This window comes from Paucihalobacter ruber (genome assembly GCF_006494535.1).
In the GTDB taxonomy this organism is placed as follows: domain Bacteria; phylum Bacteroidota; class Bacteroidia; order Flavobacteriales; family Flavobacteriaceae; genus Paucihalobacter; species Paucihalobacter ruber.
The window spans coordinates 346029-403699 of the sequence record NZ_VHIQ01000003.1; the positions used below are offsets into that span (position 1 = coordinate 346029).

Genomic DNA, 57671 nt, shown 5'->3' on the forward strand with positions numbered 1-57671 from the left:
AATTATGGAGACCTTTGAATGAGCTTCACCATTTTTTTTGATGTTGGGTTCTCACGGATTGCACAGATTTGCGCAGATTAACTTTGGATTGATTGTTCACCACAGAGGCACAGAGGGCACAGAGTAAATTACGGAGACCTTTGAATGAACTTCACCACTTCGATAGACATTGGGATAACGCATATATTATTATATGAAGATCTTGTGTATGGTATGGCTTTATTTATACAATACACTGTTGGTTTAAATTGCGCAGCTGTTTATCATGCGGGGTGATTGTGACAACACTATATCGGGCTGGACACAGGGCTGTGTGCGAGTATCTATTAATATTATACGCTTTATATACGCTATACTTACGCTATATACACACTATAATTATAGGAAATCTACCAGAAAAGTATTACCTTAGCTCCTGATTATGGCAAAACAGAAAGGACTTATTACTTTAACCGGAACCCTTGGCGGTGTAAATTTTTATATTGCTAACAATAAAGCTTTGGCACGTGAAGCCGGTGGCGGATTTACCAGTGAGGCTATTAAAACCAAGCCTACTATGCAGCGCGTGCGTGAAAACGCCAGTGAATTTGGGCATTGCAGTAAGGTGAAAAAGCAGTACCTGAGAGCCTTTTTACCCTTTTTTACGAGTCATAAAGACAGTACACTACACAGCCGAATGATGACACTGTTTACGAAATTGAAAGATCTGGACGGTACATCGGTGCGTGGTGAGCGACGTGTGGTTAAGGGATTGGAAACTATTAAGGGACAGCGCTTACTCAGGCAATTTGAGTTGACTCCGAAACATCCTTTTATAAATTATCTGCACAGCAAGTGCCGGTATGATGCCGGGACACAAACCATAACGGTGAGTGATTTTTTGGCAAGTGACAAGAATGCACCCAAAACGGCCACACATATGGGTGTTATGATGGGCGTGCTTGATTTTGACTTTAAGGCTTTAAAGGCCGATTTGCGGTTGTCGACCACTCATTTTATACCCTTGGATACCACAGCTAGTTTTAGCTTGCAGCCCGACTTGGTGGCGCCTATTAGTCATTATGGTGTGGTGGTATTAGGAGTGCGTTATTATGAAATTATTGAACGGCCGGATGGTACGGATGAGATTTACCCGATGGGTGGTGTTGGGGTGCGTTGTGATTTTGTTATCACGGATTCTCACTGATTGCACTGATTGGCACTGATTATTGTTGCACCACAGATTCTCACAGATTCTCACGGGTTTTATTTATCACGGATTCTCACAGATTCTCACAGATTTCACAGAAATAAGAACGACTTTGGTTGGTAGGGTTTTTATCATAGTCTAGCGCCTTGTTTTTGACCTATAAGTGCGCCTTCGGGAGATGGCAGAAGATTTTAGAGTATTTTATTAACTATGTTTGCTCCGAAGTCACAGACTTCGGAAAGCAGTGTCACGGACTTGGCAGAGCGGGAGTTGTGTAATAGGATGTAACAAGGCTATCAGAGCTATCGATTGAAATGCTATAACGAATTGGTAATTTTATTTCTATTTACTTTTTTGAGGGCCAAAAAAGTAACAAAAAAGCCTTTCGCCGTCGAAGGTATTTTCTTTAGTGCTCGGGCACTAAAGAAACCGCAAACAAAAGGCTAAAGTTTCTCCAAGGCTTCAAAACTTTTTAACGCCTTTTGTTTGCTATACTGCCGACAGCGCCTTCCGCTTAGGCGGAATTAGATTTGACAATCTTTGCGTAGAGACTTTCGCTTGGTTAGCTTCTTGCTCTGAAGGGGGCCAAGGTTTTTGAGTTATGTGTTTTGAGTTTTAAATTGTCGAACTTAGAGTGTATTATTAATCACAGATTCTCACAGATTTCACAGAAATACGAACGACTTTGGTTGGTAGGGTTTTTGTCATAGCCTAGCGCCTTGTTTTTGACCTATAGGTGTGCCTTCGGGAGATGGCAGAAGGTTTTAGAGTATTTTATTAACTATGTTTACTCCGAAGTCACAGACTTCGGAAAGCGGTGTTGTTCCAAAACGACTTGCGAAACTTGTTCTGTGTGCTCATATGCTGAGTATTCGTAGCTTATAATCTGGTTAGTTTATTTAATCGCGTTAAATAGGCTTGTTCATAATTTCGTTTAAACCTTTCAGATAAATAAGAATTTTGAATGCGTTGTTTCACTTCTTCTTCCTTACTGGTTAACAGTGCTATCGTTTTATCAATTTGGTTTTTTGGAATACCTGCTTTTTTTCCAAGTATAATGAATTGTTCGTGTACTTTGCCTTTTGCGTCCGTTGAGGGAAGTAAGCCTTCGCTTAGAGCAAAATCTCTATCGTCAATATGCATACGACTGTTTAGCAAATCATAGGCAGGACTTAACTTAAAGTCACCAAAAGAGGTTTCTATTAATGAGAAATTCTTGTAATGTGCATCTCCATTCGACATCAAATAATTAAATAATATAAGACGAAATAGCTTTGGAGCCTCTACTTGATAGGCTGGTACATACTTCTGCAGCAAATGAAACAAATACAAGTAATTTCCCTCGTATTTATAATTGTCCCCATGAGTTTGTGGTGTCAGGCCCGCTAATGTGGCAAAATCTTCTTGTGCCCATTTGGTTTTATCGTCACGAACATCAAATCGTTTAGTGATATAAGCTGGTGCGCCATTTTCAAAAAAGATCATAGCGTTTTCTGCGGTTTCAATTCCAAATACCTGCCTGGCAATTTGCATCGTTACATGTTCGTTAGCTGGCATTTGATCTGGATTTTTTCTTGCTCCGGGAATAGGTTTTAATATATAGGTTCCCTGCTCTCCTTCTTTTATAAGACGGAGTTTGTTTTTATCGAGTAAAACAGAAAACTTTTCCTGAACACCCGATATGGAAAGCCGTTTGCGGTTATCGACAAATAGCTTATCTGTTTCTTCATCTGAATTAGGTGCCGCATAAGGAAGCACATGGCTTACTTTTTTACCTTCGAAAACGCGCTTCAATGCAGTCCGACTGTAAGTACTGTACCCTTCAGCAAGAGTTCCCGGACAGTTTTTAATTGTTGGCATTTTCATGATTCTTCCATATTTACAATCCTAACTGCCCCTATCGCATCTGATTTTGCCGTAGCCATTAATATACCAAAGTAATCGTCTTCGTCTATTCGTAAATTAAAACATACCGTTTGCTTATTGGTACCCTCGGGCAACATGTTATAGAAGAAAGGAAACAAGTACTCAGAACAAAATGGCTCCTTTTGTTTGGGAAGTGTTAAACTCACTGGAGGTTTTGAAGTATCGTTAACCCATGATTGATTATAAGAAAATTCGAAACTTCCTTTGCTGTTTTGAATAAGCGTTCCCGCCCATTCATTTTTATAGATGACCTTCGCCTTTCTCATTATTTAACTTGAGGTATTTTCACTTGCAAACGCACTTCCATCCCCATTGCCCCTGCTAATTTTGACAAGGTTTCCAGTGTTGGGTTTCCTTTGCCGCTTTCAAACTGCTTCAAAGCGCGCAACGATACACCAGACAAATCTGCGAGCATGACTTGCGTTACTTGAAGGTCTTCTCTCCTTGCTTTTATTTGCTTTATGATACTTTCGAAGTGCATTGTATTGCTCTTTTTAATGCAAATATATTAAAATTTAGTGAATAAACAACAAAAAGTGCTTTATAATACTCTTTTTAGTGTTTTTGATGTTAGGATGATAGGCTTGGTAAGTACATAGTGCTCTAAAATACACTTTTACTGGTGAATAGTCGTTAACTATTGTTTGAGATATATGGCGTTAAGATTAAGGTTTCATCTTGTTGCGAAGACAGCAGACTTTGCAAGCTCTGGGTTTGCTCATTGCAATTTAATGGTATGATTGCATTTTGGATAATTGGTACAGCCTAAAAAGTTGCCATGGGTGCCGCGACGCTTAAAGCGCTATTACTTCTATTTGTTTGGGAGTATAAACCGTTATTTGGGGTTTGCCCTTATAAAGCACTACCTCGCCGGTAATGGCCACCAGTTGGTGCGAGTAGTCTTGCAGGTTGGCGCCTTCAAAGCTTAAGATGTTTTTTTTCCAGATCACTGCGGTAAAACTATGGTTTGGATATTTACCGCCCATGTTTATATAGGTGGGCACGCCGTTAATGCTTTCTATGGTGCTTACCTGCGCCACATAACCGCACACGGTAATGCGTTGCCCCACATAGTCTTGGGCGTTATACCCATTGGCCGTGCATTTAGAAGTATTGCCGGTTGTTGGGGCCGGTTGTGCCGCTACACTCAAGCAACACAACCATACCGCCCAACTTATTAAGCGTATCATTAGTGGTTAGGGTTTAGCGGCAAGTTACGGAATTTTTGAATACGTGGCTATGGAGATTAGGCCGGTAAATGTTATTCTTGTAAAACTTGGTTGGTAAGCGACGTGTTTGTTTAAAATAATTTTAATTGTATCTCCTTTTTAGGATAAAATATTCCTATAATTACAAAAGGGTTCTTTGACCGTCGCATATGCCATTGTCGGGTCGTACCTAAAAAGAAATATATCTCTTTTTTATTGATAAATTCATATTCAAAGCGCTGACGTACTTTTTCTAATGCCTGTTTTTCATCTCCTTCCGATGCCTTCAAGCATTTCCAATATAGTGCACCGATTTCCCAATCTTCAATCATTAATCGACTTGATTTTCCAGAGTCATCTTTAAAGCGATAGTAAAATTTATAAGGAAGTTTCGGAATTAATATTTCTGGATCCTTATCTTGTGAAAACAAATCACCCTGTTTACGAAGTTCCTTCCATTCATTTTTCCACTCTGGGTCATCTTCTACTATTTCTAAACGTTCAATTGTCGTTGGTTTAAATGTAGCCAGAGACTTATTTGTAGGAGCCTTCGATAATTCAATTAGTGCATCTAGATTTGTGAATACATTTTTTAAGCATATTTCTTTTCTTAACGACCAATTATTTTTAGTGTCAATTTGGTCAAATAGGCTTAAGTCTCGAAAATCATAATTTTTTGGCGAAAAACTTTCCGGTCTAAAATCATCTGACCTAGGGTTTAAATCCAATTCCATCCAAGTGTATTTAAAGGATTGCATCTTACCCGATTGTCTTTGTCCGAGCAAGAAGCTTAATGGTACCGGATAAATCCTAATCCAATCGCCATTTTCCAAAATACCTGCTGTACAAACCAGCTCATCATAACTACGGGAAGGTAGTGGATAAGTAGTAACTGTAAGCAAAACCTTATGACGTGGCATACTATAAGTGAATTAAAGCATACTTAAAATTAGGTAATTTACTAATAGATAATGCCAAATGCGACCGATGACACTGACAAGGTTCTGCTTCAAAGCACGTAAGCGCTATACGTTTATGCTGTTGTAATAATTTTACAATTTCAACCTGCAAATTTGTTGTTTCTAACAAGGTTGTTTTGCAATAATCGGCAAATAACCTGTCATAATCAGATTGAGACTCTAATTGTTGTCGTTTATCTGAGTTGATACCTACTTCAGGTATATGTAAATATTCAATATCTAAGCTGTTGCAATAACGTTTTAATAAGGTTTTACTAAAACCAAATTTCATGCTCAACGGATTTTTACGAACATCCACAAGCAGCTTTACATTGTTTTTTACAAGCTTTTGCAAATACATTTCTAAGGAAACGCCTTCATAGCCTATTGTAAATAATGTAATTTCTTGGTCTTTGGGCGTTGCCTTTTCCACACGTTCGTAAAGCTTTCCCGTTAATACTTCTTTAGCAATGGTACTCTTAATGGCATAAAAAGGAAAATTTAAATACGTGTGTTTAATAAGGGCATTGCTATTCATTTGCCCATAATCTGCAATTACTTGTTGTAAAAACTTTGCATCTGCAGGCTTGAGTTTTTGTAAGTAATTTGATGTATCTGTTTTGTTGTATTTATTTTCGGTTTCTAATAAATAACCTCTTTTTACCATGGTATTCATATCTGCCTTGGCTGAATAAGAATAACAACCAAACTTATACGGCACAAAATCGTACTCTGGGTTTGGCTTTTTCATGGCATACAAAAACAGTAGTTTTTGAAAGCGTAGTTTTTCTACCTCGCCACCAAGTAATTCAAGTAAGGCTAATATGATTTTTCTTCTGTAAAACACGTTGCAAAGTTACTTTTTATTTTTCTGTATCCCAATACCTATATGCACTGGACAGAGCTTACCGGCCGTCAATGCTTCAAGTAATGCTCTTTGCCTAGAGTCTGAAATCTCAATATACTGAAAAAAGTATGCTCCGCGCATTTCAATGTTATGTCGTTTCAAGTATTCTCTGTAAAAAACACCGGCCTTAGTAATGTGATTGCTAAGACGACCATTTAACCCATTTTTTCCGTATGTGGTGCGGCCAACATGCAGAACTTCATTTAATGGGCTATAGATAACATATACACCATGTTTGGTAGTACGATTAACTTTTCCTTTTACAGGAAATAAATGTTTTTCTGAAGCAATTAATTTTTCAAATAGTAGTTTTATTTTATCATTTTCTTTCATCTCACAACCTCCTTTTCCTTCGGCTTGCCCTCCGGAGCTTCAGCGTAGGAGGGCTCCAACGCCTCCCGTAACACCTGCTGCAAAAGCAACTCATTTTGCTGCTGACTTTCTTTAATGCTTGCCTCCAATTCATCACAATACTGCATCAACTCATCCAGCTTGGCGACTATGCGTTGTTGTTCATTAACTGGCGGTAGACCAATTAGGGTAAACGAAATAATATCCGTGTTTAAGTTAGGTTGACCTTGACCCCTAGATGCTTCTGACAAGAAGAAATCACTTTTTTCTCTTAAAAAATAGAATAAGAACTCTTTATTAAGTTTATCTATACCAAGAAAAGCAGCTATCCCATCATTAAAAGTTGTTGGGAACGTGCATATTCTTGGAACACCAAGGGTTGCGCCACTATTAGTTAACATCAAGGTATTTGCCTCAACAAAGCGAGTTTTGTACAATCCTTCTTCTTTTATTGTGTAAGTGTGAGTATCACAAAACTTACCTTCATATCCTGTTAAATCACCAACTTTTAAAAAAGGAATATTTCCACCATAATATCTTGGGTCGCCAGCTGGTCTTGGCGAACCGCCTCTTACAATACTTGCCAATTCCCCCAACCTACACCAAACCCAATTCTCAGGTATTTCAAAAGGAATTTCCTCTGCGGTGATGGGTGGCAGTGGTTTTTGCTTCTTGATTTTTTTCTCTTGAATCAAGCGTTCTTTTTCGGCTTTAATTTTTTCTAAAAGCTCTGAAGCAGGTTCATCTTTTTCATCCTGTGGCACCAACTTCCCTTGCATGGCTTCCCGCAAAAAGGCCTGGCGGAGTTGCTTTACTAAATCGAGTTGGTGGGTGAGTTCGGTCGAGATTTCATCCTTCTCAATTATTACTAATTCTTCTATAATTTTTCTTTGGAATTCAATTGAAGGCAAAGGAATTTCTAAATTCTGCAATTGCTTAGGATGTATTCGTTGAGAACCAACTCCTCTGGCATACTCCGTTAATTCTAAATATCTATTTCCAGCCTTGAAGAAATAGTAAATCCATTCAGGTAAACAATCTTCACGTACATCAAAACTAGGAATATCTGCGCTCGTTTCAAAGCCATCTAATTCTTCTGGAATTACTCCAAATGCCCCCTTGTGAAAATTTTGTTTTCCGTAGATAAATTGTCCAGCCTTCCTAATAAACTGTTTTGTAGCTCCTTCCTTCTCTGCTCCAACAGGTCGCTTTTCTACACCTTGAACATTCAGTTTAACTCGAATCCTCTTTTCAATGTCCGGATTCTCACAAGGGATGCGGCTTTCGGTTAGCAAGGAACCAAATGTTTCAGTCTTCCAAATCATTGAACTGCTTCCTTTAGTTTCATCAACAAATCATGGCTTTTGTTAAAGCTTTGGTCCAGCATCTCCATCAATTCCGCACTGGATTGGATGATTTCTTCTTCCTGCTTGGTGGGGTTTTTAATATCCAAATCGTAGTTGCGGTCAATGATGGTTTGGATGTCCACTTTCCAGCTTAGCTCGCTTTCCTTGCGGTCTTTCCACCAGGCTTTAATCGGGTCAAACTCTTGAATACCCAATGGTCTTGTTTTGCTATAAGCTTTTTGACCTTCGGGCAGGCGGTGTTCGTAATACCACACTTCTTTGGAAGGTCTGCCTTTGGTAAAAAACAGGAGGTTTGTGGCTACCGTGGCATAGGGCTGAAACACGGAGTTGGGCAAACGGATAATGGTGTGCAGGTTGCATTCTTCCAACAGCCGTTGACGCACCCGTTGCTTTACGCCATCACCGGTCAGGGAGCCATCCGGCAAGACAATGCCTGCTCGTCCGCCATTTTTCAGCAAGTGAATCATCAAGACCAAAAAGAGGTCGGCACTTTCCTTGGTGCGGTAGTTCTGCGGAAAGTTGTTTTCGTTGTTGTTGGCCACAATTCCCCCAAAAGGTGGGTTCGCTAAAATGGCGTTTACTCGGTTTTTCTCGGTGTAGTTGCTTAGCGGCTGGTCCAAACTATCACGGAAGCTGATGTTGGGCACTTCCATGTCGTGCAAAATCAAGTTGGTAGTCGCCAGCAAATACGGAAGCGGTTTGTATTCCCAGCCAATGATGTTTTTGGCAATGCTTTCCCGTTCTTCTACGCTGTTGGCCTGGGTTTTTAAATGCTCAATGGCAGCCGTTAAATAACCACCTGTTCCGCAGCTCGGGTCCAAAATCTTTTCACCCAATTGCGGATTGATCATTTCACAGATAAACTCGGTAATGGCTCTGGGTGTGTAGAACTCGCCACTTTTACCCGCACTTTGCAGCTCCTTTAAAATGGTTTCGTAGAGTTCACCAAAAGCATGGCGGTCTTTGGCAATGTTAAAGTCAATTTCGTTGAGCTTGTTCAACACCTTGCGGATGTTGATGCCGCTTTTCATGTAGTTGTTGTTGCCTTCAAACACCTCACGCACAATCAAAGCCCGTTTGTTCGCCAAATCATCACTCATGCCCACTTTCAGGTTTTTGAGTGTGGGGAATAACTTCTGGTCGACGAACTGTTGCAGCTCGTCACCCGTCATGCCTTCGTCATCACCTGCCCAGGCTTCCCAATGCAGTTCATCAGGAATGGGACTTACGTATTCGTCATTGAGTACTTCCAGTTCTTTGTCTTTGTCGGAGAATATTTTGAGAAACAGCATCCATCCTAACTGTTCTATGCGCTGCGCATCACCGTTTAGCCCGGTGTCTTGCCACATGATTTTGCGGATGCTGTCTATGATTCCTTTTAGGTTTGCCATTAAAAGTATTTTTAAAAACGTTTTGAAATAAATGATGCGGTTTCTTCTATATCCAGTTCCTGAGAGCTGTTACCACTGCGGATATAGAACTTTTTGGATTTATTGCCAGATTTATCAGCTACCTCAACGTAAAGCGGTTTGTTGCCAGCTTTGATATCAATTTCACAGATTTCGGTGTCAGCGACTATTGGGAAACGAATATCAAGACTTGAGGCTCCAAACTCTTTTCCAAATGCACTATTTACAAGGTTCTTTAAGTGCAATTCAAAATGATCCTTGTTAGGCTCTTTGAGGGTTCCATAGTCAGGTTCTAAACCAATAACCTCTCCTTCATCTGTTACCCCAATTATTAGCTTACCCCCATCCTTGTTGCTAAAAGCAGCTACCGTTTTAAGGATAATTTCCTCCATTTTTTTGTCTTGATGATTTTCCCTCCAATTCCATCGCATGGAAGATTTAAATTCTAAATAGCCATGCTCCCCAGAGGCAATCATATCCAAAAGGTCAACGGTAGTTGAAACTTTACTAAAGCCGATTGAAATGTTATTTAAATACTCGTTAAGCTCCCCTGCGAGAATTTTTCTTCTGGCTTCTAGAAAGGAATGAAAATTTTCGACTTTCCATAATTCAGGATCTTCTGGGATACACTGAAGTTTAAGGGCTGTTGGGAATTGTTTTTGGACCTTCGATAAATAGGCGTCTGCAAATTCTGCTGACTTCTCCCTGTTTTCGACTTGGGTAAGTATCGCCCTATTCGTAATTTCTTGTGCTAATTGATAGTCAAATTGATTATTCATATCAAAGTGACCACAGTCTCGAAGAACGGAGTATGCAAAAATATGGTCACGCTCAAGGCCATACTTTTTGCCCATATTCTTTCGTAGGGAAAATCCAGTCCCAAAACAAATTGCTCCCTTACTTTTGAAATACCAACGCATCAGCGAGAAAAGCGGGTGACGGATATCTCTACCAACAAATTCAGAAGGTTTAATTTCCAGGGGCCTCTCTTCGGCTATCAAGGCTAAGAGTGTTTCAAATGGAGTTGGGTTTTCTTTGATTATTTTTAGGTCTTTATCCAATTTTTGTGGAAGCTGCCCCACATAGCGATATCTGATTTGAGTGTAATAGAACCACTGGACAATCTTTTTTATTTCTTCTTCTGAAAGTTTGGGTGAGGGTTTTTGGTAAACGTAAAGAATAATGGGAATCAACGCATAAATAGAGTTGATTTCATCAGAATGGTCAACATAAGCTTGACTTTTCAAGAGATTGCATACATAATCAAGAACTTCACCATCAAGTCGTCTCCAAGCTTCCTGTACGTTAGCTTTATTTTCTGCTCCGTGTAATTTCTCCATTTTAGAGCCCATTTGGTGAACAGCCGCAAGAATTGCATAGACTAAAAAGTCTAACTTAAATACCCAACCTTGTTTCTCTAATTCTTGTAGCTTTTTCTTGAATAACTCTCTAGCCTGTGGCCAGTAGCCTGAAATCTGAGCTAAAGCAAGTTCAGCATCCGTTAGATTTACTCCACTGGAGTTCACGATATAAAAAATATCAATAGCTTCCTTAATGGACGCACGAACTGGGATTATTTGCTCTAAAAAGTCTTTGTCCTCTATTCTTTCAATTGCCCGAAAATTATCTGAAATAATCTTTTCTTGCTCCTTTGGTAATCTATCTACTCCCAATTTGTGCTCTAAAGCATCCGTAATATCACGTGTGCTTATTCCGCCCAAAAAGATATCCGTTATGTTAACCCATAAAGGATTGTTCTCCATGGTTTTGATTTTGTAATACTCGAGCTCCAATGTTTCGAGATTCACATGAAGATTTCGGATATCGTTCTCAATTTCTTCCGGAGTATAGTAAGGGGGGATTTCTCCACGCATGAGCATATAAAGCGTTGTAATTCGCTGCTGCCCATCTAGAATAATTTTTACGGTTCCTTTTGTTTCTTCGTACACATAATCCCCCTTTAATTCAGGTGGATTATTTGTTTCCCAAGTTAGCATTGTGCCAGTAGGATATTCTTTGATCAAGGAGCTAATAAGGTTTTTTGCGTCATACCTTTTCCAAACATATTCTCGTTGAAAGGCCGGTACGAATATTTGCCGATCATCTATCTTATCTAGTATCTGTCCAATTTTCATTAAGCTCCTGTTTTATATAACTCTTGTTCTAATTCTTTTACTGCTTCCAAGTATTTAGCCTTGCTGCCAAACTGCTTGATGATTTCTAAAGGCGAACCATAGTCGGTAAGTGGTTTCACCTTCAAAATGTCCATGCTTTCAATGTTAGTAACACCTTCATCTGCATATTTATCCAGTAGCGTTTCCAACACCTTTCGGGCTTGTTCGCCATATTTGGTGAAGTAATCACGTTTCTTTACGTTGTTGGCTCTTTCTTTTCGGGTTAGCGGTGGTTGTTCAAATGCCACATGGCAAATCAGGTCGAACAAATCCACTTCACGGTTTACCGCATCTCTCAAGGCTTCCACCAACACACCTTGGTCTTCCAATTCTTTGATGATGACCTCTTTTTTGTCTGTACTGTTCCAACGGTTCAGAAATTCATCTAATGAAGCATATTGACCTTTTATTAATTCTTTGGTGTGGTCTTTTAAACTGGCTGTAATAGGTTTGCCGTTGTTGTCGAAATACATTTCACGGCTTATTAAAACTGAAACATCTACACCGTTGACATAAACTTTTTCTCTGGGTTCTTTAACTTTGTCTGTTGGAGTTTGCGGTTCAGGGTAGCGGATTTCAGGTTCAATTATAATTTCCTGTCCGGTTATTTCATCAATAAGTGGAGTAGCTTGGTTTTCTTCTTCATCCACAATGTTGCTCAAGTCGGTTTCTTCTGTAACCGGCTTAATACGAATTGGGTCGCCATCAAAGTCTTTATCCGCAAAAAGATCTGTTACGTTTCTAAAGTCGAGAATGGTAAAATACATCTTTCCGAACTCTTCATTGATTCGGGTGCCTCTACCTACAATCTGTTTAAACTTGGTCATGGACTTTATTTCGGCATCCAGCACTATGACTTTACAAGTCTGAGCATCAACACCAGTGGTCATCAGTTCAGAAGTGGTGGCAATCACAGGATAGGTTTCTTCGGGATTGATGAAATTATCCAGTTCTCTTTTTCCTTCATCATTATCACCTGTAATTTGCATGACGTATTTGTGATTTTGTGCTACCAAATCTGCATTGAGATTTGATAAGGCTGTGCGCATGCGTTCGGCATGGTCAATATCGGTACAGAATATAATGGTCTTTGCAAAGCGGTCGTAGCCTTTTAAAAACTCGGTTAGTTTTCTTGCCACTGCTTGCGTGCGTTCTTCAATTACCAAATGTCTGTCAAAGTCTTTGCGGTTATAAACGCGGTCTTCAACCTCTTGGCCATCTTTGTCTTTTTTGCCTTGTTCGGGTCGCCATCCTTCGGCGTCTATATTTAAGTTAACTCTTACAACCCTGTACGGCGCCAGAAAGCCATCATCAATACCTTGTTTTAATGAATAGGTGTATATTGGGTCTCCAAAATATTCACTGTTCGAAACTTCATTAGTTTCTTTAGGTGTGGCGGTTAGGCCTATATGTGTTGCTTTTTTAAAGTAGTTGAGAATTTCTCTCCAGGCACTGTCTTCTTTGGCGCTGCCTCTGTGGCACTCGTCAATTACTATTAAATCAAAAAACTCAGGTGAAAATTGTTTATAAGCATTCGCTTCTTCATCAGCACCCGACAAACCTTGATACAAAGCCAAATACACTTCATAGCTTTTGTCGATCATACGGTGCTTTACTACCGTCATTTTATCTTTAAAATGTTTAAAGTCGCCTCGTCGTGTTTGGTCGATTAAGGCATTGCGGTCAGCCAAAAACAGGATTCTTTTTTTCTTACCACTTTTCCATAAGCGGTGAATTATTTGAAAAGCCGTGTAAGTTTTGCCGGTACCTGTTGCCATTACCAAAAGAATTCTGTTTTGTCCTTTGGCTATAGCCTCAACCGCCCGATTAATGGCAATTTGTTGATAATATCTCGGACTTCGACCGCTACCGTCAAAGTAATAATCCTGAGATACTACTTTTTCGGCTTCTTTGGTAACAATGCCCCTAAACTGGTTAAACTTTAGCCACAATGTTTCCGGAGAAGGAAAATTCTCTAAATCTAACTCTGTTTCTATTGGGTCATTATCTGCTGTTTTATCGTGGAATAAAAACCCATCTCCGTTACTGCTAAAAACAAATGGAATATCTAGTATATTGGCGTAATCTAATGCTTGTTGAATACCAGCTCTTACAGAATGGTTGTTATCTTTTGCTTCAATAAGCGCAATGGGAATATTGGGTTTGTAATAAAGAATATAGTCGGCACGCTTTCTGGCACCTCTGGCGGTTAATTTACCACGCACATATATTTTTCCATTTGTAAAAGAAACTTCCTCAAGGAGCTGCGTTAGCCTGTCCCAGCCTGCTTTTTCAATAGCCGGTGTGATGTACTTGGTACAAATATCTCTTTCAGAAAGACTCTTTTTATTCATTGATACACAGATTCAATATCTTGTTTTCAAATATACCACCCAAAGCTTAAATATAAAACAACTACTTTGCTTTTTAGTGGGTTAGGCTAACAGTTTGTTGGTTGTTGTGGCTAAAGATAAGTAAATGGGCTGTGGTGGTTTTACGGGATTCCGTAAAGTGAGTTTTTTTTAATGTTTTGCAGCTACCCGAAGGTGGCGATTTCGAAGCACTTCACTGTCAACCAAGCACAAACTTTGATAGAAGCTCAAAGCTTGATTTAACCACTGAACCGCCACTTTTGGGTAGGTGCTGTTAGGCACAGTTTTTATTTCTGTTTCTTGTAATATTTCTCTGAATACAATGTCTTTAAAGACTCAATATCAAGTTTATGAGTATTCAGGAATTCTTGTATTGTATCATCTGTCATTGATTGTATTTCGTATTTGCTAAATTCTTTAAAAAACGACTTAACATTCTGACGTAAATTCTTGAGCGTATTCCTTCTCATAATTTCAACTTCGTGTGTAAAATCCCCGTGATAAGAAAGGTTTTTGGTAGGAATAATCAAGATTCTTTTTACTGTCGATTGTCCATATTGACCTTCAAACCAAGCACAATGTGTATTCATTTGCCCTGCTTCGTGTTTATTAATTTCTTGTCTGTCAATATTTACCTCGCTTTTACATTCAAAAATAAAATATTGATTACTCACACCACACCATAAATTATCTGGTCCTTTTTTAAATTCTTTGTCAGGGCGTTCACTTAAAAAACCTAGCATTAATCCTAATTCTTTAAATGCAGACTCAAACTTTTCAGCTGATGTTCCAAATTCCAAATCTCCCAGAACACCTTCGATATTTAACATCAAATCTTGATAATTAGGATAATTTCTTAGATACTGTAATATTCTTTGTATCCTGTTTTCATTTATATACTCAAGTTTTTTGTAGTTAATTCCCTCTTTGGGTTTGAGAAGTTCGTTATTCTTTAAAAAAGCTGATTTTTGCAACGCGTTTGAATCTACCTTTGAATCTAAATACTTGTATCTAGCCAGTATTTGTAAATACCACCCTCGTTCACTGTCATCATTGCAATAATTGTCAATGATTTTTTGAATTGATTCACAAGCCTTTTCATAATCCCCTGCATAGTTTGAAACGGCAGCTTTCCTCTCTAAAACGAATGTTTCATATATTGTACTATTGTTATGGTTTGGCGTTATTTTATTCATTTCTTCTTTGTAAAACTCTTTCCAACCCTCATCTCTTTGTAGGAGTTGCTTCATCAAAGATTTCATAGCATCCATTGGCTCATTTTTATCAGAAAGCTCTTCAACTGCCATTTCCGCTATCTCAAGTCCAATCTCGAGTTGTTTCTTGGTCTGAGAAGAAAAATACTTATTTGTCCTACTACTTTTAATAAACTTTACAAGGTCACTTCCTATCAAAAATATTATGCAATAATCTTTTTCTCCTCTTACACTTCTGCCTAAACCTTGTTCAATTTTTTGAGCAACTTTGATATTAATTGAATCACTATTAATTCTATTAGCTTCCTCGTATCTATCAGAAAGTGAATGAAAAAATGGCTTGCCATCGACAATCAATATTCTACAACTTTCATCAGGCAAATCAATGCCATCGTATCTATTAGCAAAGACTACAGTTTGTTCATAATTTCCTTTTTTAAGATGGTCAACAACAGCTCCAATCTGTTCTGATTTTGGAACCAATGAACCAAGGTTGTAATAAAGTTCTGTTTTTGCGAAAGAGGAAACTAAAGCAACAACTCCATACGTCTTTTTTTTTGGCTTCGCTAGAGCATTGACTATAGTATTCTGGTCTAGTGTTTCATCAATGAGTGAAGGCATTAATAACATTTTTTCACCCGACCAAATTTGCTCAGGATTTGTTAGTGGATTCTTAACTGATTCAATATTGAAACCTAAACCTTTTATAAAAAATGAATCATCCTGTGTTGTAGCTGACATAAGGATTCTTTGTTTAGCTTTATCGAAGAAAGTAAATTTTTCAATTGGGATGTGGATAGGTGCTATCTCAATGTTTTTACCAGATATAAAAGCTTGGCAATTTTTTATATTGTCCTTTATAAAAGGCCAGGCAAATGCTAATTCTGTTTCTTCTCTTGATTCAGATAAAATATTTAATATCTCATCTGACTTTTCTATCCAACTCCAATACGGAATTGGCAAAAAAGAATTGTAATCACCATTCTCAATTTCCAAGAAAGTTCCTTGACCTTGCTCAATTAAACTGTCTTTAAATAGTTCAATTATTTGCTTGTAAATTGAGTGATTCTTGTCAAGATTAATTGTAAAGGAATCTTTAATTGAATCAATACAAGCGTGTGAATCATCTAAAATTATAGAACTAACGGGAATATAATCATTACCAATTCCAAATACCGTTTTGCCATTAAAAACTTTTTGGACGTGGGCTATTAGTATTTTCTTTCCATCTATAAAGTCGTTCGGTATTGAACCATCTTGTTCAAATGTGCAATAACTTATCCCAAATTTTTTAGCGTCTTTTTGTGCTTGTTGTACTAAGTATTTATTTGGGCAAACATATAGACAAGACCCTTGTCCTGAATTTATATGAGACTGAAGGATTAATAGTCCTATTAATGTTTTGCCCTCACCTGTATGAAGTTTAACAATTAAGTCCTTTTGATTTACGTGGGATTCAAACCATTCTTCCAAGATTTTATTTTGAGCAGGTCTTAATGGACCCGCAATACTTCTTCTGTCCAAAGAGTCGTAAATCTCAGTAGGATTAGTTTTCTTGTCGATGGCTAATTTATTAAGCCTTTTTTTAAAGTCAACCATTATATATTTTTGTTGTTCGTTGTTGTTTTTTTAAAATTGTGCCTAACTTGTTTATATCCTGAACAAGTTTCATGGTTTTGTGCCAACTTTACAGGATATGCCCAAGCTAGTTTTTTTTAACTGTTTTCAAATATAACAAATCCCCTCATAAAACCTAACAATCAACCGCTTAAAAAATAAATTTGTTAATTGCGGCCGGTGTTGGTTACAAACATAGGGTGGTTGGGTGAGGGTTTTTTACGGGATTCCGTAATTTAGAAAAAATAGTATTAAGATTGGAGTATTAAGTATTAAGATTGTTTGTTGTACGCAGATCATACCAACTAAGCATTTAAGGCATATTAGCTACCAAGTTAAGAGTTGAGACTTTACGGCACTTATAACTTGAAAGCAAAAAAATATGCTGCGTATTTTGAGGAAAATTTAATGTTGACAGGATTAACCGTGTTGATCCTGAAAAAACTCACTCGTGAAGATAGAAAGTCCGCCGGCTTTGGCCATTATTGACCTTTTTACTAAAATCAATTATTCTCAAATTTAATGTGCTTTATTAAATCTTTGAAATATTCAGGGCTCCAAATATTTAAACCATCGTCATTTTGAATAAATCGAACAACATCCTCTTTAATACTACTAAAAGAAACTGAGTTGATTTTGGCCTCTAATAGCCCAATAATCTGTTCATTAGAAATACTATCATCTTGCCAGTCGTTTGTGTCTTTTGCTCTAGACAGGAAATGATTTACATCTAAAGGAATTCCTTTTTTGATATACCATTCTAAATCGTACCAATCTCTTCCTTTAACTCTTTCTTTCCACTTCCTAAATAGCAGGGCATGCATTTTACCTGCAAATAAGCTTGGTTGCGTAAAACATTTCACGTAAAAAGAAAATGGACGGAGTAATAACTTTTCTTCGGTTCTGAAATTCAATGGAGGCTGTCGATCAACTTTTATTTTTATTTTCAAAGTCTTGTTAGAACGCACTCCAGTTTCCTTGATGATATCTACCAGTACAATTTCTTGCCATATTGTTTCAGCTTTTAAAAAGGCAGAATCAATAGTTTTTTGGTTGGTTTTTTTCTTTTCGGTAATACTCACCGTTAGTCCTAATGACTTAAATTCATCCTGAATAGCTTTGAAATAGGGCTTAATTGAAAAATTTAAATCAGGTTTAAGTAAAGAAAAATCCAAATCTTCTGAATATCTATCCAATCCATAAAAAATGTGGAGAGCGGTTCCACCATAAAAAGCTGCTTTCTCAAAAAAATCGGTTCTTGATAAACCGGCTAAAGTAATTTCTTGCATGATTTCTCGTAGTGCAGCTACTATTTCTTCCTCATTTTTAGGATTATATTCGGCTATCCAGTCTTTTATCATAATGCTTTCAAGGTTTTAATAATCAATTCTAGACTACTTTTTTTTGGGGCATTTTCAAGCCATAATTCCATCACTTTGGTGTCTAATGTTTTTAATACCTCACTATCCATCCGAAGATCTTGCATTAAAAATTCTCGCGTTTCCTTAATACTTCTAAGATAAATTTTGGGTGTTAGTACAACTTTATCACATAAAGCTTTTTCAGGAGAGGCAACTAACATGGTTTGCTTAGGTGAATAGGCAATGTTCTTAATTCCATAAGAATAATAAGGCGTCTTTAATTGTTGGTAACTAAATCGGCCAATAGGCGTTTTATATAACTTTGAAGTTTTTATAGTTACCGAACTTATTTCATAAGCTCTTTCAGGTATCATGTTCCAATAAGATAATGCGGACTCTAATGACACATAACTCGGCCCCCTAAGATGATTGGCTATTAGAAAAGGTTCCGGTGTTGGTAGGTCCATTTTAGGTCCTGTTATATAGAGTCCTCTTCTAATTGAAATAAGCTCTTTGCTCTTAAGTAGCTCACTAATTTTATCGTTTGGACTCTGATAATCACTTAGCAATTCTAAAATCAAATGCCTAGATATAGGCGCTTCAGCATATTCCTTTACGATTGTTCTAAAATCCATATTGTCATTATTATATCTAATAATCGGAAAATATCCGATTAACTAATGTAAAAATAGCAATTAAATGTGAAAATACAAACAGATAATCGGAATTAATCCGATTATCTGCTCAAAATTAGAATCACGAATCAGGATTCGCTCCGCGCATCCTGACAAAGCTCCGCTTTGAAAATAGTTCAAATAAAAAAACGCTCAAGCAAGCTTGGCCCCTATTATTAAGTTATCATGATTACAATCACGAATCAGGAGTCGCTCCGCGCATCCTGACAAAGCTCCGCTTTGAAAATAGTTCAAATAAAAAAACGCTCAAGCAAGCTTGGCCCCTATTATTAAGTTATCGTGTTTACAATCACGAATCAGGATTCGCTCCGCGCATCCTGACAAAGCTCCGCTTTGAAAATAGTTCAAATAAAAAAACGCTCAAGCAAGCTTGGCGTTTTTTTATTTGAACTATTTATTCGTGACCTCGACAGGGTTAACCTTGTTGATCCTGAAAAAACTCACTCGTGAAGATAGAAAGTCCGCCGGCTTTGGCCGTCGGTTTTTTATTTTCATACGGGATTGAAAAGCTGAGGCTTTTCATCCCTTCTTAAAATAAAAAATCCGCTCTTTTCAGAGCGGACTTTCTGCATTAAGTGACCTCGACAGGATTCAAACCTGTAACCTTCTGAGCCGTAATCAGATGCGCTATTCAATTGCGCCACGAGGCCTTATTTTATTTTTCAAATACTCTCTTCCAGAGCCAGTCTTGAAATATTTTTCCCTTTCAATCGCTTCTCTTTCTGAATCATATTCTTCGTGATATACCAAAACCCAAGGTCTATAACCTTTTGTGGAACTTGTTTTACCACTGTTATGCTCTTTTAACCGTTCTTCAAGCCTATTGGTATGACCTTTATAAAGCCTTCCATCTTTTGTACTTTCTAGAACGTAAACATAATATTTCATAACTCCGATGCGCCCTGCCTGCCTGCCTGCCGGTCAGGCGGGCCGGCAGGCAGGTATTCAATTGCGCCACGAGGCCTTATTTTATTTTTCAAATACTCCCTTCCAGAGCCAGTCTTGAAATATTTTTCCCTTTCAATCGCTTCTCTTTCTGAATCGTATTCTTCGTGATATACCAAAACCCAAGGTCTATAACCTTTTGTGGAACTTGTTTTACCACTGTTATGCTCTTTTAACCGTTCTTCAAGCCTATTGGTATGACCTTTATAAAGCCTTCCATCTTTTGTACTTTCTAGAACGTAAACATAATATTTCATAACTCCGATGCGCCCTGCCTGCCTGCCTGCCGGTCAGGCGGGCCGGCAGGCAGGTATTCAATTGCGCCACGAGGCCTTATTTTTGTGGGTGCAAATATACTATTTTTATAGAACTACCGCCAAAGAATTTATTCAAAATTCAAAATGTTTACTTTTGCAACGCAAAACACTTATCTCTTTATAATGATTGAACTCATTTTAAATCCGTGGCCCTGGTATGTTAGCGGTCCGCTTATTGCCATTGTGATGTTTTTACTGCTTTATTTTGGACAAACTTTTGGCATGTCTTCGAACCTTAGAACTTTTTGTACCATGGGCGGTGCTCATAAATTTTCAGACTATTTCAAATTTGATTGGCGCACTCAAAAATGGAACTTAATGGTAGTTTTAGGTGCCGTAATTGGTGGTTTTATCGCAGTTTTTTTTCTCTCTAACCCTATCAATATCAACCTCAACCCCACAACTGTAAGCCAACTGGAAAATTTGGGTTTCAGCAATGCCGGCAATAGCATTTTACCTCCTGAATTGTTTGATTGGAATCAGGTGCTAAGCATTAAAGGATTGGCCATATTAATTATTGGCGGCTTTTTAGTAGGCTTCGGCACACGTTATGCCGGCGGTTGCACTTCGGGTCATGCCATTACCGGTTTGAGTAGTTTGCAATGGATTTCGCTTGTGGCCGTTATTGGATTTTTTATTGGCGGATTGGTAATGATTCACTTTATTTTTCCCTTAATTTTCTAAACTCATGAAATATCTAAAATATTTATTGGTTGGTATTTTCTTCGGAATTGTTTTAACAAAATCTGAGGCTGTATCATGGTACAGAATTTACGAAATGTTTAAGTTTCAATCCTTCCACATGTATGGCATCATAGGTTCTGCTGTAATTACAGGCGCTATATTGTTATTGATTACTAAAAAGTCGAAAATTAAAAACAGTAATGGTTCGGTTATCAAAGCGCCTGAAAAAGAAAAAAATATTAAGAGCGTCCTCATTGGCGGCACTATTTTTGGCCTGGGTTGGGCCTTGTGCGGTGCTTGTCCGGGACCCATGTATATTTTGGTTGGCACGGGCACCTTCACGATGCTGATTGTAATAGCGGCTGCATTATTAGGTACGTTTTGCTACGGATTACTAAAACATAAATTACCACATTAATGGATGTCATCGAAATTTTAGGCTATGCCGGCGCCTTAATAGTAGGGCTCATACTTGGACTGATTGGCGGCGGCGGCTCAATTTTAACCGTGCCTTTGCTGGTGTATATTTTAGGATATAACCCCGTAACTGCAACAGCTTATTCTCTCTTTGTGGTAGGTTCGTCTTCATTGTTTGGATCTATTCAGAAATTGCGAAAAGGATTGGCGGATTTAAAAATAGGACTCGCCTTTTCGTTTCCATCTTTTATTGCGGTTTACCTTTCAAGACGTTTTCTGGTACCTAATTTACCGGAAGTTTTCTTCAATATTCAAGATTTTCAACTTACCAGAGATGCCGCTATCATGACCTTTTTTGCCATCGTCATGCTCATGGCATCTTACTCGATGATTAAAAATAAAAAAGACAACGCAGTAATTAGCAACACCGTTCAACCTTATTATAAAACTTTTATTCAAGGACTCATTATTGGAACTGTTACAGGAATTATTGGCGCAGGTGGCGGATTTTTATACGTTCCGGCATTGGTGCTTTGGGCCAAATTACCCATGAAAAAAGCGGTTGGCACATCGCTGATCATCATTACCATCAATTCGTTAATTGGTTTTACCGGCGATGTAAAAACATTAGAGATCGATTGGACCTTTTTACTCATTTTTTCGGGCATTACCATTTTAGGTATTTTAATTGGAGGTATACTTTCTAAATACATTCAAAGTAAACACCTTAAAAAAGGTTTTGGCTGGTTTACACTTATCATGGCTATCTACATTATTTACAAAGAACTACAATAAGCTTGTAACATAAGTTACAAAAATGCGCACTAAATTTTGTAACTTTGTTAGGACTGCATTGTTTGTTAGTTAACCTTTAAAAAAGAATTTATGAAAATTGAGCAATTATACACAGGATGTTTAGCGCAAGGCGCTTATTATATTGAATCGGAAGGTGAAGTTGCCATTATTGACCCTTTAAGAGAAACGCAACAATACATCGATAAAACGAAAGCAGAAAATGCCAAAATTAAATATGTGTTTGAAACCCATTTTCATGCCGACTTTGTATCGGGGCACATTGATTTAGCCAAAAAAACAGGTGCTACCATTGTTTTTGGTCCGGGTGCTAAAACCGACTACAATATTCATGAAGCCAAAGACGGTGAAATTTTTGAACTAGGCAATATCAAAATTAAAGTATTGCACACGCCCGGTCATACATTAGAATCGACAACCTATTTGTTAATTGATGAAAATGGAAAAGACCACGCCATATTTTCGGGCGACACCTTATTTTTAGGGGATGTTGGTCGTCCAGATTTGGCTATTAAATCTGATTTAACCAAAGAAGATCTGGCCGGTATGTTATTTGAATCGCTTCGCCATAAAATCATGCCTCTGGCAGACGATGTGATTGTTTATCCGGCGCATGGTGCCGGTTCGGCCTGTGGTAAAAACCTTAGCAAAGAAACGGTTGGTGTCCTTGGCGAACAGAAAAAAACCAACTACGCCTTACGCGCCGATATGACCAAAGAAGAATTCGTCAAAGAAGTATTGGATGGCATTGCGCCACCACCGCAATATTTTGCCAAAAATGCCATGATGAATAAAATGGGATACAGCAGTTTTGAAACTGTTCTCGAAAAAGGCAATGTACCACTAACGCCCGAAGACTTTGAAGCCCTGGCCAATCATGAGTCGGCTTTGGTATTAGATGTACGCCATCAAAACGATTTTGTAAAAGCACACATACCCAATTCGATATTTATTGGATTAGACGGACAATTTGCGCCATGGGTTGGTGCCTTAATCACCGACATTAAACAACCTATTTTACTGGTGGCACCTGAAGGAAGAGCCCAGGAGGCGGTTACCAGATTATCGAGGGTTGGTTACGACAATACACTGGGATATCTTGAAGGCGGTATTGAAGCCTGGAAACAGGCGGGAAAAGACATTGAAACATTAGCATCTATTTCGGCTCAAGAATTTGAGACTAAGGTGAAATCAGGTGATACCAATATATTAGACGTTCGTAAGGATGGTGAATATATATCGTCTCATATTGAAGGTGCACAACATTTTGCTTTAGATTTTATCAATGAGCAAATGACTGAAATAGACAAAGACAACACCTATCACATCCACTGCGCCGGAGGATATCGTTCGGTAATTGCGGCGTCCATATTAAAAGCCAGAGGTTATAATAACCTGGTTGATGTGGCAGGCGGATTTGCAGCCATTAAAGAAACCAAAATTCCTGTAACGGCTTATGTTTGTCCGTCGACGCTTTAAACTAATTATTACTAACTTTAAATCAACATCAAATGAAAAAAAACATGGGAACTGCCGATAAATCTGTAAGAGTTTTATTGGCCATTGCAGTAGCAGCATTGTATTATTTTGACGTGATTGGCGGTACACTTGCCATTGTACTGATGGCTTTTGCCATTATATTTTTACTGACCAGCCTTGTGAGTTTTTGTCCGTTATACACCTTATTGGGTGTTAATACTTGTAAAACAAAATAGAATGGAAATTAAAAACACCGAATTAAAAATACAAAATTTGAAATGCCACGGCTGCGCCAATACCATTACAACGCAGTTATCAAAATTAGATGGTATTGGTGAAGTGGTGGTGGTGAATGAAACTGATAGTGTTAAATTCAACTATTCTAACGACTCCAATTTAGAGGCTGTCATTAAAAAGCTATCGGCTTTGGGTTACCCAATTGAAGGTGAAAACAACGCGCTACACCAAAAGGCAAAATCTTTTGTAAGTTGCGCCGTTGGCCGAATGAACAGTTAAACGATTTCGGCACTTAAACCCGCCTGCAGCAATTTAGAACAGCGCGGTTTTAAATCTTCGTAAGGACCCGTTTTAACGGTACATTTACCTTTGTAGTGAACAATAATGGAGCATTGCTCTGCCTGTTCGGGTGTATGGTCGCAGGCGTGAATTAGGGTATTGATCACATGATCGAAGGTATTGACATCATCGTTAAACAAGATGATTTCATTTTGTTTAACAGTGTCTTCTTCGAGCAACAGGTCTTCCAGTAATTTTTCTTTGGTACTCATAAGGCTATCTTTTTCAAGCCATGAAAATACTAATTTTTCAATTTTAATGCAACCCATTTATTTTTTTCGAGTGTATCGACCAACGAAAGTCCCAATTCTTCGGTCTTTTCAGTGATTGCCGGTATGTCTTCCCGATAAAATCCGCTTAAAAATACCATTCCGTTGGGATTCAAGCACGATACATAAGTGGCCATATCATCCAATAAAATGTTTCGGTTGATATTAGCAATAATAACATCGTAAAATTGCTCACCCAACAAAGAAGCATCACCTTCAAACACAGAGATTTTGGTGCAGTTATTTCGTTCGGTATTCTCAAGACTGTTCAAATAACACCAGTTGTCTATATCGATGGCATCTACTTTTTTGGCTCCTAGTTTTTCGGCTAAAATGGCCAAAACGGCGGTGCCACAACCCATATCTAAAACAACTTTACCTTTCAAATCATTTTTCAACAGATGCTGAATCATCATATGTGTGGTTTCGTGATGACCGGTGCCAAAACTCATTTTTGGTTCAATAATTAAATCAAACTGCGTATCAGGTTTTTCGTGAAATGGCGCTCTCACCGTGCATTTATCGTCTACAACAATCGGGTGAAAATTGGTCTCCCACTCCCGGTTCCAGTTTTGTTGTTCAATTTCTTCAATTGTATAGTTAATACTATAATTTTCTGAAGTTAAAATCTCAACATCCTCTAAAATGTGTTCGTGCCAGTCTTGTTTTTGGATGTACGCCGACACGCCGTCTTCGTTTTCTACAAAACTTTCAAAACCGGCGTATCCCAATTCTGCGGTTAATATATCAGTGGCCGGTTGAAGCGGATTAACAACAAAATGGTAAGCGATATAGATGTTCATTATTATTTTTTTGCAAAGGTAAACATCAGTTGAGTGGTAAATAGTGTTTTTATTACATTAAGCAAACATTAAAATAAACATTTATTGTATTAATGATGATAATTCCAATTGGTTAGTTTGTTAAAAAAGATAATTTGCTGGCTTATACAACTAAAAATAACAATCCTGCTTTGAGGTATTTAAATGCGAATGTACTCTATTTAAAGAATATATATAACGACAACCCAAACCAAAAACTAAGATTTTAGAGGACAAACCACATCAACAATGTTCCAAATACACACAAGGAAAAAATTTGTGTTTGAGATTTCAGATTGAGATTGGTATTTGAAATAGTATAAAGTTATTGTTTTAATAGAATGGTAAGAAGTAATTTTAACAAATTGAGGAATTCCTCATTTTACTTATCTGATATAATGGTATTTTAACATCTGTTTTAAAACAATTATTTTTTGTTTATTTATTTTTGAAATTAAATCTATCTACTTGAGATTGTTAAGAAAAGTCTTTTTTTGGAGTGTTCTAGTTTGTCTTTTTGCAGCAATGGGCTGGCTATTTCACCAATATTCAAAAAGACCAGATTATAAGCCTAGCAACAAAATTGTTCATATTGTAAAAAACAATAACCAATTTACGCTGATAAGAAACGGACAGCCATTTGAGATAAAAGGTGCCGCCGGAAGTTCCAACTTTCAAATACTTTCCGAAATCGGAGGCAATACCATCAGAGTTTACGATACTGTTAACCTAAAAGCTGTTTTAGATGAGGCCGAGAAGTTCAATTTAGCGGTAATTGTAGATATTCCCATCCCTAATTACCATAAAGATTATTTTAATTATCAGAATAAAAACCTACAAAACAATTTAAAAGAAAGTGTAAAAAGCCTGGTTAACCAATACAAAAACCATCCGGCATTATTGATGTGGAATTTAGGTAATGAACTCCATTTTCCTATCACACCATTTGCTAATGAATTTAACACTACTTACAAAGAACTTATCAATATTATTAAAACAGAAGACCCCAATCACCCTCTTAGTGTAACAACCGAAGGCAGCAGATCTAAGACGCTTTTTTTATTTTTTAATTTTCCTGAAATAGACATTTATGGTTTTAATACATTTGGTGCACTTCACGAGACAGAAGAAAAACTGAAAACGTTAAAACCTGTATATGGCAAATTTCCCTTCTTTATAAGCGAATGGGGCTGTAACGGACCCTGGGAAGTGAGTAGCAATAGTTGGGGAGCCACTACAGAGCCTTTTAGCAGTGAAAAGGTAAATCAGTTAATTCGCAATTACAATTTCATCAAAATATTAAATACCGGTAGCAGTATAGGATCCTTATTATTTTATTGGGGCCATAAACATGAGTCTACGCATACTTGGTTTAGTATGTTTGATCGAGAAAACAAACCCTCGCACCAAATTAAAACCTTGGAACAACTATGGAAAGATCGAGCCACATCAAATCTATTATTTAACATTCAAGACATCACAATAAATAATCACAATTCTGCTGAGAACTTAGTTTTTAAACCTACAGATACTTTAAATGCTCAAATAAATTTCACATATTTAGCTGATAGTTTAAATAACAACCAACTAACTTTTAAATGGGAATTATATCCCGAAATCTGGCATTACAGATTTAGAGATTATGAGAAAACGGCCATCAAGACGCAATTAATAAGTACAAAAAAAGTTACAAGCAGCATTGAGTTTAGAACCCTGTTAAGAGAAGGTCCCTACCGATTGTTTGTTAACATATACGATTCAAATAATTATTTTGCAACTGCCAATTTATCTTTTTACGTATTAGAAAAACCATGAGCTACTCAGCACCTGTAAAAGCACCTACGCAAAAAGAAATCTTAACCATAAGAATTCTTATCATTCTGGGTATTTTAAGTTTTATCAACTTTTTTTACTGGTTTTTTGATAACGATTTAATTGACAATAAATGGTTGTACGGTTTACTTTTACTGTCTATTACATTTGATAGCCTGCGAGTACTTTACATTTGGTATCACTATTGGGCTATTAGCATACCAAAACCACCTGAATTTAAAAGTAAGCCAACAGTAGATGTGCTTACCACCTATTTTCCAGGGGAGCCATATCAAATGGTAACCAAAACATTGTTGGCTATTAAAAAACTTAATTACCCAAATACTGCTTATTTATGCGATGAAGCCAACGATCCATACCTAAAAGAATTTTGCATAAATCATGGCATAAAGCATGTTACCCGCAATAACCGTATAGATGCTAAGGCCGGCAACATTAACAATGCACTAAAAATAGCCAACGGCGATATTTGTTTGGTACTAGATCCTGATCATATTCCTTCAGAAGATTTTTTAGATGTAGTATTACCCTATTTTGAAGATGAGCAGGTGGGCTTCGTACAAACAGTTCAATCTTACTATAATTGCAATTCATCACTGGTGGCAAGAGGCGCCGCAGAACAAACCTACCATTTTTACGGCCCGGTAATGATGACTATGAATACCTACGGCACCGTGAATGCCATTGGTGCTAATTGTGTGTTTAGGCGAAAAGCTTTAGATAGTATTGGTGGACATGCGGCCGGACTTTCTGAAGACCTTCATACAGCCATGCGACTACATGCGAAAAAATGGACATCGGTTTATGTGCCGCAGGTACTTACCAGCGGATTGGCTCCAGACACCTTAGGCGCCTATTACAAACAACAACTTAAATGGTCTAGAGGCACTTTTGAATTATTATTTACCGTTTATCCAAAACTTTTTAAACAATTTACCAACAGGCAAAAACTACATTATGGTATTTTACCACTACATTACTTATCGGGATTTATCATTTTAATTAATTTACTAATACCAATAATTTCGCTTTTACTATCTACTACGCCTTGGAAAGGAAATATTGTAAATTTCAGCTTCCTGTTTTTGCCGGTACTTCTAAGCATCCTCACCATACGGTTATATGTTCAAAAATGGGTAATGCAAAAAAGTGAATACGGCATACACCTCACCGGTGGTATTTTATTTATAACCACCTGGTGGTTTTTTGTTTTGGGTTGTATTTATACCTTCTTAAGAAAAAAAATACCCTACATACCAACTCCAAAAGATGGTTCAGAAATAGCAGGTTTTAAATTATTATTCCCAAATATATTATTTGCAATGCTATCAATATTTGCGGTTATTTATGGGCTTTACAAAGATTTTACTCCCTTCTCAATAATCATGTCCGGCTTTGCCTTACTAAATGCCTACTTCTTGTTAAATACACTTTGGTTTCACAATGAAAAGATTATTAAACATAAGTTTATAAAAACAGATTTAACGGGTATAAGAACTATTTTATCGCCAAAAAAACATGAGATCTACCATTTCTGGAGACAATTTGCTTTGTACATTTTGGTAGCTTGTTTACCCCTTTTTTTTATAGCGCAATACAAGATAGAACGGAATAAATTTGAAAATTTAAGCACTACATCTAAAAGACTCAATGCTTTAAAGAGTTTTGGCGTATTTTTTCCTTCGGAAGATGACGGCATAACAAACATTACTTTAGTTAAAAATCTTGAAAATGAGTTTTTCACCAAATACAACATTATTTCGTTGTATGTGCCATGGGTTGATCTTGAAAACTCAAACTTTCCATGCTCCGAAATTGAAGCGATTTATAAACGCGGGTCAATTGCGATGATCACCTGGGAGCCTTGGATACCGGAATCATTTGAAAACATCGATAATTTACACGTGTTTGAGCTCATCCGGTTAGGAGCTTTTGATGATTATATTTCAAATATGGCTTTAAAACTTAAAGAGATTGAAGCACCTGTATTGTTGAGATTTGCCCACGAATTCGACAATCCATTTTATCCTTGGTTTGTAAATAACGACCAAGGATTTAATGATCTCAAAAAAGCATGGCAACACATTCATCAAATATTTGACCGTGAAGGAGCTACCAATGTACAGTGGATTTGGAATCCGTGGGAAGCTAAAAATGTTGCTGCCTCATTTCCCGGTAGCAACTATGTAGATAAAGTTGGATTAAACATTTTGAATTATGCTCATTTGAATCCTCAAAATCGCGATTTCTCTTTTCAAGAATTATATCAACCTTTTAAAAAAGAACTATTTAAACTAACTAACCTGCCAGTTATTATAACCGAATTAGGAAGTTTAGGCCAAACCAACAAGGAACGCCTCAATTGGAATATAGAAGCCTTCAAGAGTATTGCGCAATATCCCGAAATTGAATCGGCTGTATTGTTTTATAGTAATTTAGATAATAATCTGCCTTTAGAAACAAACAATATAAATGCAGAGGTACTAGACTGGACGTTCAAATTAGAGGAATTCAGCCCCAATATTAAAATAACTAAGACTATAAATATTGAAAGTAATTTAAACATTCCTAAAAAAGTTCTTGGAGTTAACTACAATAAAGGGAGAAACTGGAGCAAGAGTTTTTATACTTTAAATAGACGAACTTTAATAAAGGATTTCAAAGAAATGAAAAAACTCGGTATTAATGCCATACGCTATACTAATAACAAAGTTTACAATTACAACGTGTTGAAATTAGCCGAAGAAGCAGGAATACAAGTATCTTTTGGGTTTAGCATACCTACCGATATAAACTGGGCTGAAGATGAACAGAAAAAAATAAAACTCAGCAATGATATATTTCAAACTGTAAAAAACCTGCAAAAGCACACATACATTATTAGCTGGCATTTTGATACAGATGTACTCGCTCAGTTAAACTATCAATACAATAGAATTGAGGTTACAAAACAACAGTATGCTTATTTAAACTGGCTCGAAAGCCTATTAAATAAGATTAAAGCAACAGATGCATCCAGACCTTTTATTATAGATATTGAAGTATCGTCTCAATTTCATAATAATTTCCATATTATACAAAGCCAAATATCAAACATTGATGCTATTGGTTTGCTAGTAATTGACGATAGATACTTACAAGATGCCCTTACAAAACTTAATGATGAAGATATCAATTATCAAATATCTCAAATTAGTGCTACTTCTTTAAACCAACATATAGTAAATCAAATCAATATACCCTATTTTATTACCAACTGGCAAGACAACCACGAGTTTAATAAAATTTCTTTTGACGGATTATTAGATTTAAGCGGCAAACCAAAAACAGATTATTTTGAGCTCAAACGACTGCTCGAACAAGATTCATCAGCAGATATTCTACCGGAAATCAAAATATTAAAGCCTGCAAAACTCTTGTACCCTGGTCATACACAAACGTATAACGCCATGGTTTTAATAGATAATTTAAATTGGGTTTACGGCGAAAGTCTAAAGAATTTCGAGTTTGAATGGTATCTGATAAAATGCAATGATACAGGCGATTTTTTAGCAATTAAAAAACTAGATAATACACCAAAACTAAAACTCACCATTCCCGAAGACTATAACAACTATCTGCTTCAATTAAGGATTAGCAACCAACAAATGTCCAGGCAGACAATAACTACTTTAAACACACCTTTAAATCAATTAAATTAATTCATTTAATTAAATAGCATTCACAATCGCATAAAAATCCTCAGCTTTTAAAGAAGCCCCGCCAATTAATCCGCCATCAACATCGGGCTTTGAGAATATTTCGTTAGCATTATCAGGTTTAACACTACCACCGTATAAAATGGTAACACTTTCTGCCAAGTCGTTGCCGTATTTGTCAGCTAAGGTTTTACGAATAAAGGCATGCATGTCTTGTGCCTGTTCAGGACTGGCGGTTTCACCGGTGCCAATGGCCCAAACCGGTTCGTAAGCTAAAATAATATTTTTAAATGCGTTGGCATCTAAATGAAACAAGGCATTTTTAATTTGACTTGCTACGATGTTTTCGTGATTACCCGATTTTCTATCGGCTAATTCTTCACCAAAACAAAAGATGATCTGCATATGGTTTTCTAAAGCGGCATTGACTTTTTTTGCTAAAAGCTCATCAGTTTCATGAAAATAGGCACGACGTTCGCTATGACCTAAAATGACGGTATGTACACCAACGCTCTTTAACATGGCGGCACTCACTTCACCTGTGTAGGCACCATTAGCGGCAAAATGCATATTTTGGGCCACAACTTCTATATCGCTACTTTTAACTGCTTCTACTGCGTTGACCAAATTTGGAAACGTTGGTGCAATCATCACTTTGGCTTGAGAGGTTTTTTTCTGACTTATCAATGCTGCAATTAAATCTTTTGTTTGGGCTGCATCGTTATTCATTTTCCAGTTACCTGCTACTACTTTTGTTCTCATAAGATTAATATTTTAATTCTTTTATAATATCTAAACTATAATTGTTTACAACTAATTCAATTTAACTTTGGGATCTAACCACACATAAATGACATCCACCAGCATGTTTATTAAAATAAACAGCAAGGAAATTACTAACACCGAACCCATAATTACCGGTAAATCTAAAGTATTTAAAGCATTGACGATTTCTTTTCCCAGACCATTCCATCCAAAAATATACTCAACAAATACGGCACCGGCCAACATAGACGCAAACCAACCAGAAATAGCCGTTACTACCGGATTTAAAGCATTTTTTACAGCATGACGCCTCAGCACTTGAAATGCGCTTAAGCCTTTAGCTCTGGCGGTTCTTATATAATCCTGACTTAAAACTTCGAGCAGCGAATTTCTCATAAGCTGAACCACCACCGCCAAAGGTCTTATCCCTAAAACTATGGCAGGCAGAATTAAATTTTTAAGCTGAAGCTGCATTCCTTCTCCATAATCATCCATTTCGTATAAACTTCCGGTCATTGGTAAATTGGTGTATTTATGAAGTACAAAACCAAAAATCCAGGCAAAAATAATAGCGCTAAAAAAGGACGGCACACTCATACCAACAGTGCTAACAACCTGAATTATTTTATCGATATAGGTATCTTTATACAAGGCCGAAACAATTCCCAACATCACACCTATTATGATAGCGATGGTAATGGCGCTTAAAGCTAAAACTGCTGTATTTGGCAAAGTTTCGGCAATAACTTCCGAAACATTTTTACCTTGTTTAGTGAAAGAAGCCCGTAAATAGGGTTTTTTAATTACCAGATTGGTATTACCAAAACTAAACAGTGTAAAGGCCTGATATTTTCCAGGGGTGAGATTTGTATAATCTGAATCGTTTTTTGAGTGAAATGAAACAGGCGACAAATCGTTGATATAGTAAAAATATTGCGTGGTTAACGGCTTATCAAATCCGTATTTTTTCTTGATAATATTGAGCTGCTCACTACTTTCGTTTTGACCTAACATCATCTGAGCCGGATCGCCGGGCAATACATTAAACAATAAAAATATCACCGTTATTACTCCAAATAATGTAAGTAGGGCGTAAAATATTTTATTTAAGATGTACCTAATCAGTTGTCAAAATTTAAAATGATAATTTGTCTGAATCATTCCAGTGAACCTTTTGCAAAATGGTTCCGGAGTGTACTTTTAACAATCCCGGATTTGACCGTACTATGGTCTTCAGTGCCGTTTCGTCGCAGAAGTAAAAGTCTAAATTTAAACCATAAGTTTTATTAACCGATTGCTGAAGTACCTCGCCCGAAGCCGTTAAAGCCACCACTTTATAACCTGCCGTTTCGGCCTTGTTAACAACAGTTTTTAGTTTTGAAAGTCCGTCGCGCTCTACCCTATCCAGATTAAACATCACAACCATGAGTAATTTTGGCTCTGACATCAAATCTTCGGTATAATCTTCGCCGTCTTGTTCCATTGAAAAATCGTGAATGGGCGGTTCGTAACCTTCTTTTACTACTTTGGTTTCAACCCCTACATATTCGCCATTTTCAACAGATGGATAACTACCCGAAGTAATAAATTTCTGTTCTTTACCATCAACTTTAAAGGTCCAGGTATATTCAATTTCGGCCTTTTGTGCATCTTCCGGAACCATCATATTATCGATAATATTGGCGCCAATTTTGTAAGGTCTGAAATCTATGGCAGGTAAATGCATTAACACATGGTATGCGAAACTTAAGCACAACATAAAACTTAACAACGAAACCACAGTAAGGCCTATTGGCTTCATCAACGGCTTTATAAACTTTAAGCCTTTCAATAAAATTAGAATAAACACAAGAAGTACAACATCTTTTGTAAAAGATTCCCAAGGTGTTAATTTAACCGCATCGCCAAAACAGCCGCAATCGGTTACTTTATTGTAGTAAGCCGAATAGAAGGTTAAAAACGTAAAAAATACAATCATGGCCAGCAAACTGTAAACAGTAAATTTAGCATTGTAACCAATTAATAAAAAAACGCCAAGTAGCACTTCAAAAATTACCACAAAAATTGATATTCCCAACGCATAGGGCTCAAAAAACGGCAAATTAAGAACTGCCGAGGAAAAATATTCCTCTAATTTAAAGGCAAATCCAACCGGATCATTCAACTTTATTAGTCCGGAAATAATGAACAAAACGCCTACAAATAGTCGAGAAAAATGTACCAGGTACTTCATATAGTTTAATTATTTTCGTTTAAATGTATCATGGCAAACACCGCGTAGTTGATCATATCCTGATAATTGGCATCAATACCTTCGCTTACCAGTGTTTTGCCTTTATTGTTTTCTATTTGTTTAACACGCAATAGTTTTTGCAAAATTAAATCGGTTAGAGAACTCACCCGCATTTCGCGCCAGGCCTCACCGTAATCGTGATTTTTATTTTGCATTAAATCTTTGGTAATTTTAATATGCTTATCGTACAACTCGAGAGAGGTTTTAAGCTCTAAATCGGGCTGGTCTGCAATACCCAGTTCAATTTGAACGAGTGCCATGATGCTGTAATTAATAATCCCAATAAACTCACTGCGTTCGTCCTCGTCTATTTTTTTGATGTCATTTTCCTGAAGGCTTCTTATGCGTTGTGCTTTTATAAAAATCTGGTCTGTAAGGGATGGCAGCCTTAATATGCGCCAGGCACTGCCGTAATCTTTCATTTTCTTTTCAAATAACGAACGGCAAACCGAAATTACCTCATCATACTGTTTTAAAGTATTCTGCATACAAATCATTTAAATTTGTGTAAATTTCGCACAATTATGTTAAATGTTCAAGATTTAACCCCAAAGTTTTCTTTTTAAATGACCATTAACTGCAAAGGACAACTTATCGACTTATCTACTCCAAAAGTAATGGGTGTACTTAATCTAACACCCGATTCTTTTTACGACGGTGGAAGTTATAAAAATGAGCTTGATATCTTAAGCCAAGTTGAAAAAATGCTTCGTGAAGGTGCTACCTTTATTGATGTTGGTGGTTACAGCTCTAAACCCGGAGCAGAATTTGTAGCGGAAGATGAAGAATTAAGGCGCGTCTTACCTGTTGTGGAATTGCTTATCAAAAAGTTTCCAGACATTATTTTATCGATTGACACCTTTAGGAGTAGTGTTGCTAAAGCATCTATTGAAACCGGTGCCGCTATGATTAATGATATTTCGGCCGGAATGTTAGATAAAGAAATGATTAAAACCGTTGCCCGCTTGCAAGTACCGTACATTATGATGCATATGCGTGGTACGCCACAAACCATGCAACAACTAACCGTTTACAACGACTTGTTAAAAGAGATGATTAGCTATTTTGCGGAAAGGTTACAGCGAGCCAAATCTGAACAATTAATTGATGTGATTATCGATCCCGGATTTGGTTTTGCCAAAACAAGAGAGCAAAACTTTGAATTATTGGGTAACTTAGAACTTTTAAATATCATTGACAAACCTCTATTAGTAGGCGTTTCTCGAAAATCAATGATTTACAAAACTTTAAATAGTACACCAGAACAAGCTTTAAACGGTACTACCGCACTTAATATGCTAGCACTTACCAAAGGCGCCAATATTTTAAGGGTTCACGACGTTAAAGAAGCAGTAGAATGTGTTACCTTATTCAACCAACTAAAAAGACAATGAAAAATATATTTATAGTAATATTCGCCTTATTCTTAATTGCATGCAGTAATGAAGATAAAACTATTTTATTACCTCATGTTGAAACTTCAGTAATTAACGAAATAAAAGATGTTTCACCTGTTTTCATATTTTTCAATCCCAAGAAAAAAGACAGTGTAGAACTTAATCGAAAAAACCTGATAAGCACCACTAATTGGTTGTTTAATATTGATAAGCGGCATCAATTGCAAAAAATAATCCCCTCAATAAATGAGCTTCAAGAAAAAAGAAAAGATGCCAAACTTCATAAAAATGAAAAAGCCCGAAATTATTTTAGCTGCAATGATTTAGAAAAACAAACTTTAGGCTTTATTGATTTTACCGAAGTTGAATTTGCATTCAACGATCGCAACACCTACATCAAAGAATTGATAAACCGCGATGATAAGGTTGAAAACGTAGTAATGGAGTTTAAACCTCAAGGAGAAATTAACATATACCTCCCTTCAAACCATAAACTCAGATATAAACAAGAGCTTAGTAAAATTTTAGAAGCTGAAGTGTTCAAAAATGAAACACCTGATACCATTTACCTTGCCTTTGACGGATTAATGAATTTTCAGGAATTTATTACCTATCAGAGGCAAATTGAAAAACTTGCCGAAAATAACATCGCCATTGCACCTAAAGAATTCATTCTCTATTGATATTATTTTCTACTTTTACAAAAAGTAATGTTTTGGATTATCTAAAATCATTAGACTTTAGCTTTATGAATGTGCTAGATGTAATTCTGGTAGCCATTCTTTTGTATTACGTTTATCAGTTGTTAAAAGGCACGGTTGCCATTAACATCTTTTTGGGCATTGCCATTTTATACCTTATCTGGCGTCTTACCGAATATCTGAACATGCGGTTACTTTACACCATTTTTGGTGGATTCATGAAGGTTGGTATTATTGCCTTAATTGTGGTATTTCAACCCGAAATACGCAAGTTTTTGCTCATGGTTGGCTCAACAAACATCAAACAACGCAGAAAGAACTTTTTAAGCCGACTTAAAATTTTTAAGAACGAATCTACTTCATTAACCAATGTAGAAGCCGTTGTTAAAGCCTGTACTAAAATGGGAAGTACCAAAACCGGTGCGCTCATAGTTTTTGAAAGACACAACAATATTGATTATTTGGTAACGATTGGTGATGAAACCGAAATCAAGGTGTCTGAGGTGATATTAGAAAGCATCTTTTTTAAAAACAGTCCGTTACACGATGGAGCAATTATCATCACTAACAATGTTATAAGAGGTACACGAGTTATTTTACCGGTTAATATGGGAAAAACCATACCCAATCATTTTGGTTTAAGGCACCGGGCTGCTATTGGTATTACTGAAAAAACCGATGCGCTGGCATTGGTAGTAAGCGAAGAAACCGGGCAAATTTCATTTATAAAAAACGGTGACTTTTGTGATTATACAGATACTGCCGATTTAATTCAAAAAATTAGAAGCTATTTGGAAAAATGAATTGCAAAAATTGTGACACCAACCTAATTCCGGATGCCTCTTTTTGTAATGATTGCGGTGGAAAAGTTATTCACAAAAGACTCACAATTAAAAACCTCTTAATACACGTAAGTGAAACCTTCTTTAATTACGATAATAAATTTTTACAAACAATCATCAAACTTTTTACTGACCCTAAAGACGTTATAGACGGCTATGTTAAGGGTGTAAGAAAAAAATACATTGATCCGTTAGGCTTTTTTGCGATTTCACTTACGCTGTCCGGATTGTATTTTTTTCTCATAAAGAACTATTTTCCGAATATATTTGATTTTATGATGGTAACGTCTGATAGCAATACTCAAATGTTAACCCAAAAAATTATTGAACCGTTAATTGAATATAATTCGTTAATGTATTTTATGTTTATACCTCTTGCCGGTTTAATGTCTTATCTTATTTTTATTAATAAGCATTACAACTTCACCGAGCACATTGTTATTTACTTCTACACACTCCCATTATTATCGAACATGTCGATTATATTAAATATGCTGGTGTATTTGATTTATCCTAAAATACTGCTTTCTTTTAGTGTTTTTTACTTTATTGGCTTTTTTATTTACATGGGCTATGTCTTAACTAGAATATTTAGTCTTAGTGCCAAACAATTAATTATCAAAACTCTTATATTTTTACCTTTCTTTTTTATGGTATATATAATTATTTCTATTGCAACAGTTATCCTCTTAATATTATTTGGCCAAGTTACACTTGAAGACTTTGAGCCACCTTCGTAAATTGTACTTCATAAAGATTTTTATAATAACCGTCTGGTTTTTTAATAAGCTCCAAATGTGTACCTTCTTCTACCAATTCACCTGAATCCATCACCAATATCTTATCGGCATTTTGTACGGTTACCAATCTGTGGGCGATAACGATACTGGTTCTGTTCTTGGTAATTTTTTCGGTGGCTTTTTGAATGAGCTGTTCTGAATAGGCATCGATAGATGACGTGGCTTCGTCTAAAACCAATATAGCCGGATTGGTAACATAAGCTCTTAAAAAAGCAATGAGCTGCTTTTGACCCGATGATAACATCACGCCGCGTTCTTTAACATTGTACTGATAACCATTTGGCAAACTCATGATAAAGTCGTGTATGCCTATATCCTTCGCTGCCTGGATCACATCTGCTTCGGTGATGCGCTCATCTTTAAGTGTAATATTGTTTAAAATGGTATCTGCAAACAAAAACACATCCTGTAATACTACTGCAATTTGTTTTCTAAGAGAGGCTAGTGTGTAATTATTGATATTGGTATCGTCAATTAAAATTTCGCCACTTTTAATATCGTAAAATCTACTCAGCAGGTTGATAATAGTAGATTTTCCGGCACCTGTGGCACCTACAATAGCGATGGTTTGTCCCGATTTTGCTTCAAAAGAAATTCCCTTTAAAACCGGTTCGTCGGGCACATAAGAAAATTCAACCTTTTTAAATGCTATATCACCTTTAAAATGGGGTGCTTGTTCAATGCCATTATCGTCTATTTGCGACTGTGTATCAAGTACCTTAAAAACGCGGTCTGCCGCCACCATTCCCATTTGTAAGGTATTAAACTTATTGGCAATTTGGTTAAGCGGTCTGTACATCATAGGTATAAACATCATAAACGCCATAAGCTGACCAATGGTAGCAGTTTCGTTAAATATAACGTTTAAACCGCCTATCCAGATCACCGCTCCCATAGTAACTGATGACAAGAATTCGGCTATAGGGAAAAATATAGAGTTATACCAAACCGTTTTGAGCCAGCCTTTGGTATGACGCTCATTGATGACTTTAAATTTTTCATACTCGGTTTGTTCTCTTGAGAATAACTGAAGAATTTTCATTCCGGTGACACGTTCTTGTACAAAAGAATTGAGATTGGCAACCTCGGTACGCACTTCTTCGAAAGCGCGTTTCATATATTTTTGAAATATTTTGGTAGCGTAAAGAATGATTGGTAAGGTGACGAAAACAATTAAACTGAGCTTCCAATTCATATAAAACATGACAGCTCCTACAATTAACATCTTAAGAATATCACTGAATATCATAAACAATCCTTCGCCAAAAATATCGGCTATGCGCTCCATGTCGGTGACAGCTCTGGTAATTAATACGCCAACAGAGGAGTTGTTGTAATATTTCATTTTAAAACTAAGCATGTGATCAAAAAGCTTGATGCGTACATCTTTAACCACTGTTTGACCTAACCAGGATGCGTAATATATAAACAACAAGTTGCACACCACTTCTAACAGTAGCAACACCAGCATGACTACAATTAAGAGTACAAATCCTGTGTATTCCTTTTTGGAGACTTGCTCATCAATGGCCATTTGAACCACATAAGGTCTTGCTGCGCCAAAAACAGCCAATCCTATTACTAAAAATAACGAGCCAATAAAAACCGGTTTGTATGGTTTTACATAATCGAGCAATCGTTTAAATAAGGATGTATCAAAAATATGATTTGAAGTATCGGCCATTGGTTTGCTTATAGTTTTATGTTTTCGGGGTATGCTACTTTGGTTAAATATAACCCACAGGCCGGCGCCGAAAATCCGGCATTAGTTCTGTCTTTAGACTTAATAATGTCGTGTAATTGCGTAATTGTTATTTTTTTCTGTCCAATATTAATCATGGTACCAACAATGGCTCTCACCATATTTCGTAAAAATCTGTCGGCTGTAATTTCAAAAATAAGCTGATGATTTTCCTCTGTCCATTCGGCCTTAATTATTTTGCAATGATAGGTTTTAACATCGGTATGTGCTTTAGAAAAGCATTGAAAATCGTTATAGTTTAATAATGTTTTAGAAGCTTCATTCATTAAGTCAACATCAAGTGGCAGATAAAATTCATGAGCCAGTCCACTTAAAAACGGACTTTTATAAGTTGAAATATGATAGTGATAGGTTCGTGATACGGCATCAAATCTGGCATGGGCGTCAGGTTTTACCTTATAAATATCATAAATTGCAATATCATTAGGTAAAAAAGAGTTGAGTTTATAAACAAGATCAGCCACCTTAAAATTTACTTCTGTATTAAAATGGGCCACCATATGTTTGGCATGTACACCTGTATCAGTGCGGCCTGCACCAACAATAGCTATATCATCGCTTAGCAAGGTACTAAGTGCCAACTCCAACTTAGATTGCACGGTAGCTGCATTAGGCTGATTTTGCCAACCGTGATAATTACCGCCGTTATATGCCAGTTCTATAAAGTATCTCAAGTATATCTTGTATTTTTGATAAGCTCTACAAATATAGATAGATTTACAGGTGTTACCTTTTACAATTTGTTAAATGACCAGAATTTTATTACTTAGTGATACGCATAGTTATATAGACGCTACCATTTTAAAACATGTTAAAAATGCTGATGAAGTATGGCATGCCGGAGATATTGGAGATTTAAAAGTAACCGATTCCATTAAGGAAATTAAACCCTTGCGAGCAGTCTACGGAAATATTGACAATACCGAAGCCAGAATGGAATTTCCGGAAATTAACAGATTTATGTGCGAAGGTATTGATGTATTCATCACACATATTGGCGGATATCCCGGCAGATATAACCCAAAAATAAGACCTATGCTTCAAGCAAATCCGCCAAAACTTTTTATTTGTGGGCACTCGCACGTTTTAAAAGTGATGCCCGACAACAAATTGAATCTACTACATATGAATCCGGGAGCCATCGGTAAACACGGCTTTCACAACGTGCGCACCATGTTACGATTTACCATAGACAAGGCTAAAATTGACAATTTGGAAGTTATAGAATACCCCAGGTAATTAAAAGCAAAAAACCCGAAGTTTTCACCCCGGGTTTTACGCACTAATACTACTAAGATGTTAGGTTTACCGTAATCTATCAACAGATTTTACGAGATCTTCATCCTTCTTAATGGCCTTGTTTGCAAGAACAATAAAAACGATAGAAAATAAAGGAAGAATCATCCCAATACCTTTCTCAGAAACCGCCGTCTCTCCAGATAATGTTAGTGATAAATACACAATAACTCCTAGTAAAATAAAGTTCAATATGATGTTAAGACGACCCAATACAAATTGAGTTTGTCTGTTTTTATATTTAAAAATTGTAATAACCGATAATAAGGCCGAAATTAAAAACAACACAATCATCCAAATAATATCTGCGGCCATCACATCCATGTTAGCTGAATTTTTCCACACTGGAAAGAGAAAACTCAATCCCCCCGAAATTACCGCTGCAATGGCCAAATAAAGTGTTTGTATGCGTTGTATCACTTAAAATAAATCTAAATTAGAGCGCAAAATTAACAATTCAATTCAAACCAATATAATTATTTAAAATAAAATTGTATTATTGCATGAGTATTGAGGTGCAAACCTTCAATAACACAATCTTCAAACCACGACTGATTTATTCTCAATTTTTTTCAAAACACAATTAAGGTTTAAATCTTAGTCATTTACAAATTAACCGTATAATACTACATGTTTGATATTTCTCAATTAAAAGAAAAAAAGCTAGCCGAGCTTCAGGAACTAGCGCAAAAGCTTAATGTACCTAAGTACAAAACTTTAAAAAAATTAGATCTTGTTTATCAAATTTTAGATTTGCAAGCCGCCAACCCGGCCGTTGTTAAATCTGAAATAGTAACTGATAGTAAAGACCCAAAACCACAGGACAAACAATCGCAGTCTAATAAACCCAGACGTGCACGTGTTTCAAGAAACAATCAACAATCTGATAATTCAAAAGTGAATACAGATAAATCTGTCGAGCCGTCAAAAGACAAGTCAACATCTGACGATCAACAAAAAATTGAATTCAAAGACAAACAACAAGAGCCTGAAACTGCTAAAGTAGAAACTGCTCCTAAACCTCAAACCGGAAATCAGGATCAATCCAACCAGCAGAAAAACATTCAGCAAAAAAATCAACACAATAAACCTGCTCAACACAACAAAGACCAAGGCAATAAAGGTCCCAGAAATAAAGAGCAGCAACCAAGCACTTCTGAAAAGAACAATGGCAACAAAGACAGTCGTAACCGTTATCGCGAACCAGACTATGAGTTTGATGCGATTATAGAGAGCGAAGGCGTTTTAGATGTTATGCAAGATGGCTATGGATTTTTGAGATCTTCTGATTACAATTATTTATCTTCACCCGACGACATCTATGTATCACAGTCTCAAATTAAGTTATTCGGACTTAAAAAAGGTGATACTGTGCTAGGGCATGTGAGACCACCAAAAGAGGGCGAAAAGTACTTTCCTTTAATAAAGGTTAGCAAGATAAACGGGCTCAGCCCCGATGTTGTTAGAGATCGCGTATCTTTCGAACATTTAACACCACTTTTCCCTAACGAAAAATTCAATATTGCTGAAAAACAAAGCACCATTTCAACAAGAATTATGGACTTGTTTTCACCTATTGGAAAAGGACAACGCGGTATGATTGTGGCGCAACCAAAAACCGGTAAAACCATGCTGCTTAAAGATGTTGCTAATGCCATTGCTGCCAATCATCCCGAAGTCTATCAAATGATTTTACTTATAGATGAACGTCCGGAAGAGGTAACAGATATGCAACGCCATGTGAAAGGTGAAGTGGTAGCCTCTACATTCGACAAAGAAGCCCACGAGCACGTTAAAGTTGCCGATATTGTTATAGAAAAAGCGAAACGATTGGTAGAGTGTGGTCACGATGTGGTTATTTTATTAGACTCTATTACACGATTGGCCAGAGCTTATAACACGGTTCAACCTGCATCAGGAAAAATATTAAGTGGTGGTGTTGACGCCAATGCGCTACACAAACCAAAACGCTTTTTTGGCGCCGCCAGAAAAATTGAAAACGGTGGGTCATTAACCATCATCGCTACGGCTCTTACAGAAACAGGATCAAAAATGGACGAAGTTATTTTTGAAGAGTTTAAAGGTACCGGAAACATGGAACTTCAATTAGACAGAAGAATTTCTAACCGAAGAATTTTCCCTGCCATTGATTTGGTATCATCAGGCACAAGACGAGACGATCTACTACTGGATGAAAATACCATTCAGCGTATGTGGGTAATGAGAAAGTATTTAGCCGATATGAATCCTGTAGAAGCCATGGAATTTGTTAACGAACGATTTAAACAAACCAGAAACAACGAGGAATTTTTAATCTCTATGAACGGTTAAAACCAACTTTGTATAAATATTAAATGCTGTTCGTAACGAGCAGCATTTTTTTTTACATAAAAAAACCTTCCGTTTGGAAGGTTCTAATATATATGTTAGTTCATAACTATAAAGCGGCAACGTGCTTAGTCAAATTAGATTTTAAGTTTGCAGCTTTGTTCTTATGTATAATATTCTTTTTAGCCAATTTGTCTACCATAGAAATAATTCCCGGTAAAGCAGCCGAAGCTTCATTAGCATCAGTTAATTCACGTAACTTTTTGATAGCATTTCGCGTAGTTTTGTGCTGATATCTATTGATTACGCGCTTCTTTTCGTTACTTCTAATTCTCTTTAAGGCCGATTTATGATTTGCCATTGTTTTATTTATATTTTAAATTGTAGCCCGTAGGGGAATCGAACCCCTCTTACCAGGATGAAAACCTGGCGTCCTAACCGATAGACGAACGGGCCATTGTTATTAAATGCAGTTCGTTATTGCGGATGCAAAAATACAACTATTTTTAAATGTTGCAATACCTAATTAATAATTTTTCAAAATTTAATAGGCTTTCGCAAATAACACTCTGTACTTAGCCGGTTTACCGCTAAAAATACAAACTCCAGTAACAACTTCTTCCTGATTTGGAATGCATCGAATAGTGGCTTTTGTCAGTTCTTTTATGCGCTGTTCAGTATCTACATTACCATCCCAAAATGCAGATATAAAACCACCCTTATTCTCTAATACCGATTTGAAAGTTTCAAAATTCTCAACTTCTGTGATGTGTTGATCTCTAAATGTTTCAGCTCGGTTAAAAAGCGAATTTTGTATATCGACTAAAATATCAGGAATGAGTTGTGTAATGTTATCTATAGATTCAACAGACTTCGACAAAGTATCTCTTCTGGCCAGTTCAACTGTATTATTAGCCAGATCTTTTGGGCCTATTGCTATTCTTAACGGTACTCCTTGTAATTCGTATTGTGCAAATTTAGCTCCCGGTCTGTGTGTATCTCTGTTGTCGAACTTCACCGAGATATTCAGTTTTTGTAGATCTGCCACCAACTTGTTAGCCACTTCAGAAATTTGATTTAATTCTTCTTCACCCTTATAAATAGGAACAATAACCACTTGTATAGGTGCTAAATTTGGTGGCAATACCAATCCTTTATCATCACTGTGCGTCATAATTAAGGCACCAATCAATCTGGTAGAAACTCCCCATGAAGTAGCCCAGACAAAATCTTGTTTACCTTCTTTATTTGTGAATTTTACATCAAATGCCTTTGCAAAATTCTGACCCAAAAAATGCGAAGTTCCTGCCTGAAGCGCTTTACCATCCTGCATCAATGCTTCAATGCAATAGGTTTCAACGGCTCCGGCAAATCTTTCGCTTTCAGATTTCACTCCTTTTATTACGGGAATGGCCATGAAATTCTCAACAAATTCGGCATAAATATTATTCATTTGGATGGTTTCGTCCAATGCTTCTTCCTTTGTTGCATGAGCCGTATGCCCTTCCTGCCATAAAAATTCTGCAGTTCTTAAAAACAATCGCGTTCTCATTTCCCATCGCACCACGTTGGCCCATTGGTTAATTAAGATTGGTAAATCTCTATAACTCTGAATCCAGTTTTTATAAGTGCTCCATATAATTGCTTCGCTGGTTGGTCTTACCACCAATTCTTCTTCAAGTTTGGCCTCAGGATCAACTCTTAATTTACCGGGATTATCAGGATCGTTTTGTAAGCGATAATGTGTTACAACCGCACATTCTTTAGCAAAACCTTCAGCGTTTTTCTCTTCGGCCTCAAATAAACTTTTAGGAACAAATAATGGGAAGTATGCATTTTGGTGACCCGTAGCTTTAAACATTCGGTCTAATTCGGCCTGCATTTTCTCCCAAATAGCGAAGCCATATGGCTTGATCACCATACAACCTCTCACAGCCGAATTCTCGGCTAAATCAGCTTTTACTACCAGTTCGTTGTACCATTTAGAATAGTCTTCGGCTCTACTTGTAAGATTTTTACTCATTATAAAGATTTTGGCACAAATGTTGTACTTTAATTAAACAGAAAAATAGTTCAGCAAAACTAACTATTTTTGTAATGTTCAACAATTAAAACACAATGTTATGTTATCAAAAAAATACATACACAAAATAAATAAAGTTATTGTTGTACTTGGTATTTCAATTTTTGTTACGTCATGTGGCACTTACGAATATGTTGGGTACAACAATGACGGTATTTATTCTGAAGTACCTTCGAGTCAACGCGTCTTAACCGAAGTACAAACAGTTGAAACGGTTGATAGTGATGCAGGTTATTATAAAAACTACTTCCAAGAGCGTAAACGAGAAGTAGAGGCAGTAGTTGCTCAAAGTGATGTTTTTACCGATGTAGATGATTACAGCAGCGATTACACGCAACCACAAGATACACTAGCAATGAGAACCGGCTACAGTGGCTGGGGTCAAACCAACGATGTAGTTAATATTAACTTCTACAACAACGGCTGGAACAACTGGGGCTGGGATCCTTGGTTATGGAATACAGGCTTTGGCTGGGGCGGTGGCGGATGGCCACTTTGGAATCACTGGGGTCCCGGTTGGGGCGCTTGGGGTCCCGGTTGGGGCTGGAATAACTGGGGCGTTGGCTGGGGCGGCTGGGGCTGGAATGCAGGATTTGGCTGGGGCGGTGGCTTCGGTTGGGGTGGTTTCTACGGTCCCGGATGGGGCTGGGGTCCCGGATGGGGCGTTGGCGGATTCTACGGGAATAATAATGTAGCTTTTATGGGCTCGAGAAGAGGTGACGTGTTTGCGTCAGGTTACGGAAGAAATAACTCTATACAACAAAATAGAAGGAGTAATCTAAATAATTCCACAGTTAGCAGACGCTCAAGTAGTGCCTTACCGGCCAATTCTAACTTGAGAAGAACAGTTGAACAAAATAATTTAAGACGCTCTTCAAATACCAGAATGTCTACAAGAAATTCTATTGGAACCAGAAACAGCAATTATTCAAGAGGTAGTAGCACTCGTATGAACAATACATCGCGAGGTAATACCCGTATCAACAATAGTGGCACTTCAAGATCCTCTTCAACAACAACTCGCAGCAGTTCTTCCTCAAGATCAAGTGGTGGAACAATGAGTTCAGGAGGCAGCAGAGGTGGTTCTACAGGAGGCGGTAGTCGTGGCGGCTCTTCTGGAGGAGGCGGTGGCAGACGTGGTGGTTGATTTTACCTCCTTTAAGTATATACCCGTAAACATTTAGGTATATCAATGTTTATGGGTTTTTTTATTAGCTTAAAATAATTTCAGATCAATTATAAAATGAAAAATAAGTTTGTTTTAGTTTTAGTTTTAGGTATCACGGCAACGACAGTTGCTCAAGATTTATCAGATGCCTTAAGATACTCGATGGATAACATTCAGGGAACTGCGCGTTTTAGAGCAATGGGAGGTGCTTTTGGTGCGCTTGGCGGCGACTTTTCAGCGGTAAGTTTAAATCCAGCAGGATCGGCCGTTTTTGCAACTAGCCAGGCAGGATTTACACTCTCAATGCTAAATAATAAGAATGAAACACAATATTTCAATGGTTTCACCTCGGAAACGGACTCAAAATTTGATTTAAATCAAGGAGGTGCCGTTTTTGTTTTTCAAAACACCAACTCAAACTCGGGATGGAATAAGTTTACCCTAGGTCTTGGTTATGATAAAACAGGTGATTTTAATAATAACTGGAGTGCTGTAGGAACTAATACACGCTCCATAGACCGTTATTTTTTAGCTTATGCAGATGGCAGAAGATTAGACGAAATTTCTGTGCTTCCCGGAGAAACCTTCTCGGAGGCCTATAGAGACATCGGGCAAACTTTTGGGTTTGGACATCAACAAGCATTCCTTGGGTTCGAGTCGTTTATTATTGATCCGGTAGTTGACGCAGATGATAACACATCTTACGTCTCCAACATCGCAGCCGGTAATTTTAATCAGCAAAACGTTTTGAATTCCCGAGGTTATAATGGCAAATTTACGTTTAATTTTGCCGGCCAATACAGAGACCAACTTTATATTGGCGCCAATATTAATACCCATTTCTTAAATTACGAGCGTTCTACATTTTTTTCAGAAACCAATAACAACCAGGGTTCTTTAGTGAATTCCGTGAATTTTGAAAATAACTTGTTTACTACCGGTGCAGGATTCTCATTTCAACTGGGAACAATTTTGAAGCTATCTGATGGTATGCGCCTTGGGTTCTCGTATGATTCTCCAACCTGGTATAGAATAAATGAAGAAACATCACAAGCCATTCGTACAGTAAGAAATGAAAATGGTAATAATATAGCTTTAACAATCGACCCTAGTGTTATAAATGTTTATGAAGCTTATCGTCTTAAATCGCCCGGACGAATCACTGCCAGTGCTGCTTATGTATTTGGTTCATCCGGCTTAATAAGTTTTGATTTTAGCAGAAAAGATTATAGTAATGCCGAATTTAGACCGGTTTCTGATTCCTTTTTCAGTGCGCAGAACGAGTTGATTAGACGTAATCTTACCGTCTCTAATACTTTCAGAATTGGTGGTGAATACCGCATTAAACAGGCCACATTAAGAGGTGGTTACCGATTTGAAGGCAGTCCTTACAGTGATGACACCAATTTTATGGGTGACCTAAATGCTTACTCATTGGGTTTTGGTTATAATTTTGGGAATTTCAAGCTTGACTTAGCTTATGAATATACCAGCAGACTTTTTGGTGAACAGTTATTTAGTGTTGGTTTAACCGACCAGGCTTTTGTTGATGCTACCAACAATAACATATTTATGACTGTTACATTCAACTTATAGTGGTTATTAAAAACTAGAAATAATAAATGCCACCTTTTACGTGGCATTTATTATTTCGTTAAATTTTGTAATTATCTTTTTAAAGTAAAATGCGCTCTAAATTCTTGTGGCTCTCCGGTTCTTGGCTCCTGAAACTCTACTACAAACCAATAATCGCTACTTGGCATTAATTGTCCATTAAAAGTCCCATCCCAACCGTTACCCGACGGACTTAGTTGTTTGAGCAACTTCCCATAGCGATCGAATATATAAATTTTTGCGCTTGGTTGGTTGTTTAATCCTACAATGTTCCATGTTTCATTTCGGCCATCGCCATTGGGCGTAAAGAATAACGGATAATCTATCACTGTGATAGACTTACTCACCAATCCGCAACCGTTCTTGTCTCTGGCTGTTATAGTGTGCGTGCCTATACTAACATTTGTGAATGTACCACTATCCTGCCATGGCCCATTATCTATATTGTATTCATATTCGCCCATACCTGTAGCCACCGCTTCTATTTCATGGGTATCTGCAAAGGCCCGGGTAGTTAAACTAAGTACCAAACTTGGTGGTGAACTTTCTATGACTTCGGTGCTTTGAGTAAACTCGCAGGAAGTTAATGCCGATGTACTAATATCTGTAACAGTTACTGTGTAGGTGCCACCTTGGGATGGTACCAAACTAGATCTTATTTCATCTGGTATTAGAGTACCATTATAACTCCATTCAAAGGTGTAATCTGTATCTGATAAACCTATATTAATAATAGCCAGGTCAATTACTTCCGTACCGTTCCGATCAAAACATATATTGTATTGTGGTTCTAAATTAAACGCCGGTAGAGGATTAACCTGCAAAGTTATTGGCGCAATCGCGAAACAAATACTTTGGGGTGTATCGTTATTGTCTACTCGAGCCCAAATCTCCTGTGGATTACTCTGATTTCGGTACAAGGTGGGCAGTGGGTTCTCTCCTAACACCGCAGCTTCCTCGCTTAAGTAGTAGCCAACTCTAAAGTTTGCCGGGTTTTGCCCATCGAGCACTTGTGGATCCTGAGTACCCAAATCAAATATTGTGCTATCGTTACCTGAGTTGCCATCGGTCTCCACATTATTGTCGCACTGCTCATATTTAATAGGCACACCATCTGAGTTGGCCAATGGAACTTCTTGGACATCAATACAAACTTCTTGAGTATATTCACAACCAAAATCGTCCACCACTCTATATGTATAACAATACTGTCCAATATTTAAAGGTTGTACGGTTATTGTATTCCCGTTAGTATTAGTTATAGACGGATCTGCATCCCATTCTTGATTGACAATAACTGGTGTAAAAGAAAGTTCAGAAGGTTGTATAGCAGAATCAAAGTTAATGCCCCATTCAAAAATGTAACCATTATCTTGAAAAATATTGTCTGTAATTCTAAGAGTCCAATTACCATTAAGGGGTGAACCTAAAAGTCCGGTTAACGGAAAAACAGAACTATAGTTTCCTTCTGGAACAAATAAATCTGTATAAGTTTCGGGACCATCGCCCAATGGAAAAACACCACCGGCTTGAATTCCTCCTACTAGTGTTGGATTTTCATTTCCCGGCACAAAACAATAGTTCGATCCAATTCCAGGGGTAGTGATTTCACTATTATTATCTATAGCCCCTGTAGCCCATGGTATTCCTAAATTAGCTGAACCGCCACCTTGGTTGTGCATTCTTACAGTTTGTCCATTTGGGGAGATAATTTCAATGACTAAGTCTCCTAAGAACGAGTGTTCCATATTTATACAAATGCTAACTAATTGACTTATGTCGTCTAATGTTTGGTCAGCATCATAACAATCTACGGTAACGGAAGTTTCATAAGAAACACCACTACCATCCGGCAAGAATGTAGATCCACTTACAGGTGGTGTACAATCATTTATAAACTCAATCGCAGAAACAACACCGTTTATTGTGGTAGATTCTCCAATACAAATAGTTTGTTGAACAGGTGCAGTGCCAGTAAAATCCGGTTGATTAGAAACCTGCACAACTTGATTAATTAAATTTTTATTAGCACAACCCTCAGGATTTTCCGAAGTATTAGTGTCTCTAATATTCAAATTAACAAGATATACTCCGGGTGTATCATATGAATAAGTAACTGATTGACCGTCTAAAGTTGTACCATCACCTAAATCCCATTGGTAAGTTGCACCCGTTCCATCTGTAGAGAAGGTACCGCTTCCATCAAATGTAATTTCCTCATTTACACATACTCTTATATAACCATCTGAATTTGGTAATGGATTGGTATTATCTATCTGAGAATTGATAGTTTGACACGGCGTTATGCACGATATATTTGCTTCCCAACCCGTTTCATTTATACTATTGTTTGATGTAAATTCAAAAGTAATACAGCCTGAAATATTATCTAAAGATGCTCTAATGAGTCCAGGATTAGTTAATCCGGAGAAACTACCAAATGCACTGGCTGCGGTAGAATCTCCATTGTAAATGGTAAGCACATCTCGATCTGATTCAACGTTGAAATTCAAAAACTCAACTTGTACTTTTTGTCCCGCATTTTCAGGACAAATGGTTAAGACAAAATCTTCGTTATTCGCGTAATTTCCAAATTCACCTCCTGAATCGTAAAATACCCCCGAACATTGGTTTATAGTCGCATTTTGCATGACTACATTTTGAGAGAAACTCAGGCTATAAAAAAGTAAAGAAAAAACAAAGCAAATCTTTTTCAACATTACAGAGCAATTAATTTAAAGGCGCTGAAAATTAAGAAAATTTTAATAAAACAAACTTTTCGGGGCATACAATTCCAAATTTTAACTAATAAAAACTTAAAGTTTAATTTATGATTCTGTCTCGCCTGCAATCCTGTCAAAAATGCTTATCTTTGCAATCTGTTTAAAAGTAAAGCCTTAGAAAGCAAATTGCTTATGAAAATTGAAGACCAATTTAAAGATATCGACGCCTTAGGCGATGACCATATCAGCACATCGAGCGACACGCCACTACGAGATGATGCCTTTGTTTTAAATGATGAGGAAAAGATAGAGATCATTATGGACGATGTTCGTCACATCATGGAAACCTTAGGTTTAGATTTAACCGACGACAGTCTTACCGGCACACCCAAGCGTGTTGCCAAAATGTTTGTTAATGAGATTTTTGGCGGACTCAACCCAAAAAGAAAACCAAAGTCGTCTACCTTTGAAAACAAATATAAATACGGTGAAATGCTGGTAGAAAAAAACATCACTGTTTATTCTACCTGTGAGCATCATTTATTACCTATTGTTGGCCGGGCGCATGTTGCCTATATATCAAACGGAACCGTGGTTGGCTTATCTAAAATGAATAGAATTGTAGATTATTTCGCCAAAAGACCTCAGGTGCAAGAGCGTCTCACTATTCAAATAGTAAAAGAATTACAAAAAGTACTCAACACCAATGACGTGGCCTGTGTTATAGACGCTAAGCATTTATGCGTCAATTCCAGAGGTATTAGAGATATTGAAAGCAGTACGGTGACCGCAGAATTTGGAGGAAAGTTTAAAGAAGAAATTGTTAGAAAAGAATTTTTATCTTACATCGCTTTAGACACAAAATTCTAATTTTATTTTTAAAATGACGCCAACCTACAAATCGCAGCAAATTAAAATTTACAATTCCTTAAGTGGAGAAAAAGAAATATTTAATCCCATAAACGAAGGTCATGTTGGCATGTACGTTTGTGGGCCAACTGTTTACAGTAATGTTCACCTAGGGAACGTTAGAACCTTTATGTCTTTCGATGTTGTTTTTAGATATTTTAAGCATCTTGGTTATAAAGTACGCTACGTTAGAAATATTACAGATGCCGGACATCTTGAAAATGATGCCGATGCCGGCGAAGACCGCATTGCTAAAAAGGCGCGATTAGAACAAATTGAACCTATGGAAGTGGTACAACGCTACACCGTAGACTTTCATAACATCCTGAATAAATTTAACTTTTTACCGCCTAGTATAGAGCCAACGGCTACCGGACATATTATAGAACAAATTGAAATTATTAAAACCATTATCGACAAAGGTCTGGCCTATGTTGTAAACGGATCGGTATATTTTGATGTATTGGAATACAACAAACAGAAAAAATACGGGATTTTAAGTAAGCGCAATGTTGAAGATTTAATTCACAATACCCGTGAACTAGACGGACAAACCGATAAGAAAAATCCGCAAGACTTCGCCCTTTGGAAGAAGGCCGAACCACAACATATTATGCGCTGGCCATCGCCGTGGAGTGACGGATTTCCAGGATGGCATTTAGAATGTACGGCCATGAGCACCAAATATCTTGGCGAGTCTTTTGATATTCACGGTGGTGGTATGGATTTAAAGTTCCCACATCACGAATGCGAGATTGCACAGGCCGAAGCATGTAACGACCACGCACCCGTTAATTACTGGATGCATGCCAATATGCTTATCATGAATGGCAAAAAAATGGCCAAATCAACCGGAAACTACATTTTACCAACCGAAATTTTTACCGGAGACAACAACAATATTTCGAAGGCCTATTCGGCTGGTGTTGCCAGATTTTTTATGCTACAAGCACATTACAGAAGCATTCTCGATTTTACTGATAGCGGCTTACAAGCCAGTGAAAAAGGCTTTAATCGTTTGATGGAAGCTGTTAAAAATTTAGAACAACTTCAAACCTCCAATCAATCCACATTCGAAATAGCGACCTGGCAACAAAAGTGTTACGATGCCATGAACGACGATTTTAACACACCCATTTTAATTGCTCACCTTTTTGATGCCGTTAAATATATTAATCAAGTTAAAGATGGCAGTGCCAGCATAACACAAGATGACCTTGAGATTTTAAAGCAAACAATGAACGGTTTTATTTTTGAGGTGTTGGGTATTGAAGATACCGCAGAAGTCTCTACCGATAGCAATAAGCTCTCAGGCACTGTTGAGTTGCTAATTAAATTGAGACAAGAAGCGCGGGCCAATAAAAACTTCGCCTTGTCAGATCAAATTAGAGACGAACTGGCCGCCATGGGTATACAGCTTCAGGATGGAAAAGAAGGAACATCGTTTACCGTTAATTAATGAAGGTGTTAAAGCAAATACTAATTGCGCCTTTTGTTCTGCTTATTAAGTTTTACCAATTATTCATTTCACCTTTTACACCTGCCACCTGCAGATATCAACCTACCTGTTCTCATTATGCCAAAGAAGCATTAGAAAAACACGGATTGTTAAATGGTGGTTGGTTGGCGTTGAAAAGGATTTTTAGTTGTCATCCCTGGGGAGGAAGTGGCTATGATCCTGTTCCGGAAAAGGATGATAACTAAAATTTAATAACTGAAAATACTTGAAGTTATAAACGGACATAAAAAGATGTGGTTCTCACTTCATTTTTAATGGTCAAATCTTATCTTTACTACCAAATTAAAAAAACATGATAGCACTTAAATTTATATGGGATCCGTCTAAAGGTCTTGATTTAGGGTTTCTAACTTTACATTACTATAGCTTAATGTGGATTATAGCGTTTGTGGTTGGATTTTTAATCATGAAGCGCATTTATAAAAACGAAGGTCAAACTAACGAATCTTTAGACTCCTTGTTTATTTATTCTGTTTTGGGCATCATGCTTGGCGCGAGATTGGGTCATGTTATCTTCTATCAACCAGAATTATTTAAAGAAGATTTCTTCAGCATATTTTTACCGTTTAAATTTCAAGGTGGTTTTGAATTTACAGGTTTTAGAGGCTTGGCCAGTCATGGCGCAGCTATTGGAATGATCATATCTATGTACTTATACAATAAAAAAGTATTGCACAAAACCGTACTATGGATTTTAGACCGTGTTGTGATTCCTGTAGCATTAGGAGCTGTAGCGGTGCGAATTGGTAACTTTATTAATTCTGAAATTATTGGAAAGCCTACCGAAAGTGATTTTGGCGTGGTATTTAAACAATTAGGTGAAGATTTTGCACGCCATCCATCTCAATTATACGAAGCCGGTTGCTATGTGTTCGTATTTCTCATTCTATTTTTCACCTATTGGAAAACCCAAAAAGCTAAACAAGAAGGGTTTTTATTTGGAAGCTTTTTACTTATGTTATGGGCTGTCAGATTTTTTGTGGAATTTTTAAAAGAACCTCAAGGTGACGAATTTATAAATTTTGCAGGCTTAAACACCGGACAATGGTTAAGCATTCCCTTTATTTTAATAGGATTGTATTTTATGTTTGTTTACAAACCTGCGCTTAAAAAATGAGATGTTACGTAAACCGAAAAATAACATTGGTGGCAATTCTTGGGATCTCATTAGGGTTGTCGTTATCCTCTTGCCTAGAAACTAAAACCCCAAAACCCAAACCGGTTGAAATTTCGTTTAAAAAAGATGGTAAATTAAGCATCCATAAATCGGAAACCGATAGTCTTTTACAACAAATAGATATTGAAATTGCCGATACACCTTACAAACGTGAAACCGGATTAATGTATCGCGATCAATTAGGTGACCAACAAGGCATGCTGTTTATTTTTGATGAGGCTCAATATTTAGCTTTTTACATGAAGAATACCAAAATCTCTTTAGATATTCTTTATCTAAATGAAGAAAAAATAGTGGTAGACATTTATGAGAATACAACTGTTATGGACGAAACTGCTTTACCTTCAAAGAATATTGCCAAATACGTTTTAGAAGTAAATGCCGGGAAGGTTAAAGAATGGGGTATTGAGCCGGGCGATTACATTCGTTTTTAAACTTATTCAAAATCACAAAAACGAAATCACAAAAAAAGCCGACTGTTGAAGTCGGCTTTTATATTATATAAAGTTATTTTTAAGCTTCTTGTGTTTCAGCTTCTTCTTCAACTTTACGCTTTAAGGACTCAGCGGCATCACCACTTTTGGCCGTATCATACATAATAGGTGTTGCAATAAATAGCGACGAATACGTACCTACCACTACACCAACAATTAAGGCAAACAACAAACCTCTTAGCGAATCGGCACCAAAAATAAACATGGCCAATAACACTACTAAAGTTGTTAGCGAGGTATTTAAAGTTCTACTGATAGTAGCATTTAATGAAGCATTAATGGTTTTATTAAATTCCCAACCGGTGTGTTCGTTCACATATTCTCTAATACGGTCAAACACTACCACCGTATCGTTTAACGAATATCCAATTACCGTTAAAATAGCAGCAATGAACGCTTGATCTATTTCCATACTAAATGGCATATACTTCCATACCAATGAGAAAATACCTAATACAATTAATACATCGTGGAATACTGCCGCAACAGCACCCAATGAAAATTGCCATCTCTTAAATCTCACCAAGATATACAAGAATACCACTACTAAAGATCCTAAAACCGCCCAAACTGATGCTGCCTTAATATCTTCGGCTATAGTTGGACTTACTTTACTTGAAGACATCTTGCCTATCATTGCTTCGCCTGATCCTTCTTTAAAGTCTTTATAGGTAATACCATCAGGTAAAAACGCCTTTAATCCTTCAAACAATAAGGCTTGAACTTCTTCGTCGGCCTCAGCCGAGTTTTCATCTACTTTAAATTTGGTTGAAATTTTAAGCTGATTGGCAGCACCGATAGTTTTGACTTCGGCACTTCCCAACACATTATTTAATGAAGACTTCACCTCTTCTGTACTGACTTCCTGAGCAAATCTTACCTGATAGGTTCTACCTCCAACAAAATCGATACCTTGATCTAATCCTGTGGTAAATAACGACCCTAAACTAATGAGAATTAATGCAGCTGAAACCACATAACTAATTTTTCTCTTTCTTAAGAAATTGATATTAACGTTTTTGAACAGGTTTTTGGTAATAGAAGTAGAGAAATCTAAACTCACCCCTTTCTCAACCATCCAGTCTACCAGTAATCTGGTAATGTAAATTGCAGTAAACAGGGATGTTATAATACCAATAAGTAAAGTTGTTGCAAAACCTTTAATTGGTCCGGTTCCAAAAACAAATAAAATAATAGCTGTTAAACCTGTTGTGATGTTGGCATCTAAAATTGATGACAATGCATTACTAAAACCATCTTTTACAGCTTCTTTAATTGCTTTTCCTTTGGCTATTTCTTCTCTTATCCGTTCAAAGATAAGTACATTGGCATCCACCGATATACCTATGGTTAAAACAATACCGGCAATACCGGGTAATGTTAAAACGGCACCAAGGCCCGAAAGCACTCCAAATATTAAAAGGATATTGAACAACAAAGCAATGTCGGCAAAAACACCGGCTTTACCATAATAGAAAACCATCCAAACCAATACAAATGCCAAGGCAATCAAAAATGACTTTGTTCCGCTATCAATAGCTTCTTGACCTAAAGAAGGTCCAACTTCATCGGCCTGAACAATATCAGCTTTTGCAGGTAGTTTACCGGCGCGCAAAACGTTGGCTAAATCTATGGCTTCATTAACAGTAAAAGAACCTGAAATTTCAGAGTTTCCACCCGTAATCGGTCCGCTGGTAACACTTGGCGCACTATAAACAATACCATCCAAAACAATAGCAATAAAGCCTTGAGTTTCGTAGGCCATACGTGTCATTTCCTCCCAGATTCTTGCACCTTTAGCATTCATCTGCATACTAACTGATGGCTGATTTCTTTGGTTGTAAGATTGTCTGGCATCGGTAATAACGGCACCACTTAACTGTGGTACATTTTCACGATTACCCCTAATGGCGTATAAGTTGACCAACTCGCTATTGCGTTCCTGCTTTTCCCAGGCAAATTTTACGTAGCGTTGTTCTGCCGGTAATAATGATCTAAAACGTGGATTATTAAGATGTTCCAGTATCATATCCTGATCTTTCGCTTCGAATGTCGCAATGATAGGACCACCACCTAAGCCTACAATTTTAAGGGGATTAACATCGTCTGTATTAGATGTATCTGCTTCGATTTGACCTGTAAGTGCATCAATAGCCGATTGTGCTTCATCTTGTGGCGATTCAGTGGTTGCAGTGGTATCGACTTTTTTCGAAGCATTTTCTTCAGCTAAGGCCTGATTTACTTGTAAGACATAGCCTAAAATTTCTTCTGCTTTATAGACGTCCCAAAACTCTAATTGAGCTGTACTTTGAAGTAAATTTTTAACACGTTCAACATCTTTTGCTCCCGGTAATTCAACCAATATTCTTCCTGAATTCCCTAATCGCTGAATATTTGGTTGGGTAACACCAAATTTATCGATACGCTTTCTCAATACTTCGAAAGCAGCTAAAATTGACTCATCTACTTTAGCTTCAATAACCGATTTAACCTGAGCATCGCTCATGTCTATTGTCACCTCTTCACTTAGAGTTCTATTGGCAAAAATATCGGGGGAGGCTAGTTTAGTATCTCCTTTGATAGCATCGAAAGCTTTAAAAAATGCCTCTAAATAGGTATCTTGAGAATTGAGTTGAATAGTCTCGGCATCGGCCAGTGCTCTGTTAAAAATAGGATCTTTGGAGTTGTTGGCCAATCCTTTTAAAATATCGCGTACTGAAATTTGCAGTATCACGTTAATACCGCCTTTTAAATCCAGACCCAAATTCATTGAGTTGTCTTTTACCTCATTATAGGTAAATTTTGCAACACCAATATTGTAGGCTTCTTCATTGCCTATTGAATCTAAGTAGCGAATTTGCTCTGCATTGGCACGATCAATATCACTGTATTTTGCCGAAGCAAATTCTGCGGCTTGACTTTCAATTTGATTGTTCTTGAATGTGAAGGATAACTGGTAAATACTTACCAATCCGAATAAAAGAGCAAAAAGCTTAATTAAACCTTTATTTTGCATTATGGTTAGATTTATATTTTTTTAAAACGTGCAAATATATGATTTCAATAAAGAATTGCCAATACAATTCTATGATTTATAAAAAAGAGCGACTTGGTGTCGCTCTTTTAAAATAATACGGTGTTTTACGTAATGTATTAAACGTTTAAAAGAGCATTAACTACCTTTACACCTTCGGCGCTT

The 57671-nt window shown here is 37.0% G+C and carries 52 protein-coding genes, 2 tRNA genes and 1 pseudogene (1 of these 55 only partly in view); 22 read left to right on the top strand and 33 right to left on the bottom strand.

The genetic code is table 11. The features are described from left to right. Positions 1-421 precede the first annotated feature (421 nt). Positions 422-1186, top strand: coding sequence for a hypothetical protein (locus FJ651_RS07835; protein ID WP_140989958.1), 765 nt, complete (start codon positions 422-424; stop codon positions 1184-1186). 882 nt (positions 1187-2068) lie between these two features. On the opposite strand, the gene FJ651_RS07840 is transcribed toward FJ651_RS07835, so the two are convergent. The 18 genes and pseudogenes from FJ651_RS07840 to FJ651_RS07925 all read right to left on the bottom strand — a co-directional run bounded on the left by FJ651_RS07840 (position 2069) and on the right by FJ651_RS07925 (position 19951). Further along, the gene (locus tag FJ651_RS07840) at positions 2069-3055 is read right to left on the bottom strand and encodes a type II toxin-antitoxin system HipA family toxin (RefSeq protein ID WP_140989959.1); all 987 of its coding nucleotides are present in this window, start codon (positions 3053-3055) and stop codon (positions 2069-2071) included. After that, positions 3052-3381 carry a HipA N-terminal domain-containing protein gene (locus FJ651_RS07845; protein ID WP_140989960.1) on the bottom strand — a complete coding sequence of 110 codons (330 nt, stop codon included), beginning with the start codon at positions 3379-3381 and terminating at the stop codon, positions 3052-3054. Before FJ651_RS07845 ends, FJ651_RS07840 begins: the two co-directional genes overlap by 4 nt. After that, entirely contained in the window at positions 3381-3596 is a 216-nt protein-coding gene (locus tag FJ651_RS07850) for a helix-turn-helix domain-containing protein (RefSeq protein WP_140989961.1), read from the bottom strand. Before FJ651_RS07850 ends, FJ651_RS07845 begins: the two co-directional genes overlap by 1 nt. Before the next feature lie 237 nt (positions 3597-3833). Continuing rightward, positions 3834-3902: pseudogene (locus FJ651_RS15865) on the bottom strand (topoisomerase DNA-binding C4 zinc finger domain-containing protein); the annotation flags it as partial. 7 nt (positions 3903-3909) lie between these two features. Then, positions 3910-4305, bottom strand: a complete 396-nt coding sequence (locus tag FJ651_RS07860) for a DNA-binding protein (RefSeq protein ID WP_140989962.1) — start codon at positions 4303-4305, stop codon at positions 3910-3912. Positions 4306-4415: 110 nt separating this feature from the next. Further along, positions 4416-5243: a hypothetical protein gene (locus FJ651_RS07865; RefSeq protein WP_140989963.1), complete on the bottom strand. Its 828-nt coding sequence runs from the start codon at positions 5241-5243 to the stop codon at positions 4416-4418. A gap of 1 nt (position 5244) precedes the next feature. Beyond that, positions 5245-6129, bottom strand: coding sequence for a DUF488 domain-containing protein (locus FJ651_RS07870; protein WP_140989964.1), 885 nt, complete (start codon positions 6127-6129; stop codon positions 5245-5247). Between the two features lie 9 nt (positions 6130-6138). Next, positions 6139-6522 carry a hypothetical protein gene (locus tag FJ651_RS07875; protein ID WP_140989965.1) on the bottom strand — a complete coding sequence of 128 codons (384 nt, stop codon included), beginning with the start codon at positions 6520-6522 and terminating at the stop codon, positions 6139-6141. Next, positions 6519-7865, bottom strand: a complete 1347-nt coding sequence (locus tag FJ651_RS07880; RefSeq protein WP_140989966.1) for a restriction endonuclease subunit S — start codon at positions 7863-7865, stop codon at positions 6519-6521. Before FJ651_RS07880 ends, FJ651_RS07875 begins: the two co-directional genes overlap by 4 nt. After that, positions 7862-9298 carry a class I SAM-dependent DNA methyltransferase gene (locus tag FJ651_RS07885; protein ID WP_140989967.1) on the bottom strand — a complete coding sequence of 479 codons (1437 nt, stop codon included), beginning with the start codon at positions 9296-9298 and terminating at the stop codon, positions 7862-7864. The genes FJ651_RS07880 and FJ651_RS07885 overlap by 4 nt, the downstream gene beginning before the upstream one ends. Before the next feature lie 11 nt (positions 9299-9309). Then, on the bottom strand, positions 9310-11451 hold the full coding sequence (locus FJ651_RS07890; RefSeq protein WP_140989968.1) for a GmrSD restriction endonuclease domain-containing protein: 2142 nt from the start codon (positions 11449-11451) through the stop codon (positions 9310-9312). After that, on the bottom strand, positions 11451-13844 hold the full coding sequence (gene hsdR / locus FJ651_RS07895; protein ID WP_140989969.1) for an EcoAI/FtnUII family type I restriction enzme subunit R: 2394 nt from the start codon (positions 13842-13844) through the stop codon (positions 11451-11453). Before hsdR ends, FJ651_RS07890 begins: the two co-directional genes overlap by 1 nt. A gap of 305 nt (positions 13845-14149) precedes the next feature. Continuing rightward, positions 14150-16675, bottom strand: a complete 2526-nt coding sequence (locus tag FJ651_RS07900; protein WP_140989970.1) for a DEAD/DEAH box helicase family protein — start codon at positions 16673-16675, stop codon at positions 14150-14152. Between the two features lie 521 nt (positions 16676-17196). After that, positions 17197-18054, bottom strand: a complete 858-nt coding sequence (locus FJ651_RS07905) for a nucleotidyl transferase AbiEii/AbiGii toxin family protein (RefSeq protein WP_140989971.1) — start codon at positions 18052-18054, stop codon at positions 17197-17199. Continuing rightward, on the bottom strand, positions 18051-18689 hold the full coding sequence (locus tag FJ651_RS07910; protein WP_140989972.1) for a type IV toxin-antitoxin system AbiEi family antitoxin domain-containing protein: 639 nt from the start codon (positions 18687-18689) through the stop codon (positions 18051-18053). The genes FJ651_RS07905 and FJ651_RS07910 overlap by 4 nt, the downstream gene beginning before the upstream one ends. A 636-nt stretch (positions 18690-19325) precedes the next feature. After that, positions 19326-19399, bottom strand: a tRNA-Arg gene (locus FJ651_RS07915). Further along, positions 19377-19637, bottom strand: a complete 261-nt coding sequence (locus tag FJ651_RS07920; protein ID WP_140989973.1) for a GIY-YIG nuclease family protein — start codon at positions 19635-19637, stop codon at positions 19377-19379. Before FJ651_RS07920 ends, FJ651_RS07915 begins: the two co-directional genes overlap by 23 nt. Then, positions 19634-19951, bottom strand: coding sequence for a GIY-YIG nuclease family protein (locus FJ651_RS07925; protein ID WP_140989974.1), 318 nt, complete (start codon positions 19949-19951; stop codon positions 19634-19636). Before FJ651_RS07925 ends, FJ651_RS07920 begins: the two co-directional genes overlap by 4 nt. Before the next feature lie 186 nt (positions 19952-20137). Here FJ651_RS07925 and FJ651_RS07930 point away from each other — a divergent pair, with 186 nt between their 5' ends. The 6 genes from FJ651_RS07930 (at position 20138) to FJ651_RS07955 (ending at position 23920) form a co-directional block, all read left to right on the top strand. After that, positions 20138-20695, top strand: coding sequence for a YeeE/YedE family protein (locus tag FJ651_RS07930; RefSeq protein WP_140990138.1), 558 nt, complete (start codon positions 20138-20140; stop codon positions 20693-20695). Between the two features lie 4 nt (positions 20696-20699). After that, positions 20700-21113, top strand: coding sequence for a DUF6691 family protein (locus FJ651_RS07935; protein ID WP_140989975.1), 414 nt, complete (start codon positions 20700-20702; stop codon positions 21111-21113). Next, positions 21113-21907 carry a sulfite exporter TauE/SafE family protein gene (locus tag FJ651_RS07940; protein ID WP_140989976.1) on the top strand — a complete coding sequence of 265 codons (795 nt, stop codon included), beginning with the start codon at positions 21113-21115 and terminating at the stop codon, positions 21905-21907. Before FJ651_RS07935 ends, FJ651_RS07940 begins: the two co-directional genes overlap by 1 nt. A 90-nt stretch (positions 21908-21997) precedes the next feature. Then, complete coding sequence (locus FJ651_RS07945) at positions 21998-23404, top strand: MBL fold metallo-hydrolase (RefSeq protein WP_140989977.1); 1407 nt, start codon at positions 21998-22000, stop codon at positions 23402-23404. Positions 23405-23436: 32 nt separating this feature from the next. Further along, positions 23437-23640 carry a YgaP family membrane protein gene (locus FJ651_RS07950; RefSeq protein WP_140989978.1) on the top strand — a complete coding sequence of 68 codons (204 nt, stop codon included), beginning with the start codon at positions 23437-23439 and terminating at the stop codon, positions 23638-23640. Between the two features lies 1 nt (position 23641). After that, positions 23642-23920 (top strand): heavy-metal-associated domain-containing protein, encoded by a 279-nt coding sequence (locus FJ651_RS07955; protein ID WP_216746106.1) that lies wholly within the window; start codon positions 23642-23644, stop codon positions 23918-23920. On the opposite strand, the gene FJ651_RS07960 is transcribed toward FJ651_RS07955, so the two are convergent. Continuing rightward, entirely contained in the window at positions 23917-24192 is a 276-nt protein-coding gene (locus FJ651_RS07960) for an ATP-dependent Clp protease adaptor ClpS (protein WP_140989979.1), read from the bottom strand. The two genes, FJ651_RS07955 and FJ651_RS07960, sit on opposite strands and share 4 nt — an antisense overlap. A gap of 29 nt (positions 24193-24221) precedes the next feature. Then, positions 24222-25052 (bottom strand): 50S ribosomal protein L11 methyltransferase, encoded by an 831-nt coding sequence (prmA, locus tag FJ651_RS07965; protein ID WP_140989980.1) that lies wholly within the window; start codon positions 25050-25052, stop codon positions 24222-24224. A gap of 486 nt (positions 25053-25538) precedes the next feature. Here prmA and FJ651_RS07970 point away from each other — a divergent pair, with 486 nt between their 5' ends. Both FJ651_RS07970 and FJ651_RS07975 read left to right on the top strand, forming a co-directional pair. Continuing rightward, a complete protein-coding gene (locus tag FJ651_RS07970) occupies positions 25539-26885 on the top strand; it encodes a glycoside hydrolase family 2 TIM barrel-domain containing protein (RefSeq protein ID WP_140989981.1) in 1347 nt (448 codons plus the stop codon). After that, the gene (locus tag FJ651_RS07975; protein WP_140989982.1) at positions 26882-30604 is read left to right on the top strand and encodes a glycosyltransferase; all 3723 of its coding nucleotides are present in this window, start codon (positions 26882-26884) and stop codon (positions 30602-30604) included. Before FJ651_RS07970 ends, FJ651_RS07975 begins: the two co-directional genes overlap by 4 nt. 9 nt (positions 30605-30613) lie before the next feature. Here FJ651_RS07975 and tpiA read toward each other — a convergent pair whose 3' ends face one another. Genes tpiA through FJ651_RS07995 form a run of 4 tightly spaced genes read right to left on the bottom strand, consistent with a single transcriptional unit; the run spans position 30614 to position 34147 of the window. Next, positions 30614-31363, bottom strand: a complete 750-nt coding sequence (tpiA, locus tag FJ651_RS07980) for a triose-phosphate isomerase (RefSeq protein WP_140989983.1) — start codon at positions 31361-31363, stop codon at positions 30614-30616. Between the two features lie 51 nt (positions 31364-31414). Next, positions 31415-32491: an ABC transporter permease gene (locus FJ651_RS07985; protein ID WP_140989984.1), complete on the bottom strand. Its 1077-nt coding sequence runs from the start codon at positions 32489-32491 to the stop codon at positions 31415-31417. Between the two features lie 10 nt (positions 32492-32501). Continuing rightward, the gene (locus tag FJ651_RS07990; protein WP_140989985.1) at positions 32502-33599 is read right to left on the bottom strand and encodes a BT_3928 family protein; all 1098 of its coding nucleotides are present in this window, start codon (positions 33597-33599) and stop codon (positions 32502-32504) included. 5 nt (positions 33600-33604) lie between these two features. Beyond that, positions 33605-34147 (bottom strand): DUF1599 domain-containing protein, encoded by a 543-nt coding sequence (locus FJ651_RS07995; RefSeq protein WP_140989986.1) that lies wholly within the window; start codon positions 34145-34147, stop codon positions 33605-33607. Positions 34148-34225: 78 nt separating this feature from the next. On the opposite strand from FJ651_RS07995, the gene folP reads away from it, so the two are divergent. From folP to FJ651_RS08015, 4 genes are read left to right on the top strand one after another with little or no spacing between them, the layout of a single operon-like run. After that, positions 34226-35053 (top strand): dihydropteroate synthase, encoded by an 828-nt coding sequence (gene folP, locus FJ651_RS08000; RefSeq protein WP_140989987.1) that lies wholly within the window; start codon positions 34226-34228, stop codon positions 35051-35053. Continuing rightward, positions 35050-35739: a hypothetical protein gene (locus FJ651_RS08005; protein ID WP_140989988.1), complete on the top strand. Its 690-nt coding sequence runs from the start codon at positions 35050-35052 to the stop codon at positions 35737-35739. The genes folP and FJ651_RS08005 overlap by 4 nt, the downstream gene beginning before the upstream one ends. Before the next feature lie 32 nt (positions 35740-35771). Further along, positions 35772-36560 (top strand): diadenylate cyclase, encoded by a 789-nt coding sequence (locus tag FJ651_RS08010; RefSeq protein WP_216746107.1) that lies wholly within the window; start codon positions 35772-35774, stop codon positions 36558-36560. Further along, positions 36557-37339 (top strand): DUF3667 domain-containing protein, encoded by a 783-nt coding sequence (locus tag FJ651_RS08015; protein WP_140989989.1) that lies wholly within the window; start codon positions 36557-36559, stop codon positions 37337-37339. Before FJ651_RS08010 ends, FJ651_RS08015 begins: the two co-directional genes overlap by 4 nt. On the opposite strand, the gene FJ651_RS08020 is transcribed toward FJ651_RS08015, so the two are convergent. Both FJ651_RS08020 and truA read right to left on the bottom strand, forming a co-directional pair. After that, positions 37308-39083 carry an ABC transporter ATP-binding protein gene (locus FJ651_RS08020; protein WP_140989990.1) on the bottom strand — a complete coding sequence of 592 codons (1776 nt, stop codon included), beginning with the start codon at positions 39081-39083 and terminating at the stop codon, positions 37308-37310. The two genes, FJ651_RS08015 and FJ651_RS08020, sit on opposite strands and share 32 nt — an antisense overlap. Before the next feature lie 8 nt (positions 39084-39091). Further along, positions 39092-39835 (bottom strand): tRNA pseudouridine(38-40) synthase TruA, encoded by a 744-nt coding sequence (truA, locus tag FJ651_RS08025; protein WP_140989991.1) that lies wholly within the window; start codon positions 39833-39835, stop codon positions 39092-39094. 73 nt (positions 39836-39908) lie between these two features. Here truA and FJ651_RS08030 point away from each other — a divergent pair, with 73 nt between their 5' ends. After that, on the top strand, positions 39909-40400 hold the full coding sequence (locus FJ651_RS08030) for a metallophosphoesterase family protein (protein ID WP_140989992.1): 492 nt from the start codon (positions 39909-39911) through the stop codon (positions 40398-40400). Between the two features lie 66 nt (positions 40401-40466). Here the strand turns inward: FJ651_RS08030 and FJ651_RS08035 are convergent, their stop codons facing one another. Next, positions 40467-40877, bottom strand: a complete 411-nt coding sequence (locus FJ651_RS08035) for a DUF4293 domain-containing protein (protein WP_140989993.1) — start codon at positions 40875-40877, stop codon at positions 40467-40469. Between the two features lie 210 nt (positions 40878-41087). Between FJ651_RS08035 and rho the strand changes: the two genes are divergently transcribed. Further along, positions 41088-42788 (top strand): transcription termination factor Rho, encoded by a 1701-nt coding sequence (gene rho, locus FJ651_RS08040; protein WP_140989994.1) that lies wholly within the window; start codon positions 41088-41090, stop codon positions 42786-42788. Between the two features lie 106 nt (positions 42789-42894). On the opposite strand, the gene rpsT is transcribed toward rho, so the two are convergent. The 3 genes from rpsT to proS all read right to left on the bottom strand — a co-directional run bounded on the left by rpsT (position 42895) and on the right by proS (position 44808). Next, entirely contained in the window at positions 42895-43146 is a 252-nt protein-coding gene (gene rpsT, locus FJ651_RS08045; RefSeq protein WP_140989995.1) for a 30S ribosomal protein S20, read from the bottom strand. A gap of 23 nt (positions 43147-43169) precedes the next feature. After that, positions 43170-43241, bottom strand: a tRNA-Glu gene (locus tag FJ651_RS08050). An 88-nt stretch (positions 43242-43329) separates the two neighbouring features. Then, complete coding sequence (proS, locus tag FJ651_RS08055) at positions 43330-44808, bottom strand: proline--tRNA ligase (protein ID WP_140989996.1); 1479 nt, start codon at positions 44806-44808, stop codon at positions 43330-43332. 100 nt (positions 44809-44908) lie between these two features. Between proS and FJ651_RS08060 the strand changes: the two genes are divergently transcribed. Both FJ651_RS08060 and FJ651_RS08065 read left to right on the top strand, forming a co-directional pair. After that, positions 44909-46015, top strand: coding sequence for a hypothetical protein (locus FJ651_RS08060; RefSeq protein ID WP_140989997.1), 1107 nt, complete (start codon positions 44909-44911; stop codon positions 46013-46015). Between the two features lie 96 nt (positions 46016-46111). Continuing rightward, positions 46112-47632, top strand: coding sequence for an OmpP1/FadL family transporter (locus FJ651_RS08065; RefSeq protein ID WP_140989998.1), 1521 nt, complete (start codon positions 46112-46114; stop codon positions 47630-47632). 71 nt (positions 47633-47703) lie between these two features. On the opposite strand, the gene FJ651_RS08070 is transcribed toward FJ651_RS08065, so the two are convergent. Continuing rightward, positions 47704-50301, bottom strand: coding sequence for a T9SS type B sorting domain-containing protein (locus FJ651_RS08070; RefSeq protein WP_246085336.1), 2598 nt, complete (start codon positions 50299-50301; stop codon positions 47704-47706). A gap of 264 nt (positions 50302-50565) precedes the next feature. Between FJ651_RS08070 and folE the strand changes: the two genes are divergently transcribed. The 5 genes from folE (at position 50566) to FJ651_RS08095 (ending at position 54412) form a co-directional block, all read left to right on the top strand. After that, positions 50566-51243 carry a GTP cyclohydrolase I FolE gene (gene folE, locus FJ651_RS08075; protein ID WP_140990000.1) on the top strand — a complete coding sequence of 226 codons (678 nt, stop codon included), beginning with the start codon at positions 50566-50568 and terminating at the stop codon, positions 51241-51243. Between the two features lie 13 nt (positions 51244-51256). Continuing rightward, positions 51257-52741, top strand: coding sequence for a cysteine--tRNA ligase (gene cysS, locus FJ651_RS08080; protein WP_140990001.1), 1485 nt, complete (start codon positions 51257-51259; stop codon positions 52739-52741). Beyond that, entirely contained in the window at positions 52741-52986 is a 246-nt protein-coding gene (yidD, locus tag FJ651_RS08085) for a membrane protein insertion efficiency factor YidD (protein WP_140990002.1), read from the top strand. The genes cysS and yidD overlap by 1 nt, the downstream gene beginning before the upstream one ends. Positions 52987-53093: 107 nt before the next feature. Further along, positions 53094-53918: a prolipoprotein diacylglyceryl transferase gene (gene lgt, locus FJ651_RS08090; protein WP_140990003.1), complete on the top strand. Its 825-nt coding sequence runs from the start codon at positions 53094-53096 to the stop codon at positions 53916-53918. Continuing rightward, positions 53915-54412 carry a DUF192 domain-containing protein gene (locus FJ651_RS08095; protein ID WP_140990004.1) on the top strand — a complete coding sequence of 166 codons (498 nt, stop codon included), beginning with the start codon at positions 53915-53917 and terminating at the stop codon, positions 54410-54412. The genes lgt and FJ651_RS08095 overlap by 4 nt, the downstream gene beginning before the upstream one ends. Before the next feature lie 79 nt (positions 54413-54491). Here the strand turns inward: FJ651_RS08095 and secDF are convergent, their stop codons facing one another. Both secDF and mdh read right to left on the bottom strand, forming a co-directional pair. Next, positions 54492-57488 (bottom strand): protein translocase subunit SecDF, encoded by a 2997-nt coding sequence (secDF, locus tag FJ651_RS08100; RefSeq protein WP_140990005.1) that lies wholly within the window; start codon positions 57486-57488, stop codon positions 54492-54494. A gap of 137 nt (positions 57489-57625) precedes the next feature. Continuing rightward, positions 57626-57671, bottom strand: partial view of a malate dehydrogenase gene (gene mdh, locus FJ651_RS08105; protein ID WP_140990006.1) — the final stretch only. Its footprint extends 881 nt past the window's final position; the window shows 46 of its 927 coding nt (coding positions 882-927); its start codon lies off the right edge, out of view — the gene reads right to left on this strand; the stop codon is at positions 57626-57628.

What these genes read in the sequence shown, in the direction of transcription:
- FJ651_RS07835 (WP_140989958.1), top strand. Translation starts at nt 422, where the DNA reads ATGGCAAAACAGAAAGGACTTATTACTTTAACCGGAACCCTTGGCGGT.
- FJ651_RS07840 (WP_140989959.1), bottom strand. Translation starts at nt 3,055, where the DNA reads ATGAAAATGCCAACAATTAAAAACTGTCCGGGAACTCTTGCTGAAGGG.
- FJ651_RS07845 (WP_140989960.1), bottom strand. Translation starts at nt 3,381, where the DNA reads ATGAGAAAGGCGAAGGTCATCTATAAAAATGAATGGGCGGGAACGCTT.
- FJ651_RS07850 (WP_140989961.1), bottom strand. Translation starts at nt 3,596, where the DNA reads ATGCACTTCGAAAGTATCATAAAGCAAATAAAAGCAAGGAGAGAAGAC.
- FJ651_RS07860 (WP_140989962.1), bottom strand. Translation starts at nt 4,305, where the DNA reads ATGATACGCTTAATAAGTTGGGCGGTATGGTTGTGTTGCTTGAGTGTA.
- FJ651_RS07865 (WP_140989963.1), bottom strand. Translation starts at nt 5,243, where the DNA reads ATGCCACGTCATAAGGTTTTGCTTACAGTTACTACTTATCCACTACCT.
- FJ651_RS07875 (WP_140989965.1), bottom strand. Translation starts at nt 6,522, where the DNA reads ATGAAAGAAAATGATAAAATAAAACTACTATTTGAAAAATTAATTGCT.
- FJ651_RS07880 (WP_140989966.1), bottom strand. Translation starts at nt 7,865, where the DNA reads ATGATTTGGAAGACTGAAACATTTGGTTCCTTGCTAACCGAAAGCCGC.
- FJ651_RS07885 (WP_140989967.1), bottom strand. Translation starts at nt 9,298, where the DNA reads ATGGCAAACCTAAAAGGAATCATAGACAGCATCCGCAAAATCATGTGG.
- FJ651_RS07890 (WP_140989968.1), bottom strand. Translation starts at nt 11,451, where the DNA reads ATGAAAATTGGACAGATACTAGATAAGATAGATGATCGGCAAATATTC.
- hsdR (WP_140989969.1), bottom strand. Translation starts at nt 13,844, where the DNA reads ATGAATAAAAAGAGTCTTTCTGAAAGAGATATTTGTACCAAGTACATC.
- FJ651_RS07900 (WP_140989970.1), bottom strand. Translation starts at nt 16,675, where the DNA reads ATGGTTGACTTTAAAAAAAGGCTTAATAAATTAGCCATCGACAAGAAA.
- FJ651_RS07905 (WP_140989971.1), bottom strand. Translation starts at nt 18,054, where the DNA reads ATGATAAAAGACTGGATAGCCGAATATAATCCTAAAAATGAGGAAGAA.
- FJ651_RS07910 (WP_140989972.1), bottom strand. Translation starts at nt 18,689, where the DNA reads ATGGATTTTAGAACAATCGTAAAGGAATATGCTGAAGCGCCTATATCT.
- FJ651_RS07920 (WP_140989973.1), bottom strand. Translation starts at nt 19,637, where the DNA reads ATGAAATATTATGTTTACGTTCTAGAAAGTACAAAAGATGGAAGGCTT.
- FJ651_RS07925 (WP_140989974.1), bottom strand. Translation starts at nt 19,951, where the DNA reads ATGAAATATTATGTTTACGTTCTAGAAAGTACAAAAGATGGAAGGCTT.
- FJ651_RS07935 (WP_140989975.1), top strand. Translation starts at nt 20,700, where the DNA reads ATGAAATATCTAAAATATTTATTGGTTGGTATTTTCTTCGGAATTGTT.
- FJ651_RS07940 (WP_140989976.1), top strand. Translation starts at nt 21,113, where the DNA reads ATGGATGTCATCGAAATTTTAGGCTATGCCGGCGCCTTAATAGTAGGG.
- FJ651_RS07945 (WP_140989977.1), top strand. Translation starts at nt 21,998, where the DNA reads ATGAAAATTGAGCAATTATACACAGGATGTTTAGCGCAAGGCGCTTAT.
- FJ651_RS07950 (WP_140989978.1), top strand. Translation starts at nt 23,437, where the DNA reads ATGAAAAAAAACATGGGAACTGCCGATAAATCTGTAAGAGTTTTATTG.
- FJ651_RS07955 (WP_216746106.1), top strand. Translation starts at nt 23,642, where the DNA reads ATGGAAATTAAAAACACCGAATTAAAAATACAAAATTTGAAATGCCAC.
- FJ651_RS07960 (WP_140989979.1), bottom strand. Translation starts at nt 24,192, where the DNA reads ATGAGTACCAAAGAAAAATTACTGGAAGACCTGTTGCTCGAAGAAGAC.
- prmA (WP_140989980.1), bottom strand. Translation starts at nt 25,052, where the DNA reads ATGAACATCTATATCGCTTACCATTTTGTTGTTAATCCGCTTCAACCG.
- FJ651_RS07975 (WP_140989982.1), top strand. Translation starts at nt 26,882, where the DNA reads ATGAGCTACTCAGCACCTGTAAAAGCACCTACGCAAAAAGAAATCTTA.
- tpiA (WP_140989983.1), bottom strand. Translation starts at nt 31,363, where the DNA reads ATGAGAACAAAAGTAGTAGCAGGTAACTGGAAAATGAATAACGATGCA.
- FJ651_RS07990 (WP_140989985.1), bottom strand. Translation starts at nt 33,599, where the DNA reads ATGAAGTACCTGGTACATTTTTCTCGACTATTTGTAGGCGTTTTGTTC.
- FJ651_RS07995 (WP_140989986.1), bottom strand. Translation starts at nt 34,147, where the DNA reads ATGCAGAATACTTTAAAACAGTATGATGAGGTAATTTCGGTTTGCCGT.
- folP (WP_140989987.1), top strand. Translation starts at nt 34,226, where the DNA reads ATGACCATTAACTGCAAAGGACAACTTATCGACTTATCTACTCCAAAA.
- FJ651_RS08005 (WP_140989988.1), top strand. Translation starts at nt 35,050, where the DNA reads ATGAAAAATATATTTATAGTAATATTCGCCTTATTCTTAATTGCATGC.
- FJ651_RS08015 (WP_140989989.1), top strand. Translation starts at nt 36,557, where the DNA reads ATGAATTGCAAAAATTGTGACACCAACCTAATTCCGGATGCCTCTTTT.
- FJ651_RS08020 (WP_140989990.1), bottom strand. Translation starts at nt 39,083, where the DNA reads ATGGCCGATACTTCAAATCATATTTTTGATACATCCTTATTTAAACGA.
- FJ651_RS08030 (WP_140989992.1), top strand. Translation starts at nt 39,909, where the DNA reads ATGACCAGAATTTTATTACTTAGTGATACGCATAGTTATATAGACGCT.
- rho (WP_140989994.1), top strand. Translation starts at nt 41,088, where the DNA reads ATGTTTGATATTTCTCAATTAAAAGAAAAAAAGCTAGCCGAGCTTCAG.
- rpsT (WP_140989995.1), bottom strand. Translation starts at nt 43,146, where the DNA reads ATGGCAAATCATAAATCGGCCTTAAAGAGAATTAGAAGTAACGAAAAG.
- proS (WP_140989996.1), bottom strand. Translation starts at nt 44,808, where the DNA reads ATGAGTAAAAATCTTACAAGTAGAGCCGAAGACTATTCTAAATGGTAC.
- FJ651_RS08060 (WP_140989997.1), top strand. Translation starts at nt 44,909, where the DNA reads ATGTTATCAAAAAAATACATACACAAAATAAATAAAGTTATTGTTGTA.
- FJ651_RS08065 (WP_140989998.1), top strand. Translation starts at nt 46,112, where the DNA reads ATGAAAAATAAGTTTGTTTTAGTTTTAGTTTTAGGTATCACGGCAACG.
- FJ651_RS08070 (WP_246085336.1), bottom strand. Translation starts at nt 50,301, where the DNA reads ATGCAAAATGCGACTATAAACCAATGTTCGGGGGTATTTTACGATTCA.
- folE (WP_140990000.1), top strand. Translation starts at nt 50,566, where the DNA reads ATGAAAATTGAAGACCAATTTAAAGATATCGACGCCTTAGGCGATGAC.
- cysS (WP_140990001.1), top strand. Translation starts at nt 51,257, where the DNA reads ATGACGCCAACCTACAAATCGCAGCAAATTAAAATTTACAATTCCTTA.
- yidD (WP_140990002.1), top strand. Translation starts at nt 52,741, where the DNA reads ATGAAGGTGTTAAAGCAAATACTAATTGCGCCTTTTGTTCTGCTTATT.
- lgt (WP_140990003.1), top strand. Translation starts at nt 53,094, where the DNA reads ATGATAGCACTTAAATTTATATGGGATCCGTCTAAAGGTCTTGATTTA.
- FJ651_RS08095 (WP_140990004.1), top strand. Translation starts at nt 53,915, where the DNA reads ATGAGATGTTACGTAAACCGAAAAATAACATTGGTGGCAATTCTTGGG.
- secDF (WP_140990005.1), bottom strand. Translation starts at nt 57,488, where the DNA reads ATGCAAAATAAAGGTTTAATTAAGCTTTTTGCTCTTTTATTCGGATTG.